Raw genomic sequence first — 55,910 nt, forward strand, 5'->3', positions numbered from 1 at the left:
CGGTGACGGCGGTGCCGAGGTTGACCGGGCCGAAGAGCGTGATGGCGGTGAAGGTCACCGGCTGACCGGCCACCGGCATCCCCGAGGTGGTCGTCAGGGTGGCGCTGAGGGTGGGGATGTAGAACTCGGGCAGCGGGGTCAGCCGGAGCCGAATCGTGCCTGGCTGCGCGGTCAGCGTTGTGGGGGTGGGGTTCACGGCGACGGGGGTGCTGGTGGTGGAGCCGATGAAGCAGCTGTCACCGCTGTAGGCGGCGGTGAGGGTGCCGGTGGTCAGGGCGGTGGTGGTGAAGCAGGCCTGCCCCGATGCGTTGACGGGGACCATCTGGGTTTGGCCGTTGGGGAGGGTGAAGGTGACCGTGCCGGTCGGCACTGTGGTGGTGGCCGTGGTCGGGGTGATGGTGGCGCATACCATCACGTTCTGCCCGCAGGTGGAGGGGTTCGGCGTCACCGACAGCGTCGTCGTTGTGGGGTTGGGGCTCACGGTGACGGGGGTGGGGTTGCCGTTCACGGTCGCGGTGAACGTACCGGCGGTGTAGGTGTGGGTGGTCTGCCCACTCCCGGTGGCGTCCAGGGGGACGGTGACCGTGGGGCTGCTGTCCCCGAAGTTCACCACCGCTGTCCCGTTCGGAGTCCCCCCGGAAATGCTGAACGTCACCGGTTGCCCGCACACCGGCGCCGCAGGCGAGGTCGTCACCGTCAACGGCGAAATCTCCGTCACGTTGGCCGAATTGGCGTTGGTGACGTAGACGTTGCTGTTCTGCGCCGCCGCCACCGAGAACGGGAACGCGCCGACGGGGACGGTGGCCAGGACCGTGTTCGTGGCGCTGCTGATCACCGTCACATTGTTGGAACTGCTGTTGCCGACGTAGACGTTGCCGGTCGGCGCCACCGCCACCCCGAACGGGCCCCCGCCGGTGGGGACGGTGGCCAGGACCGTGTTCGTGGGGCTGTCGATCACCGTCACGTTGTTCGAAACGGTGTTGGTGACGTAGACGTTGCCGTTGGGCGCCACCGCGATCACCCCCGGGACCGTGCCGGCGGGGACGGTGGCCAGGACGGTGTTCGTGGCGCTGTCGATCACCGTCACGTTGTTCGAGGTCTGGTTGGCGATGTAGACGTTGCCGTTCTGCGCCACCGCCGCCGCGCCCGGGAACCCACCGGTGGGGAGGGTGGTCAGGACGGTGTTGGTGGCGCTGCTGATCACCGTCACGGTGTTCGCGTTCCGGTTGGCGACGTAGACGTTGCCGTTCGCCGCCACCGCCACCGCGTCGGGGACCGCGCCGACGGGGACGGTGGCCAGGACCGTGTTCGTGGCGCTGCTGATCACCGTCACGTTGTTCGAAGTGCTGTTGGCGACGTAGACGTTGCCGTTCGGCGCCACCGCCAGTGCGAACGGGCCCCCGCCGACGGGGACGGTGGCCAGGACGGTGTTGGTGGCGCTGCTGATCACCGTCACGTTGTTCGAGCTCTGGTTGGTGACGTAGACGTTGCCGTTCGCCGCCACCGCAATCATGGCCGGGTTTGAGCCGGCGGGGACGGTGGCCAGGACGGTGTTCGTGGTGCTGCTGATCACCGTGACGTTGTTGGAGTTGGCGTTGCCGACGTAGACGTTGCCGTTCGGCGCCACGGCCACCGCCAGCGGGGTCGTGCCCGCCGGGATCGTCACCGTGGAGAACGCCGCACTGAACGGCGCGGCCACAAGCCCCCGTACGGCGGCCACCTCAGATCCACCGGCCGGTACAACCGGCCGAACCCCGCCGGCTACCGCCGGAGCTCCCAACCAACCTGTAGTCAGCTCCATGACAAACCTCTCTCAGCTGAGAGGGCCGCCCGAGAACTCCCATCCGGGGCCCGCGTCGCACGGCGCCGGCATACGCGCGTCGGACCACCGCTTGCACACCGGGACAGAGAGAGGACACACCGACACGTACCACGCACCGGCGCACCGCAGGGGTTGCCCATCTCTCCCCGGAGAGATGGGCAACCCACCGGATAACGGTCACCACCATTAACCCGAAATGGCCAATGAAACACCACTGTATTGACCCGACTGTCACCCGGACGGACCAACACGCAGCCCCACCCGGGCACGTCGTTGGAGAGGACGAACTGGCGCGCAATGTGGCCCGGAACGTGGAGCTGAGCAGGGGGACGAGGCGAGAGATGGAGCCGCCGGCCGTGAGGGAGGACGAACCTGACAGGCGGCCGACTCGACGGCCACGTCACCGTCGAAGCCTTCTCGCCGCAGCACGCCGCCACCTAGCCGGGTCGCTCGACCGGTCTGCCGCTGACGCACACCGCTCCGGCGCTGACGAAGGCGACGAGGTGGGGCGCGTTGACCGCCCGCCCACCACCGCTGTTGGGCGGACTCGACGAGCTTGAAGACCATGGCCAGGGCGGCGGTGTCACGGGTCCGCAGCCGGGCGGTGGTGAAGGTCGACTCGATCGGATTCGTGGTCCGCAAGGTGATCCAGTGCTCGGCCGGGAAGTCGAAGACCGCCGCCCAGCGGGAAGGTGCGCCTCCTTCCGGCAGGAGTGATCCACAGGCGTCGACGTTCGCTCCGCTGGTACCAAGCGCCGCGTCCCGGGGGCCGACAAGACCCTGACCACGGCTCCCGCCGAGGCAGGAGCCATGGAGCGGGCCGCCGGCGCCCGGCTCCGCCCGCTCCGCGTAACCGGCCGAGCGTCCCGCCGATCGATTAGCCCACCAGGCGGGTCTGCACGATCCGGTGGCGGGCGGCGCTGGCCTGCCGGTCGCCGCCGCGGTTGAGGCGACGGTTCTGCCGACTGCCCGAGGAGCGTTCTACGGGGCTGACCCCGCACAGCGCGGCGAAGGACGCCTCACTGTGCAGACGTCTGGTTGATCGCCTGGGTGCCGGCCTTGACCGGCGACCCTTTGGTGAGTGCTGACTGCCATGCCGCACCGCCGACCCGCCTCTGGGCTGACGGCCACGGCGCCGTCGTCGACCTGCTCAGTGGAACATCTTGGCGCCGAGCGGGTGCCGCCGGTCGAAGCCGGGGAGGATGAGGAAGGTTGCGCTGGCGGTGGTGGTGGTGAATCGCAGCAGTGCGTCGGAATCATCCATATGGGCAAGGGTGTTGGTGAACGTGCGGATGTCGTTCTGGAAGCTGATGAAGAGCAGGCCGGGGGTGGGCGCGTCGGTGCTGTAGGAGCGGCGGAGCATGAGACCAACGCCGACCACGTTGGGGTTGGCCCGGCGGACGTGGGCGTCGGCCGGGACGAGGTAGCGCCCGTCCGGTGTTTTGGCTCCGAGGTTCGGGTCCCATGCTGCGGTCCCGCCGGAGAGGGGCACGCCGGTGGCTCTGCGCCGGCCGAAGACCGCCTCCTGGTCGGCGACGGAGAGCGCGGTGAACCGCGGCAGGTCGAGTTCCATGCGACGCACTACGACGATCGTGCCGCCGACGACGGGAGCCGGCCCGGTCAGCCACAGGTGGCGTTGGTGTTCGGCCGTCGTGTGCGGGCCCACGATGCCGTCGATGAAACCGAGCAGGTTTCGTGGCACGGAGATGCCTTTGTCCACGGGGATGTTCGGGCCGCGACGTCCGGACTGACGCCAGCGTTCACGTATCCGGTGACCGGCCTGCTCCAGAAGCGCGGCGGCGACGGTCGGTAACAGCAAGGGGTCGCTGGCGCAGATCTGTATCAACAGGTCCCCGCCGCGGGCCTGCGGGGCGATCTTCTCGCGGGAGAACCGGGGGAGGTCCGCCGCGCCGGGCAGGGCGGGGTCGGCCATGCGCACCAGCCGTGGGCCCACCCCGATCGTCACGGTGAGATCGCCCGGCGGCAGGCCCAGCAGTCGTGGATCGGTTCCAGTGGTGAGCGTGTGAACGGCCTGGCCGAGTTCGGCAAGCAGCGGACCGACGGCCACGGCGTCGCCGAGGTCGGCCACCACCGCCAGGAGGTTTGGCTGGGCCGGTTGCGGGAGCGTGATGCCTGCCTGATGGCGACCGGTCGGCGACACCCGTGTGGGTGACGCGGGGGAAGAACGCCGGCTTGGCTGAGGTCCAGGCGATTCGCACCCAGCGGTGAGCCCGGTGGTGGCCATGGCCCCGGTGGCACCGATGAACGCGCGGCGTGAAGGATGGGAGTCGGCTCGGCTCACGGCGTGCAGAATGCCATATCCGTTCTGGCGGAGGGCGAGTTCTTCGAATGCCATATCCGTTCTGGGGAAGGCGAGTTGGTCGGCCTTCGTGCAGCATGGCTTCCTGCCAGGATGACGCCATGCCTCGTCTCCGTCTTCGCGTGATGGTCGCGTTACTGAGCACACTGACATGCGTACTGGCGGGCTGCGGGCCCGGCGACGACGGGTCGAACCACGGCCGGCGACCACCCGGCGCGCACGTGACGATCAGAGTGCCGGCTGACGCCCCGACGGTCTCGGATGCGATATCTCTCGCTCGCCCCGGCGATCTGGTGTTGGTCGCGCCGGGCAGGTACCACGAGTCGGTGAAGGTCTCCACGCCTCGGATCACTCTTCGTGGTGAGTCCCGGGACAAGGTCGTCATCGACGGGCGGTTGCAGCAACCGAACGGCATCGTCGTCACCGCGCCCGGGGTGGCCGTGGAGAACCTGACCGTGAAGAACAACACGCAGAACGGGGTCCTGGTGACCGGTTCGGCGAAAGCGGTCGCCGGGCTACCGGGGCGTTCCGGGGGCTACGACACCGGCGATGAGCCTGTCACCTTCCTGAAGTCGTTCCTGGTCTCCCATGTGACCGCGACCCGCAATGGTCTGTACGGCATCTACGCGTTCTCCGCGCAGAACGGTGTCATCGAGCACTCGTACGCGTCAGGCGGGGCCGACTCGGGGATCTACGTCGGACAGTGCAAGCCCTGTCGCATCGTGGTGCGGGACAACATCGCCGAACTCAACGCGATCGGTTACGAAGGCACCAACGCCAGCGAAGACATGTACGTGGTCGGCAACCGCCTGGTCGGCAACCGGGTCGGCCTGACCACCGACTCCGACCACCAGGAGAAGCTGCTCCCGCAGCGGGGCGCCCTCATCGCCGGCAATCTGATCGCTGCCAACCAGCAGAGGGCCACCCCGGAGCAGGCCGACGGCGGGTGGGGCACCGGCATCGGGATCGACGGCGGCAGTGAAAACGAATTCCTCCGCAACCGCATCGCCGACAACAGCAACGCCGGGCTGGTGATCACCGCAACCGCCGACATGCCTCCGGTCGGCAACCAGATCGTGGACAACACGTTCACCCACAACGGCATCGACGTCGGCTGGACGTTCCCCACCGCCACACGGGGACGGGGCAACTGCCTGCGAGGCAACGAGCTGCGCACCACAGTGCCCGCCCGGCTCGCGACAACCGAGTCCTGTCCGCTGCGGGCCAAGTCGCCCTCGCCGGCAGGTAAGTGGGCGATGCCGACGGCGCCGGGCGGCATCCCTTTCACCGAGGTCGCAGCGCCGGGTCCACAGCCGCAGTTCCCCCACGCCGCCACTACGGGCGCCACCGCTGTCCCGGCCGTTCCGGCTCTGCCAAGGACGGCAGGCATCCCACTGCCGTCAGCGTCCCTGCTCGCCGCGAACGCGCGGGTGCAAACGTCCTGAACAGCGGCTACCGGGCCGGGGTGGCTCCGGGTACCGGTTTGACCGGAACGTACTTCTGGGTGTCGAAATCGATGACCACCGGCTGCGACTCGGAAGCCACGCTGACGCGGACCCGGTGCATGGTGCCGTCCGATCCGACCCAGTAGCGCACGTTGCCCGCCGTACCGGAGCGGTCAGGGGAGGACGGCCCGGTCATGACATCCACCTGATGCCCGTCCACCTGGTCGCGTCCCCACCAGGCGGCGCCGTTCTGCGGCAGCAGTTGGGCGTTGTCCGGCCGGTCGCTGCCGAGCCTGAGCGCGATGGTCAGCGAACTGTCCAGCGCGCTACCGGACGACAGCAGCGGACGGCTGTACCAGGCCGAGCGGGGCGGCGACGCGGGTGCGTGCGCCGGGGCGTTCGCCATCGGGTGGACGAACACCGAGGTGGCCGTCCACTCGATCAGACCGTCGCTGGATGTGTCGCGCCCGGTGCCGTGCACCACGCCGTAGCCGCGCTTGCCCTGGTAGTCGACGGACCCGGTGACGATCAGCCCGCCGGCGGTGCCCGGCACAGTGATCGTCACCGCGCGGCCGTGCGCCTGGTAGTTACGGAACCGCGTGATCGCCAGCCGGTTCGCCTCATCCGACGTCAGTGTGCGCGGACCGGTGGGACCGGAGCCGCCGTCGGCGACCAGGAATGCGGCCACCGCGACGGCCGCCACGCCGATGACGGCTACCGCCCGGCGTGGCCGCAGCCATCGGCGCCGGTCAGCCGCACGGCCCGGTAGAGCTTGCTGGAATCTCCCGCTCCGCACACGGCTCGACGCTGACACTCTTCTGATTCACCCTCTCGATCACCACACTGCTCGGCCGCCGTGCGGTCGCGGCGGCACTCGGCAGCCCAGTGACAGACGACGCCAAGGCCGGCCCTCGTGGACCGGCCAAGAGGTGATCTGCCCGACCGCGACATCCGGACCGCGGGCAGGCAGATCACTGTGTTCGGTTCGTTCAGTGTTTCTGGGCGCGACGCTTCCGGCTCCTGAACACGATGGCCAGGCCCGCACCCACCAGCAGACCGACCAGGACGATCATCTGTGGCAGTCCGGACAGACCGGTGTGCGCCATCGAACCCCTGCCCCCACCGGCCGGGGCCGGGCGGTAGGCAGGCGGCGCGGGTGACGGCGGCGTAGAGGCCGGCGGCGAACTCGGCGTCGAGGTCGAAGTCGGGGCCGGAGTCGATGTCGAAGTCGGCGTCTCAGTGGGCGTCGGAGTCGGCGTCGGCGTCGAAGTAGGTGTCGGAGTCGGCGTGGCCTTCGGGATGTACACACCGGCGTCGATCGTGTGATCGACCCCGCCCGGCTTGTCCGGCGCCGTGACAGGCGCGAGACCGTTGCACAACTGCCCGGTGGTCGGCGGCGTCACATTGGAGTCGTGCGCACGGTCGGCACCGGCTCGCGGGAGCGTGAACCGCAGCTCGTCCGCCGAGGGCCGGCCGGGCACCTTGCCGGTGTCCGCGGTGCACACGTCGAACTGCACCGTGTATTTCGCACCTGGTGTGAGTTGGTACTCGGCGCCGACACCACCGAAGTAGTACTCACCGGCGGCATTGGTCCTGGTCGTGGCGACCTGTTTGCCGTCCGCGTCCAGCAGGTTGATCGTCGCCCCCGGCAGCAGCACGTGCCCCGGGTCCTGGATCCCGTTGTGGTCGCCGTCGAACCACACGACGTTGCCGATCTGGATCGGCGCGTTCGCCGCCGCGTACGCGATGTCACCGAGCCCGCCGGCCTTGCCGAACCCGCCTTGTTCCCGGCTGACGAACTGGAACCCGTTGGCGGTCGGGTTGTTGCCCGGGCCCTGACCGGTCGTGATGTCGTGGTACCCGGTCCCTGAGGTCGCGACGTTGACGACCGGGTCGAACTCCGTGCTGACGACCCACTGCTGCTGCGGGATATAGGCCACCGACCCCAGCGCGGTCTCCTGGTGCGCGTTGGCGTAAAAGTCGCCCGGGAAGTATTCGACGACATCGGCGGGCTGGCCGCCATTGTTGGCGGGGGTGGCGTGGTTGGGGCAGCTCCGGGTGCCTTCCCACTCGTATTCACCGGTGGGAGTGGCACAGACCATGGTGATGTCACCACCGGACATGGCGTTTTCCGCCGTGTCGTTCCCCGGGCGGGGGTCCAGCCCTCCCCAACTGAGCACGTCCATGAACCGGTCGCGGAAACCCAGGATCATCGAGCCGTCCCGGGCGAAAGCAAGGGAAGCCAGCTCAGGCTGCGGATCAATGAAGACGCCGCCCGCCTTCCGGTCGTCCCACGTGTCCAGGCTGGTGTTCCACGGGTTCCAGTGGGTGGCCTTGTCGCCGGAACCGAAGACGCTGCCGCGTTTGTCCGTGAGCGGGTGGCTCAGCACCGTGGTGAACCGCTTGCCGTCGTAGGTGGAGACGAAGGCTTTCAGGTCCGCGCGCTGCTGCGTGCTCTCCGCGCTACACACACCGCCGACGTACAGCGTGTTGTTGTGAACCTGGAGACCGAACGGCCGCCAGTCGTCGGGGCTCGCGCACCCCGGGTCCGGGATCGGGACCGTCGACTTGGGCGCCGCGGCGGTGGCCCCTGTCGCGTCGAAGCTCACCAGGCTGCGGGTCCGCAGGTTCACCGCGTACAGCGTGGAGCCGTCCTCCGACAGGGCCAGGCCACCGATGCTCTCCTTGCCCGGCGCGTCGGTGAACCCGGGATCCTTGATCATGTTGGCGGTGTCGTGCCGCGTCACCGCGGCGTCCGGCACCCGCGCGAACAGCTCCGGCGCACCCGAGCCGTTGACCGGCACCGTGTAGATCGCGCCCCCACCCTGCGGCCCGTACGGGGCGTACCGGCGGGCGAACGCGCTCTGGAACAACCGGCTCCGGTGAGTGTCGTACGCCAACGCGAACGTCGTGCCCACCTGGTCCTGCGTGGCCAGCGTGGCCGGGCACGCCACATCGGCGGGACACGTGCCCCGGGTCTTCGTCCCGAATGCCACCAAGGCCCGGTTGTCGGTCCCGTTGGCGCCGTTGTGGACCGGTACGAAGTACCGCGAGTCCGGGAGCGTGTAGTCGGCCGGATCCCACACCCCCGTCACCACCGAGGCGTTCTTTCCGTCCGACACATCCACGAACGACGTGAAGCTGTCGAAGTGGTTGTCCGCCGTCGAGGCAGGCGCCGCCCGCAGGTAGCCGCTGTACGGGGCCGGGATGCTGACGTCGACGCGGTAGTGGCCGCCGCTCAACACGGCCGACCGCGACACCACGACCTTTCCGGTGGCATCCGTGACGCCGGTGACCTCGTGCCCAGCGGGGTCGGAGATCTCCACCTTCATGCCCCGCTGTGGGACGTCCATCGTCGTGTTGATCAGGCCGGTGCCGAAGAAGTCGCGCAGCACCTGAACCGTCAGCGTGCCGTCGGCGGTCGAAGCGGCGGCCGGTCCGGCCGTCACTCCCACGGCGCCGCCGGCCAGCAAGAGAACGGATAACCCTATGCGCGCCAGCGGCTCCACAAGCCTCCGGGCCGACCGCCGAGAGTCTCTGCCGACTCGGTTCATGGCATCACACTCCACACTTTTCTTGTCAGGAAAACGAAGCGCCCGCTTCTCGCTGCACGTCCACTTGTGGTCCCGGACGCGGACTCCGGCGCGAACGCCACAGAAAAGAAAGAGGGTCCACGCTGCTGCGTGGACCGCTTTGTGGTGATCGCTTGAGGATATTGCAGGCGAGCTGTAAGCGCCGCAGGCCAGAAAAAGCGAACGCGCGTTCAGGGCCTCGGTCAGGGCGAACCTGGATTGCGTGTTCTCGCAACTCAATCACGGCGCCCTCGCCCCCACCGCCGACCCCGACACCTCACCGACCGCCATCGCGAGCAGCGCGCGACATTCTATCCGCTGGAGTCTCGCCGTCACCAGCAGAATGCCTGGCATCCACCGGGATTCGCGAAAGTCCCCAAGTGCCCAGAGAATGGCGACCGGAAGAATGTGCGAAAGCAGCATGGTGACTAGATCCGGTCCCGTTGGGCATTGCCTGTTCTCAGCGAAGCCAGTCACTGGGAGCTGATGACAAGGGTGGACTGCATTCATTGAGACGGCCGTTCATTGAGACGGCCGTTCATCGAGCGGTCCGATCGCTCGTGGCCGCTTACCGAGTTGGGTGCGGCCCTCCTGAAGTGACCTGGCATTCCGCACCCCCGGTCTGGGTCCTGCCTCGCCGTAAGTCAGGAGGTCGACATAGGCGCCCATCACCTGCCGTGCCCTGAACCGACTACAAAGCCTGCCGGCCGGCCGCAGTCACGCCGTCAACTCCGCCAGCGGCCGAGCGCCCCAGCCAGCCTCCGGCCGATGCTGCGACGACGCACTCCTGCTCGCCGCCGAACTCCAAACGGCCGACGTACCAACAGGTCGTACTTTCTCTGGTCACCGAATTCGAAAATTTCGGCGTCTTCGAGCCCGGCGAACACCACCTGCGTGCGACGAGCTTGTCCAGCCGACCCTTTGGACCGTCACCCCGGGCGCATCCGCGCACCGTTCGCTGCGCTCCCACACCTCTCCCGCCCCAGTCCTGTCCCAATCCGGTGCCGGCCTCGCACCCGCCCACATTCCGTTCTCCGCACAACCTTGACCAATGGGGCACAACCAGGAACGGGCGCCGAATACAGGGCCCAGACCCGTGTGCTGGACCTGATCAAGCCATGTCGCAACGCCCTTCACTTCAGGGCGATTCCCTTTGGAAGCCGTATTCCTATCGATCACGAGGTCGGTTCTGATCGAACCGGGTGCCTGGGCGAGTGATCTTCGCGGGTGCGTGCATGAAGGCAGGGCCTCCGGTGCAGCACGAGGGTGCGATGCCAACTCGTGAGGTGCGGTGGGCGCCTGCTCCTGACGTGCGCGTGCGGGCATGCGCAAGGGGCCCGCTCCTGGCGGGCCCCTTGCGGGTGGTGTTGTGCTATCTCATCAGCAGCCCGGGAACGTCGCCGACGGGGTTTCGAAGGTCCCTTGCCCCTGGACCTTGATCAGGCCAACGGCGCTCTTGCAGGGCCAGCTCATCTTCCAAGTGTTGGTGGCCCGGTCACCGTCGCTGATGGTCTCCAGCCCGCTGTACGACGACGAACCGTTCATGCGATACCCGAGTTGCGCCTTGATGTTCGCGCCACCCTTTTTGGTGTAGATGACAGCGATGGACTGGGGCCGGCTGTTCATGACGATGCAGAGTTGCCCCTTGCTCAAGCTGGTGCACTTGACATGGTCCGACCCTGACATCACCTTCTGCGACGCGTGGGGGGGCGTCGCCTCGGCTCCAGCCGCATGAGCCGGAACAGCGACAAGCGAGAAACCAAGGGCCGCACACGCGGCGGCTGCCAGTGAGACACGACGAATCATGAAGATCTCCCCGTTCGGAATTTCTCTGACCGTACAAAGGATCGATCACTGGAACGACCCATTTTCGGACAAGCTTCAGCCCTGTTCGAGCCGAAGGCATGAGGGGATGTCGCTTGGTCCGCACGGCCCGGTCTCTGGCCCTGCCGCGCGCCAAGGACCGCGCCATCCACGGCTGCTGCAGGGACCAGTGGTCGGATCAGCTGACCGCCGACCTGCGTGAACTCGACGCCACCTGGTAGGAGTCCGCCGAGGTGTGCGCCAGCGCCGCGTCGGCAGCCCGTGCCGCCGGCCGCAGTGTGCTGGAACTCCTGCACCCGATGCGGTCACCAGCCACGAAGTCGGTCCGGGCATCGCGCTGATGTGTGAGGTGAACGTCGATCGCATGGCTTGGGGGAGGTGGTGTCACCGGCTCCGGCGGCAGGTGCTTGCCCGCAGTGACGTGGAGAAAGTTTCTTCAGTTGACGCGGGGCCGCGGGCCGCAGCCCCCGAGCGGATCGGGTGGCTACCTCGGGCTGATCGTGACCCTGTAGGTGGCTCCCGCCCTGCCATGGGTGCTCATGCTGACGGTCTGGCCGTGGTCGTCCCAACTGGCCTTGCTGCCTTGGATATCGACGCGGTAGCCGCCTGGGGACGTGTCCCTGGGCACGGTGATCTGGGTGGGCACCTCTGCGGGGTCGCGGGTGCGGAAGGTGAGCGTGTAGGTGCGTGTAGCCGGGTCGTACGCGAACTTGAGCGGGTCGCCCGCGACGGCCTGCGCGTACGGCTGGACGAGCAGCTGGGCGTCGGGCTTCGCGACGCCCGTCTGGTCGAGGAAGCAGTAGCCGCCGCCCCGGCACCACTGCCACCACGTTCAGCCACTGGAGAAGCGGTCGAGGGAGGCCGTCATGTCGGTGACGAACTGGCTTGCGTGCGGAACGTAGGGGTTGCCGCCCCACTCCCCCACGATCACCGGCATGCGGTTACGGGTCGGGTAGTCGCTGATCGCGGCCGTCGCCGACACGGGCCGCCTTTCGGTACGTCACGGACGAGGGCGTTTCAACGGCGGCGAAGCAGCCGGCTCACGTCGTCCGAGCGCTCGGTTGTGCGAAGCATCTTCCCGGCCGATGGCCCTGAGCACGTTGCGAGCACGCCGTTCGACGAGAATCTGGATATAGATCCTTGATCTTCGCCTGGTGAAATGTGGCGTGGGCCGCCGCGACCGCAGCATCGACAACGGCCGCATCCACCCACGGGTAGGCGGATTTCAACGCGGTGGCCACCTGCCGAACGGCCATGGCCTCTTCCTGCCGGGCGGACGCCCGAGCTGCGGGGGACACCACCCGGCGTACATTCCGTCGTCGTTCCGCCGGGCGCCGCGCCCGCCGGGCGGCCGCCGGGCCGGAGCACCATCCGGCGGGTGGCCTCGGCTGTCGGGCGAGCTGTTCACGGCCGGCATACCGGCTGCCCGAAGCCGAACCGGGCAGAGCGCGAACCCCCAGGTCACCAGGTGTGCACACAGCGCGCGGCCCTGGCTGGCGACGCGCCGCGCAGCAGGTTTCAGACGGAGGGCAGACGCGGGATCAGTCGCGATCGTGGTGGGCGGCGGTGATCTGGGAGTGGTGCCGAGCGGGCGGCGGACGTCGGAGCGGTCGTTGCTCCACGGTCGCAGTGCGTTCGCTTCGCGGTCGTCCACGGCCGTGCGGCGTCGGCGCCGGCCGAGGTGTCTGCCCGTCGGGGCGGGCGGCTTTTCGCTGTTCGCCGGTGGTCGGCCGATCCGGCTCCGGTGATCAGTGCTGGGGGTGCGGACGATGCGGACGGTGGAACAGGGGGCGCCGCTGGGCAGGGCGGGCCGGAGCGAGACGGCCGACTTCGACGCGCATCATGATGGCCCGGACCACCTCGGTCAGCCCCAGGACGATGGCCATGACGCCCACCACCAGGGTGAGTGCCGCGATCGAGGCGAACGGCGAGACGATCAGCACGATGCCCGCCAGAGCGCTGATGATCCCGAAGGCCACGTGCCAGCCTCGGGCCGGCATGTCCTGGGCGGAGGCCGCCGCGGCCGTCTCCATGGTGCCGCGCAGCAGCCAGCTGAAGCCGATCCACAGGGCGAGCAGCAGAATCGACTCCATGGCGCCCCGGAAGCAGATCAACCCCAGCAGGATGGAGACCGCGCCTGTGAGGAAATGCAGCACCCGAAGATGCCGGGGCACATGCGTGCCGAAGGCGCCGGCCAGCTGGAAAACGCCGGCTGCCAGCAGATAGACGCCGAAGAGCACGCCGAGGACCCGCAGCGTTGCGTCCGGCCAGACCAGGGCGACGACGCCCAGGGCGGTGGTGGCCAGGCCCATGGTGAGCAGGATCTGCCAGCCCCTGTTCGCCAGGAAGGCCATGCCTTCGGCCAGGGGCGTGTCCTGTGGCTCGGTGCTGCGCGGGGGAACGGGGCCTGAGGACTCGGAAGGGGATGTCATGACGTCTGCCTCTTTCTTGGAGCAGCGCGGTCACGTCAGTACACGTCCATCGTCACCCGATCGGCTCCGTGCCGCTCGGCGGCGGAGACGGAGCTTGCGGCCGTGATCCGCTGCGGGCAGTGGCGAGGTTCGTCCGTTGGTCCCGAGCCCGGTGCCGAGGGATGCGCGCGCGAACCTCCGCTCCGGCCCGCCGCACCCCGCCCAGCCCCCTGGCCCACTCCAGCAGTCGCGGTATCCAGCCGCGGTGGCCAAGAACACCTCGGTACCGATCACTGCGCCCAGGTGGGCGGTCAGGACACCGGCGTTGCCGAGGAGGCCGACGAAGGCGAAGGCCAGCGGGACGCCGCCGAGATTCGCGAGCACCAGCCGGCCGCGCGGCGCCACCGCTCCGAAGAAGCGGCGGGCACCGCGTCGGCCCTGGTGAGAGTCGCGGTTATCGGGAGACGGTCTTGCCCCAGCCCTGGGCAATGTCATCCTTGGCATGGCCCAGCTGCGACTCGGTCGGGAATCTCGGCGTGCCGGAGACCTTCGGCAGCTTGGCGGCCGCGGTCTTGTCGAGCGTGCCGTCCTTCTCCATGGCGGCCATCAGAGCCGGGCGGGCGTAGCCCTTGAGCCAGAGGTTCTGGCCCTCGGCGCTGTAGAGGTACTCCTGCCACAGTCGGGCGGCCGCCGGGTGCGGGGCTTCCTTGTTGATGGCCTGCGAGTAGTACTGCGAGAACTTGCCGTCCTCTGGGACCGTGACCTGCCAGTCGAGTCCCTTGTTCTTGAACTCGTCGGTGTACCTGGCGTTGAGGTAGTCCCAGTCGAGGACGATCGGCGTCTGGCCCTTCGTGATGGTGGCCGAGGTGGACTGGACGGGCGTGTAGTTGCCGTTCTTTTTGAGCTTGGCGAAGAAGTCGAGGCCGGGCTGGATGTAGTCGAAGGAGCCGCCGTTGGCGAGGGCGGCCGCGTACACACTGGCAAAGGCCGAACCCGACTTGGTGGGGTTGCCGTTGAGCGCGACCTGCCCCTTGTACTCCGGCTTGAGCAGATCCTTGAAGGTGGTCGGACAGGTCTTCACGCGATTGGCATCGCAGCCGATGGAGATATAGCCGCCGTAGCCGTTGTACCAGCGGCTCAGCGTGTCCTTCTGGCCGTCGGGGATGTCAATGAAATCGGCGACCATGTACTGCGCGAGCAGATCCTGCTGGGCGGCGCTGTACGCGAAGGAGCTGCCGAGGTCGAGGACGTCGGGCGCCGTGTCCTGGCCCTTGCGGGAGGTGACGGCGTTGATCTCGTCCTGGCTGGCGCCGTCCGGGTTCTCCACCTTGACCTTGATGCCGTACTTCTTCTCGAAGCCGTCGATCAGCGCACCGTAATTGGCCCAGTCGCGGGGGAGCGCGATGGCGTGCAGCGTGCCTTCCTCTTTGGCTGCCTTGACGAGCGCGTCCATGCCGCCGAAGTCCTTGGCCGTGATCGCGGTGGCCGCGCTCTCTCCGTCGGCGTTGGTCGACGCGTCGCCCGCGCCACAGGCGCTGAGGACAAGTGTGGCGGCGACGAGGCCGCCGGCAAGGACGGCTGATCTCGGCAGGATCTCGGTCACGGTCTCTCCAGAGGGGTACACGAACTTGTGCGAATAACTCGTCTGAACAAGTTGGCCATAGTAGGCACGGTGTCGATGTCTGGTCCGTAACATCTTGGAAACTCTTGACTACCATTCGTGCACATCCGTGGCACGCATGGATGTTTACGGCGCCTCATCTACGCAGGTCGCGCTGCGCACACGGCTCACCACTCTGCGCGAGAGAGGGAGCGTGGCGGCACGACACGAGGAGATCGCCGAGGAGCTGCGGCGGGCGATCGATCGCGAGGACTGCGCGGTCGGCAGTCCGCTCCCCGCGGAGGCCGACCTCGCGGCGCGCTACGGCTTCTCGCGCGGCATGGTCCGCCAGGCCGTCGCGGGCCCTGATCATCGAGGGTCTCATCGGATCGGACTTGGCCCGGGCCTGCGCGCGATCGCTGAGCACGGCCCGAGCAGCGGCCTGGGCATCGAGCGGGTCCGACTTGCCGCGCCGACGGCGGGCCGTACGGTCGGGCCGGTTCACGTCGAACGTCTCGACATGCTGGGCCAGCAGACAGCGGGGGCAGGGCCGCCCCGCAGCTGCTGGCCCCTCGACCCTGGCCCGGCGCACCGTGCCCAACTGCCTGGCCCACTGGAGCAGTTGGCGACAGCGGGCCGCAGTGGATGGGAAGGATCCGGTGCCGATGACCGCCCCCAGCGGGGAGAGCACGGCCGCGGCATGGGTATCCCGGTGGGTGTCCACGCCGAGGACGACCTCACCCGCAGTCGGCGGAAGTTGGCCGGTAGCTGGGGTGCTGGGCGTTCTGGTCATGGCCGTTCCCCCCCCCGGCCGGATGGCGGCGTCGAGTGAGTCAGACCCCAGTCCGGGACAGCACTCACCGAGTTTCCGAATTCTCACGGGCGAGGGGACACAAAACACCCCTTTCCCGGAGTGATTGCCAGTACCGGTGGATCACTTCAGCATCGACGGTAGGGCCAGCAGCAGCTCATGCGCGGTGATCAGCCACTTGAACCGCGGATACCCGGTCCGCTCGATCGAGGAAGCTGCCCAAAGGGACACGATGGGGGCCCAACTATCGCCGTCGAGGTCCTGCGTGCCTGGGGCAGCTCATGTTTTGGCACCTTGCGGCGATTGCGTACAGGCGAATGCGTACAGGCGAATGCGTTCAGCCGCTCCCCTCCCCCATGGAAGCGCTGCCCTGGCGGGCATGGGCTTCTCCCCCACCCCCGGCCTGCCGGGTTCAGCGGCAAGCCAGATGTGACGCTGAAGCCGGGTGCGAACGACAAGGTCGGTCTGCTGTTCCTGTGCGCGCAGAGCAGCATCGCCGACCAGTTCGAGTTCATCCAGGCCCAGTGGGCGAACAACGAGGTCTTCCTCCCCTCCGGCAGCGGCCTCGACCCCGTGATCGGCACGCTGCCGTACGAGAAGAAGGGCGACGAGGCGGTCGAACAGCACTGGCCCAAGCAGTACGGCTCCCGCAACGAGCTGGACTTCTCGCACAACCCGCCGCAGGTGATGGACCACTTCTTCAAGAAGCGGGTCGGCCAGTGGGTGACCATGTGCGGCGGCGAGTACTTCTTCGTCCCGAGTCTCAGTGCCCTCAAGAAGTTCGGCACCCTCGTGGAGCCGTCGGCGGGGAACGGGGCCTGACCGTGGGTCACCATCGTCACGCCGTCAACGACCTGGCCCGGCACCTGAGCGGCTACGTCTGCGAGCCGGGAAGCCCCGAGTACACGCAGGCCGTCAGCATCGACAACGGCCGTACCCGGACGCCCCCGGCCTATGTCGTCCGCGCCCGCTCGACCGACGACATCGCCCGGACCATCGCTTTCGCCCAGCACACCGAACTGCCCATGACCGTACGCGGCGGCGGTCACAGCGCTGTCGGCTACTGCCTCAACCGGGGCGGCGTCGTCCTCGACCTCGGCTTGATGAAGGCCATGACGCTGGACCGGGACAAGAGACTGCTGCGCGTCGAGATGGGCGCCACCTGGAGCGATGTGTACACATACGTCGCGCGCCACGGTGCCCCCCTGATCCCCGTCGGTGGCGGCTGCCTCACAGTGGGACTGCCGGGTTTCCTCCTGGGTGGCGGCTACAGCTTCGTCTCGCGTTCCTACGGACTCGGCAGTGACAACGTCACCGAGATCAAGCTCGTCGATGCCGCCGGCCGTCTGCGCACCCTGACCGCCGATGCCCCCGAGCAGGCCGACCGGGACCTGTTCTGGGCCTGCCGGGGCGGGGGCGGGGGAAACTTCGGCGTTGCGGCCGAGATGACCCTCCAACTGCACCGGCCGCCGACCGCGACCGTGCTCGGCGGCCACCTCTCCTACCCGCTGGAACGCGCCACGGAGGTGATCTCCGCCTATGACGAGTGGGCCGAGAAGGTCCCCCCGGCGATGGCCGCCTACGGTTACGTCGGCAACGGCCCCGACCCGGCCGACCCCACCCGGAAGATCCCCACATTCCGGATCACCCCGGTCTTCAACGGCGACTACGCCGAGGGGATCGACCAGCTCCGGCCGATGCTCCGGCTGCAGCCCTTCGAGGCGCAGTTCTACTCGGTGCCCCTCCCCATCGGCGACATCCAGTTCGGCACCCCGCCACGCGTCGGCGGCGCAGTGGGACGCGGCGCGGCGTTCGCGATGGAGCTGTTCGACTACATCGAGAAGGAGAAGCAGAACTTCCCGTCACGCGCCAACAAGAACCCGAAGAACGAGAAGAACCAGAAGAACTGAAGGAACACCGGGGAGTTCAAACGGCGAGCGGCTCCCGGCGTGAGGGCGTCACATCGGCTGAAACGCACGGTGGCGCCCTCCCCACCGGGAGGGCGCCACCGGACTGCCGCCGTTCAACTGATCATTTCGCCCGCGCAATTGTCGAATTGACGAAGATAGGCGCGCCGTCGTCGGTGACGATGCCTGGAACCCCGGTGGGAACGGTGAAGTCGACCTTGTTCGGCTCGAACACCAGGCACATGCTCGACCCGCCGTAGCTGAAGTACCCGATCTCCTCGCCCCGGGTGACCCGCTGGCCCACCTCAGCTGCGATGGTGACCGAGGAGATCTCGGTGATCCCGACGGGAATGACGCAGACCTTGCCGATGTCGGGGGACTCGCTCTTGATGACCACGATGCCCCTGGTGTTGACATTGGCCTGGTAGCCCTGGGAGAGCGTACCGGCGGTCGGGTCGACCTGCTCCGAGTACAGCTCGCTGAACATCAGCCCCTCAACCGTCTCCGTGTACTCGATCACCCCGTCGACGGGAGCGTGCCATCGGTGATAGTTCGCCCCCGAGAGGAACGACTGGAAGACGGTACCGCCCACGAATTTGTCGATGCCGCTGTATTTGCTGAGCAACTTCCGAAGCGAGTACCGCTGGTGCTTGATGTCGAGGATGTTGTCGTCCTTTTGGACGTTCGGATACGCCATGACCACCGAGCCGTCGTTCGGAGAGACGACCGCCCGCAGATCGTGCAGTGCTCCGTTGGGGCGGAACTCAGGCTTGATGGGCCGGTGGAAGAAGGCGTTGTAGGACGTGAATCCGCCGTATGGGGCGTCCGGATCGACCGCGAACTCGTAGAGCTTGAAGTCCTCATACGCCGCCTGACTCAGCCAGCCGTCGGGGCCGTTGTACAGGACGTGGCGGCTCTCCGGGCTGTCCAGAAAGGCGCACCATGCCTTGAGGATCTTCCGCAGGGCGTCATTGAACCTCTGATCACAGAAGAGTTTCCAGCCATCGTCCTTGACAGCCATCATGTAGCAGAACAGGGCCGACATCGGGAAGTAGATGCGCTGCCGGGGGTCCAGACGGTAGTGGGGTGCGGTCTGCGTGATCTCGTCAAGACAGGTCAGCATTTCGTCGATGTTCCTGGCCCCACCTGGATGCAGTTTCAGGGCCTCTTCGATCGTCCGCGTCACGAGGTCCCGGAGATCCTTCTCCCGGTCGAGCAGATCCGCCAGTTCCTGCACGGGCTTGACGTGCTCCACCGCCCGCTGCGCCCTGGCCCTCTCCACCAACGCCGCCTGCCAAGCGTCGACCGCCTTGCGGTCCCGCGGCAGATAACCCGCGGCCCGGCCGAACGAACTCTGGTACCTCGCTTCGATCGCCGCCTCGGTCAGGGGCTTGCTCATCGCTCTCTCCGTCCCTCGATCGGCTGGCCGTACGGAACCATCGGCCGTACGGCAGCTCACTGATTGCGCAAGGCCGTTGTCTGGAAGCAGCCGGATGGTGTGGTGATCGCCGGCCTGGTGCTCCTCCCGACCGCCCGCGCTCCGCACAGGCAACGTTTCGCGGGGCAACGCGGTCCGGCAACCGCCGACGGAGTGACAGCGTCCGAAGGCGCCCGACCGCCTGCTCCGGCCCGACCACCTCGATCCGCACGCCTGGGTCCTGCACCGGCTCCGTGAGGTCGCGGCGCAGCGGCGTCCACGGCTCGTCGGTGTTTGGCAGACGGGATCACCGCGAGGCGGGTGTGCGGTGCATCGCTGGGGGGCTCACGACCGTCAGGACGGCGCGGAGCGCCTTACGGGTGCTGCGGGTGCCATTCGAAGAGCAGGATGGTGGCGTCGTCCCGCAGGTCGTTGTGCTGGTAGTCGAGGATGGCGTGGATGAGCAGCCGCAGCACCTCGGCCGGGAGCTGGCCGGCGGCGGAGGCGCGGATGATGAAGTCCGTGAACCGGTCGAGGCCGAAATCAACGCCATTCGCGTCGCGCGCGTCGACCACACCGTCGGTGTAGAGCAGTACGCGGTCGCCCGGTTCGAGTCTGGTCTCGTGGACCTGCCGGGCGACCGGGGAGAGTTCGAGGGGCAGGCCGATCGGCGGCTGCGGGGAGCTGTCCAGCGCCCCCTCGAGCACCCGCTCGCCACGGATCAGCAGCGGTGGCGGGTGACCGCAGTTGATCCAGTGCAACTCCCCGGTGGCGGCGTCGAGCCGGCACACCACACCGGTGCAGAAGTGGTCGGGCAGCCACTGGGCGAGCGTGCGGTCGACGGAGCCGACGATGTCGGGCAGGTCGGCGCCGCTGCGGCGGGCGTTCCGCGCGCCGGCCATGGCGACCGAGGTGGTCAGACCGGAGGCCAGATCGTGGCCCATGCCATCGAGGATCATGGTGTGCAGCACATGCTTGATCACCGCGTGGTCGAAGGCGTCGCCGCCGACGTCGTACGCCGGCTCCAGCACCGCGGTCGAGACGCACTGCGTGCTGCCGATGGTGCGGGGCGGCAGGAAGGCCCGCAGCATCTCGGCGGGCAGCTGCATGGTCGCGGTACGGGTGCGAGCGGCGATCCAGTCGCTGTAAGCGCGCTTGGAGGTGACGACCATCGCGAGCACATCGGCCAGCATCCGGCTGCGGCGCATCCGCGGCCCGTCCAGTGTGGCGGTCCGCACCGCCAGCACCCCCAGCCGCTCCGCACCGTCGACCAGCGGCACCCAGACCACCACGCCGTCGCCGTCATCCGTCATCCGCTCGGAGACCGTACGGTACGCCCAGCCGGCCTGCGAGGCGTCCACCGGCAGCGGTTCCAGGGACTCGTCGAGCGGGACGAGCAGCCATTGCTGGAGATCGACGAGGTAGATCAGCGCTGTGTTCAGGCCGAGGGCCACGGCGCACCGGTTCGCCAGTGCGGACAAATCCACCGGGAGGACGATCTGTGCCTCGCTGATCAGCTCCTCCAGCAGACTCTCGTCGACGGCGGCGACGGGATCGGCGGGCGCCTGCGATGGGTCCGGCACAGGGATCACCCCTTCCGCACCCAGTCTCACATCGATCACGGTGCCTCTCACCTCAGCGGAGCCCCGCTGAGCCAGGCCACGACCGGGTCGATGACCAGGGTGTCCGGTTCGGCGCCGCGCCGGACCGCCTCGCGGGCCTGGGGGCCGCCGTGCGGGTCGTCTTCATGTCGTTCATGCGCTGCCACCCGCCTTGTGCCGGCTTGCGCCGCAAGGCTCAGCTTGTGCCCGCGGGGCCGGGCTTCAACCCTCGGTATCACTCTTCCGGGTGTAGGCGTGACAGAAGTCCAGGCGCCATCCCTGAAGTAAATCTGTTGCGGCGGCAGTAGACATCGGCTCGTCTCGGAGTTACTGTTTCTTCGTTCTCACGGAGTCGAAGAGGGCACGGCAGAGGTGAACTGCCGTGCAAGCAGGTCAAGCAGTAGGCGGAACGGCAGTGGAGCGACGGGGCCGAAAATCGTTGGGTCCCGTCACTGACTGCCGGGCCGAGCGGCCCCAGGGGCCGCGAGCAGTACCCGCGGTATCCAGCAGTACAACCGAGTAACCGAATGAGGTAAGGAGCAGACGCCATCAGGATCGCCCGGGCGAGGAAGAAGTCCGCTCGGGTACCGCAGGCCCCGGATTGGAAGGTGGTCCCCGGTCACGCAACCGCGATCCCCGCACCTCCGCCCTCCCAGGCGGACCAGCGGAAACAGAAAGCCGGCGCAGTCAGCCGGTAGATGGTGTTGAAAGCTCGGGGCCCGGGTGCCGGTACGGCACCCGGGCCCCTCGATGCGTCCCTGAAAGAAGAGGTCTATGCCCCCTCGCAGTACCCGCCCCGTCGACAAACTCGACGACGACGACTACCCCGCCTACACCATGGGCCGGGCCGCCGAGACGCTCGGCACCACCCCCGCCTTCCTTCGCGCCCTGGGCGAGCACCGCCTGATCACCCCCCTGCGCTCCGAAGGCGGACACCGCCGCTACTCCCGGTACCAGCTCCGCATCGCCGCCCGCGCCCGCGAACTCGTCGACCAGGGCACCCCCATCGAGGCCGCCTGCCGCATCGTCATCCTCGAAGACCAACTCGAAGAAGCCCAGCGCATCAACGAGGAGCTGCGCGCCCGCGGCACCACCTCGTAGCGGCGTTCGAGACCGACCTGCCCGAGCCGATCGCCGCTCCGGCACGACGTGATCACCCGCGACGGTCGGCGGCGCCCCCACCGGGCGGCCGGGCCTGCACCGCGGCCCAGGCCGCCCGCGGCACCGAGGTCCATGCCCCAGGACAGGCCAGCGGCATGGCTCCGGCGCAGCGCTTCGGGCAGATGCCAAGCTGTCCCCGTCGTGCCCCTCAGGTGATCGGGAGTTCCGCGTGCCTGTCGCGTTCCGCATCGAGTGCTGCCGGTGCGTCAGCAACTTCCCGCTCGTGCAGGACATCTACGAGCTCAACGACGGCTCTGCGTGGCGCGAGGACGTGTAATGGCGGCGCCCTCGGCCACGGCTGACACCCCTGACGAACCTCTCGCCTCGCCGGTCAATTCACACAACGAGTGGGACCCGCTGGAGGAGATCATCGTTGGGCGTCTCGGCGGCGCGACGATCCCGTCCAACCACCCGGTCGTGGCGTGCAACATCCCGCCATGGGCGGCGCGGCTGCATCGGCCTGCGGGCGGCTTCAAGTATCCGCGCACGCTGGTCGAGCCGGCACAGCATGAGCTCGATCAGTTCATCGCTCTCCTGGAGTCCCTCGGCATCACGATCAGACGTCCAGACGCGGTCGACCACAAACGGCGCTTCGGCACCCCCGACTGGTCGTCGCGCGGATTTTCCAACACCTGTCCGCGAGACAGCATGCTGGTGATCGGCGACGAGATCATCGAGACCCCGATGGCGTGGCCGTGCCGGACCTGGCTATCGCATCCACGAGATCGAAAGCCGCTGCCGCACCCCCATGCACATCGACACCACCTTCGTCCTGCTCTCGCCCGGCAAGGTGCTGGTCAATCCTGAATACGTCGACGTCGACCGTCTGCCCGAGGTCCTGAGCTCGTGGGACGTCCTGATCGCTCCCGAGCCCAGCCCCGTCAACGAGCAACTGCTCAAGATCACCTCGATGTGCGGCAAGTGGCTGAGCATGAACATCCTGATGATCGACGACAGGCGGGTAATCGCGGAGCAGCACCACACCAACATGCTTCGCGCGCTCGAACGATGGGGGTTCGAGCCGATCCCGTGCGACCTGCTGCACTACGCGCCGTTCGGCGGCTCATTCCACTGCGCGACACTCGACACCCGGCGTCGCGGCACGCTCGAATCGTACTTCGATTGACCGACCCGCCCGATCGCCGGTACCGACGCCCCTCCCCAGGGCTCGACTGGTACTCCCGTCAGCCCACCTACCAAGATGAGGTGGTCGGCTTCGCAGCAGGAGCAGGGCCGTCGGCCACGGCGTTGCCGACGGATGCCTTCCTGAGCAGGCGAAAATTCGGGTGAGATCGGCGCGACAATGCGGAACACTCGGGCCGGCCGATGAGTTCTGCCAAGCGTGCCGGTCTTACCGGTATCACCACCGACGTTCGTGCCGACAGCCCTTGGCTGCGAGGCGACTGTGCCCAGGAACCCCAGCGAGGTGCTGCATGTCAACTGTGACCCAAGAACGACCCGCTGTGCAGGCGGGCCGCATACCGACCGTGGTGCGGCTGCTGGTGCTGGCCACGTTCGTGGTGATCCTGAACGAGACGATCTTGATCAACGCGATCCCGCGGTTGATGGACTCGTTGCGTATCACCGAGCAGTCGGCGCAGTGGGTCTCCACCGCGTTCATGCTGACCATGGCCGCCGTGATTCCGATCACCGGCTGGTTCCTGCAACGGGTCACCACCCGCCAGGCTTACGCCATCGCGATGGGCGTGTTCCTCGCGGGTACCGCTCTGTCCGCTGTCGCGCCCTCCTTCGAGGTGCTGCTGCTGGGTCGGATCGTGCAGGCCGCAGGCACAGCCGTGATGATGCCCCTGCTGATGACCACGCTGATGATCGTGGTGCCCGAGCATGATCGCGGCCGGGTGATGGGCAACGTCACCCTGGCGATCTCGGTGGCGCCCGCGCTCGGACCTGCCGTGTCCGGGCTGATCCTGCAGCTCGGCTCCTGGCGGCTGCTGTTCGTGGTCGTCCTGCCGATCGCGGCTGTGGTGACCCTGTTCGGGCTGCGCAAGATGGACAACATAGGCGAGCCGCAGGTGAGCTCCATCGACTGGCTCAGCGTGTCCGTGGCGACGCTCGGCTTCGGCGGCCTGGTGTACGGCCTGAGCCTCTTCGGCGAATCCGACGGCAGGGTCGGGCTCGGCATCGGCATCGTCCTCGCGGGGATCGCGGCCATCGCGGTTTTCGTGATCCGCCAGCTCAAGCTGCAACGCACCGGTGTGCCTCTGATGGACCTGCGCACCCTCGGGCACCGCACCTTCGGCCTTTCCTTGGCCCTCATCTCCATCGGGTTCCTGGCGATGCTCGGGTCGATGATCCTGCTGCCGCTGTACCTGCAGAACATGCGCGGGCTCAGCCCGCTGGAGACCGGCCTGCTGGTCATGCCGGGCGGTCTGGCCATGGGGCTGCTTGGACCGACCGTTGGCAAGGTCTTTGACCGGTTCGGCAGTCGGCCGCTGGTGCTGCCCGGCTCGATCGGCATGGTGCTCGCCCTCGGCGGTTTCACCCAGGTCTCGATGACGATGCCGTACTGGCAGGTGCTGGGACTGCACGCGCTGCTGATGGTGAGCCTGGCGGCGACCTTCACCCCCGTCTTCACGCTGGGCATGGGCGCACTTCCCCCGCACCTGTACTCGCACGGCAGTTCAATGCTCGGGACGTTGCAGCAGGTCGCCGCAGCGTTCGGGACGGCGCTTGTGGTGACCGTGATGACCGCGCGCACCGGTCACCTGGTCGCCGACGGCGTCGCCGCCGTGCCCGCACAGCTGAGCGGGATGAAGCTGGCCTTCGGCGTTGCCGCCGCTCTCACCTTGGTGACGATCGTCGTTGCCGCGAAACTGCCGCGCCGGATCGCTGCCGCTGACGCCCAAGACCACGGCAGCGCCGCGGACCAGCCCACCGGATCATGAGGGCTGGGCGGAGGTGAAAATGCTGGCCGAGGCGCAAGCCGTCGAGGTCGACGACGTGCTTGGGCTCGCAGTCGGACCTCCGAGCTCCCTCAGCCGGCGTGAAGGATCCGAAAGCGATCGGGTTGCGCCGGATCTCGATCAACGACTTGGACCGGCGCCCAAGCCCATTGCCAAACGCTGATGCCTGGCGTGCGGGAGAACTGGATCTTCCCGCGGGTGCCTTCGACTGCAACGCGCGGCCAGGATTCGGCTATGCGCGCCCGGTCCGCACCGTGAGAACGCAGCACATCGGCGAGGACGGCGACCGTGTCGTAGCCCTCGAAGGCGACGAAGGACGGCGCTTGGGCCAGCCGCTCGCGGAGGGCCGCCTCGACTCGTTCACCGAGCGGGCTGAGGCGCTCGGGCAGGTAGCGCAAGAACGGGATCGCGGCGCCGTCGTCGCCCAGCAACGTCGCCCATTCGGAGAACTCCGGTTGCCCGGCCGGAGCACCGATCATGATCTCGGCGAGGCGCTGGTCGCGGCGGACGGACTTGACGATCGGCACTGCCGGCTCCGGGTGGCCGACCAGAAGAAGGAGGGCCGTCGCGCGATTGTCGACGAGTTCGTCGCACACCGCCGTGGGAGCGAGCGCGCTCATGTCGAGTTCGATGACGGTGCCGCCGCGTGGAGCGAGGTAGTCCCGCAGAATGCGGGTCCCGGATGCCCAGTAGACGCTCGGCTGGGCTGCTACGGCGATTCGGCTGTGGCCGGCGCTGAGGAGGAGGTCTGCGTAGACCTGCCAGCCGCGGGACTGCGGTGGGCAGAGGCGCGCGACCCATTCCGTTGGCTGTTCGGTGAGCGCGTCGAGAACCGCTGACGAGCAGAGGAACGGCAGGCCGAGGGCGTCGGCCCTGGCGGCAGCGGCGCGAGCGACGACGCTGTGATACTCCCCCGCCAAGGCAGCCACGCCCAGGCGAGCCAACTCATCTACGGCCGCCGCGGCCCTCTGTGGATCAGCCGCGGTGTCTCGGACCACCAGCTCGAGTGGTCTCCCGACGATCCCACCGGCGAGCAAGTGTTGGCCTGCCTCGACCCAGCCAGGCCGGGTCAGCGGAACGAGAGCGCCGATCTGGACGGATGATCCGTCAGTCCGCTCCGCTCCAGGTGGCGATGGTGGCGTACTCATGCGTTGGCGTCTCCCGTGTGACGATTCGGTCGCGGTTTGCCCGGATCGCAGATTGGCCAGGCCCGGTCGTACGCGTTCATCTCATCCCGCCGTGGCGGGCGCACCTGGGTGGCCATGCCGGACATTGCATCCACCACCATTGCCAACAGGCAAGCGATTATCTCTTCGCTGAGCTGCCAGGCTTCAAGGAACCTCTGCGGCGCGAAGCCGAGCTGGTGGGGCGGCATCCGCCTCGGCCAGGCGCACTCCTGCGTCATGCTTCTCATGGGCGTGCGCGCGGACGGCCGCAAGGAACTCATTACGCTCGCCGAGCGCCACGCGAGTCGACCAGTCCGCCCATTTGCCCACTGGCGCGCGATCACCGCGCCTCACCGCGCCTCACCGCGCCTCACCTCGTCGGCTTCGCCCGCAACGGCGCCCGCCTCAAGAATGGTCACCTCGTCGAACGCCCCAAGGTCACCGCAGCCTGAACAACGCCACTGATCCGCAATGACAGTTACTCACCAGGAAGGCACCTCGGCATGACCACCAAATACGACGTCAAGCGCGAGCTCAAGAAGTGCTACTCGCCCAAGAACACCGACTGGGAGCTCGTCGACATCCCCGAGCTCCATTTCCTCGCCATCGACGGGCACGGCGACCCGAACACCAGCGCCGCGTACCGCCGCGCGGTCGAGGCGCTCTACGCGGTCGCCTATACCGTGAAGTTCGCGAGCAAAGGCGACCTCGGCAAGGACTTCGTCGTGGGCCCGCTTGAGGGACTGTGGTGGGCGGACGACATGGACGACTTCCTGGCCAGGCTCAAGGACAACTGGCGATGGAGACTGCTCATCAACGTCCCCGACTGGATCACCAGCGACATGATCGAAGACGCCAAGCGCACCGCTGGAGCCAAGAAGAACCTTTCGGCCATTCCGCATGTTCGGTCAGAGACGCTGCACGAGGGCAACAGCGCCCAGGTCCTCCACATCGGCCCTTACGACGACGAGACACCGATCCTGACCAGGCTGCACCACGAGTACCTCCCCACCAACAACCTGCGGGAGGCGGGACTCCACCACGAGATCTACCTCAGCGATCCACGCAGGACTGACCCCGCCAAGCTCAGGACGATTCTGAGGCAACCCGTAGAAGCACAATCCGATTGAGGGACGTCGGCATGTCAGCGAAGGGCCCTGGCGACATGAGCTGGCCTACTTGTCGACGGATGGCTCGGGCTTCACCTGGAGCTCGTCGAGCCGCAGAAAGGCCAGCGCGCGGCGCATCAGGTCGACGAGTTCCTCGGGCTCGTCCTGCCAGGCCCAATGCTCCATGGTGACGGTGAACGCATCCAGCACCGCGGTGGTCAGCAGACGCACTTCGAGACTGTCGACAGGGGCGTCCGCGCGGGACGCCAGCGCGGGCGCGAGCCGTTGCTGCATCTCCCGCCCCGCGGCGAGCCAGCGCATCTTCAGTACGGGGACGGTCCCCAGGACCCGGATCAGTCGACGGGCCCGGGCGGCGTCCTCCAGGCGTCGCTCGGCCGTCGCCGTCCCGAAGGACGCCTCGATGGCGGCGCTGAGCGGTTCTTCGACCGGATGTTCCGCGAGGACGTCCACGAGTTGGCCGACGCTGGAGGCGAAGAGGGGGGTGAGGGCGTCCTCCTTCGCCGGGCAGTAGCGGTAGAAGGTGCGCAGGGAGATGCCCGCGGCCGAGGCGATGTCCTCGACCGTCGTCGTGTCATAACCGCGGTCGGCGAACAGGGTCGCCGCGGCCTCCGCGATCTCCAGCCGAGTCTCCAGGCGCCGATGTTCCGTCAGGGACGGTCGGCCCCGCGCTGCCGCCATTGTGTGCTCCTTGTCGTGCTTCACCTCGGCCTTCATTCTCGCAGAGAATTAGTGGCATGCCATGCCAAAAAAGCGTATGTTGATCAACGACTGATCAGGAGCCGGTCGGCCAGTGGTCGATTCATCCGCTGCGCCCGTGCTGTCGCGCTATCCCTGCATGCCCGCACGCCGGTTGGGGCCGTGCGGCGAAAGGCGATTGCCGATCGGCGGCGTACGGCCCATGACCGACGCGCGGTGATCAGTGACCGGTGTACGTACAGCGTCAGCCAAGGAGCCGATCATGTCCCGCACTTACCTCATCACCGGAGCTGCCTCCGGCATCGGCAAGGCCACCGCCACCCGGCTCAAGGAGCAGGGGAACACGGTAATCGGTGCCGATCTCAAGGACGCCGATATCGTCGTGGACCTCGCCACGCCCGAGGGCCGGGCCCATCTGGTCCAGTGCGCAAGCGAGTTGAGCGGTGGGCGGCTCGACGCCGTGATCGCGGGCGCCGGCCTCGCCGGTTTCGAACCGCGCGCCGTCAGCGTCAACTACTTCGGTGCGGTGGCCACCTTGGAAGGGCTGCGCCCCCTGCTGGCCGCCGGTACGGACCCGCGCGCCGTCGTCATCGCCTCGGTCGCCTCCGTCCACCCTCACGACACGGCCATCGCCGACGCGGCGCTCGCCGGTGACGAGGAAGCGGCGCTGACCGCCGCGCAGGCAGCGGTCGACCGGGGAGAGGGCTATGCGATCTACGGCTCGACCAAGGCCGCCCTCGCCCGATGGATACGCCGCACCGCCGTGACCGCAGACTGGGCGGGCGCCGGTATCCCCCTCAACGCCGTAGCCCCCGGAACCGTCATCACCCCCATGACCGAACCCATGCTGGCCAGCCCCGACGTACGCAAGATCGTCGACGAGACCGTCCCCATGCCGCTCCACGGCCACGCCCAGCCGGCACAGATCGCTCCCCTCCTGACCTGGCTCACCTCTCCCGAGAACGAACTGGTCACCGGCCAGGTCGTCTTCATCGACGGCGGCGCCGACGCCGTACTGCGCGGCGACGGCACGTGGTGACCCGTCGAGGGAAACGGCCGATCAGCGACAACCCGCCGTCATCGCAATCCGCAGTCATCGGAGGCCCATCCGTGCACACGCTCACCCGCACGACCGTCGTCACCGCCGACCCCGATGCCGTCTGGCAGATCATCGGCAAGTTCGGCGGCCTCGCCGATTGGCACCCCCTGCTGCCGCCGTCGGTGATCGAGGACGGCGCCGATCCCGAGACGCCCGGGGCGGTACAGGCGTTCTCCGTCAACGGCCAAGTGGTCATCCGGGAACGGCTCCTGGAGAAGGACGACTCGCGCCGGATGCTCCGTTACACCATCCATGAATCCGCCGTCCCCGTCTCCGACTACGTCTCCACGCTGTCCGTGCACCCGCACGAGGCGGGCGCCGAAATCCGCTGGGCCGCGACATACCAGGCCGCCGACGAACTCGTCCCCAAGATCGAGCAGCACTTCGGCGACACCATCTACGCCGCCGGCCTGGACGCCCTCAAAGAACGCTTCTCCCGGCCCGCCTAGGTTCTGCCTGGCGGGTTGACGTCGGCCTGTGCGACGACCGGCGCGAGCGCCGTCGTGGCTGCCTGGTTCAGCCGGTCCTGAAGCGTGCGGTCAGGCTGCGGGTGCCGGTTGTGGTCAGGGCTGCCGCCAGGAGGGCGATGATGCCCGTCTGCACGGTGGAGGCGGCGATGAGTGAGCCGGGGGCGTGGGCTTGGACCACGAACGCGAGGGTGAGAGTCCGCTCCACGAGGACGGCGAGGCCGAGCGTGGCCAGTGCGAGGGGCAGTACGGGGTCCGCCACGCGCTTCGGTGACCGGCAGCGGGCGACCAGCCACATGGCGGCCGCGGCGATGAACGCCGAACCGCCGGACCCTCCCGTGGCCGCAACCGCGGGCCACACCACCATCGACGCACCCATGAGGACGCAGGTGCCCATGAGGGCCAGCCCGGGCGAAGCCAGCGGGAGCCGGGCGGGCGGAGCGTCGCAGTGGAAGCCACAGCACAGCGTCAGGACGGTCAGCCAGGAGAACACCGCAGTCGCGAGCGGGAGGGCGACCGCCACGGTGTCCCATCCGCCGCCCACGAGTTGCACGACCGACACCAGGCCAGGGAGGGCCGCGAGGACGGCGAAGACGAAGGCGGTGCGCCTGCGGTCGCGCAGCAGCGCCAGGTAGACCACCGTCCAGGCCAGCGGGAGCAGCCACAACGCCGCCTCGTACAGCCCCGGTGCGGCGCCGTGGCCGGTGAAGCCACCCAGGAACGACCTCCGGTCCGGCGCGGGGGCGCCCCCGAACCAGGCGAGGAAGAGGGCCCGTTCGGTCAGTGCGGAGGCTGCATGCAGCAACACGCTCAGCAGCGCGAAGAGGCGAACCGTCGCGCCGAGCGTGGCGTAGGGGGCCGGGGCGCCGGCGGCACCCATCCGGGTGCGGATGGCAAGGGCGGCGATGCTGGCCACCTCGCCCCAGGCGGGTCGCATCTCGTCCTGAGCCTGCTCGTCGATCCCGTGCAGGTAGGCCTCCACCATCTCCTCCTCCCGCTCAGCGCGGTAGTAAGAGGGCAGCAGGCGCAGGGCGGTGCGGTAGCGCTGTTCGAGCACAGTCGTCATGCGGTGCCTCCGGCGATGCCCGGGCGACGCACTGAGCGGCTCGCGGGAGCCGGCCTGGCAGTGGTGGGGCGGTGTGCGGCTATCCGCTGCGTCGCAGCGCGTGCCCCGGCCGCCATCCGCTCCGCTTCGGCGGACAGGGCTGCCGCACCGGCGTCGGTGAGGCGGTAGTACCTGCGCAGTCGGCCCTGTTGCACCTCCTCGCGGTCCAGCTCGATGAGCCCGTCGGCCGCCAGTCGGTCCAGCACGCCGTACAGCGTGCCGATCCGGAGCTGTACATGCCCTTCGGACAGCTCATCGACCACCTGCACGATCCCGTAACCATGTCGCGGTTCGTCGACCAGCGCGGTGAGGACGAAGAACGCCGCTTGCGTCATACCTCTGGCAGTCATGCGCTCACTATATCCTGCCTTCCGATATATAGGGGTGGGAGGGGTATCGGCGCCGACCCGTCATGAGTCCTCGGGCCGACTGGATGGCTGATGGCTGTCGAGAAAGGAGTGACGGCGGGCCGCGCCCCTGCCGCCTAAGCCGTATGGCGGCCGTCCCCGCGACGGTCGGCGTCGGTCGGCAGGAGGATGCGGATGAGGGGTGGATGCCGAGACGCACGTGGAAGGCGGAGACCATGCCGAAATACCTCTTCAGGGTCAGGCTGACCGTGGATGGACTGAAGGGCCTGCTCAAAGACGGCGCCAGTGCGCGCCGCGAGGTCGTGGAGCGCATGGTCCAGAGCCTGGGAGGCCAGCTCGAATCGATGTATTGGGCATTCGGCGAGGAGGATGTGTACGCCACGGTGGAGCTGCCGAGCAACAGCTCCGCTGCCGCCATGGGTCTCGTCACCTCGGCAGCCGGTGGCGTGCACACGAGCACCGTCGTGCTGCTGACCGCCGACGAGATCGACGAGGCGGTCCGCCAGAAGGTGGAGTACCGGCCGCCGGGCGCGTGACGCCCGCGGGCCACCCCCGATCCGACCTCTTCCTCAATCCCGGTACTGCGGTTTGGCAGGCGTGTCGGGCTTGGGCACCTCGGGCATTCCCGGCTTGTCTTCGTCGCGGATCTCGACCTTCACCGACTTGAATGCTTGGTCCTTGGCCGACGATGCCATAGTGGACGTCGATTCGGGGTTCTGGCTGGCTTGGAGCTGTTGCGCGGCCACGGCCTGGAAGTTCTTGAACAGAGGGCCGAGAAAGCCTTCTGCGATTTTCTGCGCGTGCGGCGATGTCTCGCGCACGATCTTCGGGTCGTCGCGCTCATCCTCCAGGTCGCGCACCCGCTTCGAGGCGCCCGAGGCGCCGGGGATACCGTCGTTGAGCTTCTGCGCGGCCTGTTCGGCAGCCTCGGCTTCGCTGCCGCCGCTGTTGAACACGTTCTCAAAGGACACGGAATTCCTCCTCGTTCCGCCGGCGGATGTCACATCAGCTCTTGTAGAGCGGCACCTCGCGGTCATGGCCGATCCCGTCGTCGAGATCGAGTGTCTCGAGTTCGAAGACTTGGTGCTCGCCGGCAAGAGTGGAGACGGTTTCGGCCTCTCCCTTGAGGGTGAGGAACTTCTTGCCGTCTTCGACCAGGCCGATGACGCCGATGTCGTGCACGATCACCTGGGCTTCCTTCGGAAGGGGAGTCGCTCCGCTCTGATCCCCGGTCTGCGCCCGGCTTTCCTCGCCCACAGGCCAGTTCGGCTTACCGGGCAGCTCCACCGGCTCGGGGTAGTACAGGGCGACATAACCGCCGAAGGTGATGGGGAGTTCGTAGTCGAACGTCCTCACCTGGCGCCGTTGTGTGGCCAGCACGTCCACCCGGCTGTGCACGGGGCCACGCAGCGTCGACTTCTGCGTCCACGACGTGGTCAGGGAACCACTGACGGAGGCGGTGATTCCGAGCATCAGACTCGCCGACAGCTCCCCGGTGCCCGTGGCGGTGCCCGAGGCGGTGGCGGTGTCCGTCGCCTCCGACTGGCTCTCCGAGTCCGCCCCCTGACGGTCCTTGCTGTTGAGGCGGGTGCTTTTCTCGGCCTGCTTCATGGCCATGCTCTTCTGCAACTGCTGTTGCAGTGAGGCGCTGGTCTTCGCACTGAAGGTGAGCTGCACCTGCCCCTGGAGCGACCAGCTGATCTGGTTCGAGACCGAGAACTCGACGGTGTTCTCCCACTGCGTCGGTTCGGGGTCGGTCCGGTTGATGTACGTCTGCTTGGAGATCACATCCGGCGGGGGCTGCTCGATGTCGCTGCGCTCTTCGATGAGCGGTACCCCGGGATTCATATAGGCTCGCCATCCCCGCTCGTGAGCCGTCTTCTCACCGGTGGGGTAGTCGCCGTACCGCACCTTGTTCACGGAGAATCCCGTAGGCGCGATCCACCGTTCCGCACCGTTCTCTGCCCGCTGCTTGGCCCTTGCCTTCACCCGCTCCCATGCGGGTGCTCCCAGCCACTTCCTTTCCTTCCAGTTCAGGACGTAAGGAACCTTGGCCTCAATGTCCAGCTCCTTTTGGTTCTTCTTCGTCAATGGGTGGCGAATAAACTGTGCGGGGTTATAAGCCACACCTACCGGGCTCTTGCTCGGCATACCCTCGGCCCTCCCTGTAGCGCCGAAGTGAACGACGTTTCAGGGGGATTGCGTGTCTTCTCCACGCCATCGCGCCGCGCCCTCGTCGTTGTTTCCGCCGCGATCGGCTACGGCAGCAGGCTTGCCATCCGCCTGGCGTACGAAACCCCGTCAGGGAAGCGGTATTCGGCCGTATCCGAAAGGCCCCAACCAGCCCGTCACCGACCCGGTGTGATGTCAGGCTTCACCGGATCGAATGAGCCGTCTTCCCCGTAAACCCTCAATTCGCCGTCCGCTCAATGCTGTTCGCGCGAAGAGGCGAAACACGGAAGGGACGAATGCGCGCGACAATCGCGGCCTGCACGCACTGCCCCCCGAACCGCCGTGGCCGAACAACCCAGCAGACCGAACGGGCAGGCAACGCAGGAACGCCTGCGCGGCGCTCCCCGCGGAAGCACGCGCGGAAGGTGGCCGGAAAAGGAGGAGTGCTGAGCCGGTGAACCGGAACGACCGAGGGTGGCCGCGCCGGAACCGGACACGGTGTACACGTACCAGCGGGCGGCCGAGGTGTTCGGGGGCAGCGAGCGTTCGGTCGGCAGCGGGTGACCTGTCGCGGCGGCGGGCCGGGCGCTCGGCAGTGCCTCCGAACCGCTACGTCACGGTGTGAGCCCATCGCTCGAGCGGTTGAGGAGGAGATCTCCGGCGCGGGCGACGACCTGGTCGCGGGTGCGGTCAGGATGGTCGGCGGCGAGCAAGTGCCTGCTGATCGCCAAGCAGAAGGCAAGCAGGCAGCGTGCCTCGACCTCGTCCGGGTCGGCGCAGACACTGCTGATCGCGTCGCGCGAGAGCTGCATGCGCCGGTTGTCCACGCGGCGCAGGCGTTCGGCGACGTTCTGGTCACGGCGGGCCCAGTCGCGGATCGCCAGGTCGAGGGGGAGGCGGTCGCTGGCGAAGGTGAGCTGCCCGGCCAGCCGGAACTGGTCCAGCACGTCGCCGCCCTCCCGCTCGATCCGGTCGAAGACGTCGTCGATGCTCTGGCGCTCCCAGGTGTCCAGCATCTCCGTCAGCAGCGCGTCACGATCGGCGAAGTAGCCGTAGAACCCCCCTTTGGTCACGCCGAGCGCCTTGGCCAGGGCCTCGACACGCACCGCGTGCACACCGCCCTCGGCCAGCGCCCGCAGCCCTTCTTCGACCCACTTTTCACGCGGTGTACGCAACGCACCCATCGGGTGACCAACCTCACTCCCGTCCGGCTGTACGGAGGCGTATAACCGGTCTACGTTCGACTTATACGGCATCGTATAACGCTAGGGGGGCAGCGTTGTGTCTTTCGGTTTCGGTACTTCCGCTACCCGCCTCCCGAGCACGTCGAGGTCTGCCCCGCAAGAGCCGTGGTCCCGTCAGGGGCACACCACCGCGATGAGCCGCGTCGTGCGGCTCCGCGACAAGAAGGGAGATTTCAGATGATCAAGTGGGCCGGCTGGCTCATCGCGTTATTCGGAGCCGCGCACACGCTCCTGGCCCTGACGTTGGAGGGCGCCGCACGTCACGCCGGGGCGTGGTTCAGTGGGGAGTTGTGGGGGGAGGACTTGGCCAACATGAGCCCGGCCAACAGCGCGTACTGGCTGAGCGTGGACAGCTTCGGCGTGCCACTCGTCCTGGTCGGCCTGACGGTGTTGTGGCTGGACCGTCGCGGCATCACGCCTCCGCCGTTCATCGCGTGGACGCTGGGGATCTGGACCGTGGTCGGCGCCGTGGTCTTCGTGACGACGCCCTGGCCGATTCCCATGGTCGCGACCATCCTGCTGCTGGCCGGAGCCCGCCGCGCCACCCACCCACGCGCGGAATGACGAGTGGATCACTCGCAACAACATCACCGTCCGCGGCCGGCGGATGTACCCGAGGCGGGCGCCCGGCTCGTCCGACTGGTCCGCTCCGGCGACGCCCAGTAGCCCGCCGCACGCAGAAGCCCCGCCGGAAGCATGGGCGCATTCCGGCGGGGCTTCTCGTCTCACGCCTGCGGACCGGGCGCCGGCCGCTCAGAACTTCACGGTCGAGACGGTGTAGACGACGGGGTGCCCCGGCTCGTCATAGCTGACCATGATCCGCTGGGACGGGTGCGGTGCCTTGTTGCTGGTCGTCGTGCCCGCCCAGGGCCAGTCGACGGTGAAGTCCCAGCCGACCTTCGCCGCCTGGTCGGGCGGGATGGTGTGCCGGTCCTTCTTGAGGGCGGCGGTGCTGGTGCCGACCGCCGCGAGGTAGTGCTCAAGGCCCCACTCGTTGGTCCTGAACTGGACGAACAGCGAACTGGTCTGCCAGGAGTTGGTCTCGTAGTAGTAGACCGGCGTGGAGCCGATCGGCACCGGGACGTTGTAGATCCGCTGCTGGACCTTGGAGGGGAAGGCGTTGGTCAGGCCGGTGGCCGCGGCCTCGGCCTCCTTGCCCTCGCCGCTGTCGCGGCTCTGCTCGGCGGAGATGACGATGTAGCCGGCCGGGATCGCGATCAGCAGGAAGACGATCAGCGCCATCAGCAGGGGGCGGCGGCGCTCGGCGCGGGGCGGAGGGGTGGTGGGGTGGTCGTCATGCATGGCGTGGGATTCGGTTTCGGTCATCGGCGGCCGGCCCGTTCATAGCGCTCGTAGCGCTCGACCCGGCGGCGGTTGGCGCGACGGAAGCGGCGGGCCACCAGGCGGGCGAGGTCGGCGGCGCCGACCATTCCGGCCTCGGGGCCCAACTGGGCCTTGGCGATGGTGGCTTCGGGGCGGTAGCCGCGGCCGGTGAGGTGCCGCCGGAAGGCGTCCCTGGCCGGGGCGATCAGCAGGTCGTCGGCGGCGCTGACACCGCCGCCGATGACGAAGCAGGACGGGTCGAGCGCGGCGGCGAGGTTGGCGATGCCGACGCCCAGCCACTGGCCGATGTCCTGGAGGAGTTCGACGCACATCGCGTCGCCCTCCCGGGCCAGCTCGGTGATCAGCGGTCCGGTGATGTCGCCGATCCGGCCGCCGACCCGCTCGATGATGTTGTACGCGACCGGGGAATCGGCGGCGGCCAGCTCCCTGGCCTCCCGTACGAGGGCGTTGCCGGAGCTGTACTGCTCCCAGCAGCCGCGGTTGCCGCACGGGCAGCGGTGACCGCCGGGCACGACCTGCATATGGCCGAATTCGCCCGCCACTCCGTATTTGCCGCGCTTGACCGCGCCGTCCTCCAGGATGGCGCCGCCGATGCCCGTACCGAGCGTGATCATGACGAGGTGGTCCTCGCCGCGTCCGGCGCCGAAGCGCCACTCCGCCCAGGCGGCGGTGTTGGCGTCGTTGTCGACCATGACGGGGACGGCCAGCCGGCCGGCGAGGCGGTCGCGCAGGGGTTCGTTGCGCCAGTTCAGATGCGGTGCGAAGAGCACCTTGGAGCGGTCCGCGTCGACCCAGCCGGCCGCGCCGATACCCACCGCGTGGACGTCGTGCCGGTCGGAGAGGTCGAGGACCAGCTCGGTGATGGTGTCCTCGACGACCTTGGGGCTCTTGGACTTGTCCGGCGTCTCGGTGCGGACCTTCTCCAGGATGATGCCGTCGGCGTCGACCACGCCCGCCATGACCTTGGTACCGCCGATGTCGATGCCGACGGTGGGCACCCGGGGTGCGGTCAGATGCGAGCGCCGCTCGCGGGTGCCGACCGTGCGCAGCACGGTGGCTCTGGCGGATCCGCGGTGCACCCGGTCCCGGTACATGCTCATCGACCCACCTCTTCGCCGTTATGGTCGCGGCGGCTGCGTGCGCGCAAGAGTCGTCTCGTCCCTGCGGGTCTCGGGAGGCCGGGGCCTCGATGTGCGGGTTCGCTGCGATTGTGCCTCACCGGCCGTTTCCGGCGCACCGCGACCGGCAGTGCTGCGCCCCGCGCGGCCCGGAGGCGGCGCGGGGCGTAGCGGATACGTCCGGTGATCAGTCGGGCCGGTGGCCGCCCGGGAATTCCGGGGTGGCGGTGCGGGCCAGCTCGTGGCTGAGCTGTTCCAGTTCGCTGCCGCCCGCCATCTGGCGGGTCAGCTCTTCCAGGGCGATCTCCGACTTGGCGTGGCTGCCGGCCATCGTGCCGCGCTTGAGGAGCACGAAACGGTCGCCGACGAGGTAGGCGTGGTGCGGGTTGTGGGTGATCAACACCACGCCGAGCCCGGCGTCCCGGGCGGCCGCGACGTACTTGAGGACGACGCCGGACTGCTTGACGCCGAGCGCCGCCGTCGGCTCGTCGAGGACGAGGACCTTGGCGCCGAAGTAGACGGCCCGGGCGATGGCGACGCACTGCCGCTCGCCGCCGGAGAGGGTCCCGATGGGCTGGTCGACATCGCGCAGGTCGATGCCCATCCGCAGCAGCTCGCTGCGGGTGGTCTCGCGCATCGTACGGACGTCGAGCCGCTTGAAGGGGCCGGATCCGGTGGTCGGCTCGGAGCCGAGGAAGAAGTTCCGCCACACCGGCATCAGGGGCACCACGGCCAGGTCCTGGTAGACGGTGGCGATACCGCGGTCCAGGGCCTCCCTCGGGGAGGAGAGGGTGGTCTCCTCGTCCTCGATGGTGAAGGTACCGGCGTCGTGCTGGTGCAGCCCCGCGATGATCTTGATCAGGGTGGACTTGCCGGCACCGTTGTCGCCGAGCACACAGGAGATCTCTCCGGCGTGCACCTCCAGGGACACCCCCTCCAGTGCCCGGACGTTTCCGTAGTACTTGCTGACGTCTTTCAGCTCGACCAGCGCTGTCATGCCTTTTCCTCCGCCCGCTTGCGGACCCATGCGTTCAGGAGTGTGGCGAGCAGCAGCATCGCGCCGAGGAAGAACTTGTACCAGTCCGGGTTCCACTGCGCATAGACGATGCCCTTGCTGGCCATGCCGAAGATGAAGGCGCCGACCGCGGCGCCGATCGCCGAGCCGAAGCCGCCGGTCATCAGACAGCCGCCGACCGCCGCCGCGATGATGTACAGGAATTCGTTGCCCACGCCGTCGCCGGACTGGATCTGGTCGTACGAGAACAGCAGATGCTGTCCGGAGACCCAGGCGGCGAAGGCGACACCCATGTAGAGGCCGATCTTGGTCTTGGTGACCGGGACACCGACCGCCCGCGCGGCGTCGGAGTTGCCGCCCACCGCGAAGATCCAGTTGCCGACGCGGGTGCGCAGCAGGATCCAGGTGGCGACGGCGACCAGCGCGATCCACCACAGGATGGTGCTCTGGATGTCGACGCTGCCGAGCGTCAGATGCGAGGCGAAGAGCGTACGGGCCGACTCGAAGCCCTCCATGTCGGCGATGGTCTTCGTCGAGACGGTGCCGCTGATCAGCTTGGTGAAGCCGAGGTTGAGGCCGGTCAGCATGAAGAAGGTGCCGAGCGTGATGATGAAGCTGGGCAGTTTCGTACGGGTCAGCAGGACCCCGTTGAACGCCCCGAAGGCGAGGGTGACCAGCAGGGACACCCCGACGCCGACCCAGGTGTTGGCGGTCATCTGGTAGCTGAACATCGACGAGATCAGCGCCGAGCTGACGACCATGACACCGGCGGACAGATCGAATTCCCCGCCGATCATCAGCAGCGCCACCGGTACGGCCATGATGCCGATGGTCGAGGACGCATAGAGCACGGTGGAGAGGCTGGAGGCCCGCAGGAACGGTTCGGCGACGATCGAGAAGAAGACGAAGACCGCGGCGGCGCCGACGACCGAGCCCAGTTCGGGGCGGCCCATCAGCCGGCGTGCCAGGGAGCGGTGCAGCAGCCGTTCGTCGCCCTGGCTCTTGGCGGGCGGCTTGGTGGGCTGCACGGCGGGTACGTGGGTGTGGCTCATCGGGTACCCCGCTTCGTGTAGTCCTGAAGGGCCGCGGCGTCCTTCTTGGTGATCACCTGGGGACCGGTGAGCACCGGCTTGCCGCCGCCGAGCACATCGGAGTTGTACTTGTACAGCCAGAGCAGGTCGATCGCTTCATAGCCCTGGAGGTAGGGCTGCTGGTCGACGGCGAAGCCGAGGGCGCCGTCCTTGAGACCGGTCGCCACCTGGGCGTTGAGGTCGAAGGTGTCGATCTCGGCCTTGCTGCCGGCCTGCTCCTTGGCCTTGCCGGCGGTGGCGGCGAACGGCGCGCCGAGGGTGACGACGGCGTCGATGGACGGGTCCGACTGGAGTTTGGACTCGATGGAGGACTGCACGTCGGGCATGTTGGTGCCCTCGACGTAGAGCTTCTGAAGATCGCCCTTGAAGGTCTTCTTGGTGCCGTCGCAGCGCTGCTCATGGCCGACGTTGCCCTGCTCGTGCAGGACGCAGAGGGCCTTCTTGCGGCCGCGCTTGTTCAGCTCCTCGCCGACCGCCTCGCCGGCCACCGTTTCGTCCTGCCCGATGTGGCTGAGCGCGCCGAACGCCTTGGACTCCTCGGCACCGGAGTTCACCGTGATGACCGGGATACCGGCCTTCTCGGCCTTGAGGACGACGTCCTTCATGGCGTTGGGCTTGGCGAGCGAGACGATCAGTCCGTCGACCTTCTGGTCGATGTAGGACTGCACCAGCTGGCTCTGCCGCGAGGCCTCCTTGTCGTGCGCGTAGACGAACTTGATGTTGTCCTTGGCGGCGGCCTGCTGGGCGCCGTTCTGCACGATGTCCCAGAAGGTGTCGCCGTCTCCCGAGTGGGTGACCATCGCGAATGTCCACCTGGGGGTGTTCACCGCGGCCTTGCCGCCGGCGGCCTTGGCGGCGCGCTCGTCCTCGGCGCGCTTGCCTCCGGTGCTGCTGCACCCCGCCAGGGAGGCGCCGAGCACCGCCGCCAGCACGGCGCTGACGACGCGTCCCCTTCTCCGAACCCTTGCCACGAGGACTCGCCCTTCCCGCTGATCTTGCCGTGTCGGCTGCGTTGCCTGTATGTGCGTCGGTTGTCTTCGGTCTGTGGGTGTCCCGGTCGGTACGGTTGCGGTGGCGTCCACCGGCCCGCTCCGGCCGGGCCCAACCGGCCAAGTATCCGTTACCGGTGATCTGTCCCGGTTCATGGGGTCCCGTCTTCCCTGTGGTTTCACCTGGTGCCTCGCCCGGTGTACTCGGTCAGCTTGGGTACGTCCTTCTGAGTCACCAGGGCGGGCCCGGTGAGCACCGGCTTGCCGCCGCCGAGGACGTCGGCGTTGTCCTTGTGGAGCCCGAGCAGATCGACCGCCTCGTAGCCCTGGAGGTAGGGCTGCTGATCGACGGCGAAGGTGACGTCCTTCGCCTTGAGGAGCTTGATCACCGCGGCGTTCAGATCGAAGGTCGCGATCTGCGCCGGGCTGCCCGCCTCCTGCTTCGCCTTGACGGAGATCGCCGCGATCGGGGCACCGAGCGTGACGATCGAGTCGATGGACTTGTCGGACTGGAGCTTGGCCTCGATGGAGGACTGCGCGGACGGCGCGTTCGTCCCGTCGACATTAAGGTTCTCGACCGTTCCGCGGAAGGCCTTGCGGACGCCCGCGCAGCGGTCCTCCAGCGAGACGTTGCCCTGCTCGTGGATGACGCAGAGGGTCTTCTTCACCTGCCGGTTGTTGAGCTCCTCGCCGACCGCGCGGCCGGCCACCGACTCGTCCTGCCCGAGGTGGGTCAGCGCCCCGTACGCCGTGGAGAACTCGCCCCCGGAGTTGATGGTGATGACGGGGATGCCCTGCGCCACGGCCTTGCGTACGGCCGCCTTGACGGCCTGCGGCTTGGCGAGGGTGACGATCAGACCGTCCACCTTCTGGTCGATGTAGGACTGGATGAGCTGGGCCTGCTGGGCGCCCTCTTTGTCGTGGGCGTAGAGGAGCTTCATGTGGTTCTTGGCGGCGGCCTGCTGGGCGCCGTTCTGGACGATGTCCCAGAAGGTGTCGCCGTCCCCGGCGTGGCTGACCATCCCGATGGTCATGCGCGGGCTGCCGGAGCCCTCACCCTTGGCGTCCTGGCCGCCGGTGCTGCACCCGGCGACCAGGGCAACGGTGGTCAGTAAAGCGGCGGCGCTGCGGAGGGTGAGCCGCCGGACGCCGGTCGTACGCACGCTGAACATCGTGGAACCGCCTTTTCTCCACGGCCGCCGGAGTGCGGCTGGCAGGAGTTTTAACGGCGTGCGCAGAGCCACGTCAATGGTTTGTCAGAACATTCTGACGATCGGACGTCGCGATAGCACAGCACAGTGGGACATTGCGGGCGATATTCCCCGCGTCATCCCCCTCAGGGCCGTACCAGCAGCTGGAATTCAAAGGCGTAACGGGACGCCCGGTAGACGTGCGAGCCGAACTCGACCGCCCGCCCGGTGTCGTCGAACGTCGTGCGCTGCATCGTGAGCAGCGGGGCGCCCTCGGGCTCGTCGAGCCGCTGGCCCTCCTCCGCGGTCGCGGCGCGGGCGCCGACGGCCTGCCGGGCGCTGTGCAGGGTGATCCCGGCCGACCGCATCAGCCGGTACAGACCGGTCTGCTCCAGCTCGGTGGTCTCCAGCGTGAGCAGCCCGGCGGGGAGGTGGTTACGCAGATGCGCCACGGGCTCACCGTGCGTCAGCCGCAGCCGTTCGACCAGCGCGACCTCCGCGCCCTCGGCGATGCCCAGCGCGGCGGCCACCTCGGCATCGGCCTCGGTGGTGGTGTTGAGCAGCACCCGGGTGGCCGGTTTCTGTCCGGCCGCCTCCAGGTCGTCGTAGAGGCTGCTCAGCTCCAGCGGGCGTTTGACCTGGCTGTGCACGACCTGGGTCCCGATGCCACGGCGGCGCACCAGCAGCCCCTTGTCGACCAGCGACTGGATCGCCTGCCGCACGGTCGGCCGGGACAGGCCGAGCCGGCCGGCCAGCTCGATCTCATTGCCGAGCAGACTGCCGGGAGCCAGCTTGCCGTTCTCGATCGCGGCCTCCAGCTGCTGTGACAGCTGGAAATACAACGGGACCGGACTGCTCCGGTCCACGCTGAACTGAACGGGGCTCTCGGCGCCCAGGGCTTCTTCTGTATCGCGTTTCCCCACGTTGGCGAGCGTATCCGCCCGCGCAGATGACGGGAAGTCCGGAGGTCACATTGTCCGGACAAGGTCGGCCGTGGGAGTACCCGGCGCCCTCGGCGCCCGGCCGTCACGGATGTACGGGAAACGGATCCGCGCCAAGGCTCCGTCTGGTAGCCAGGATCCGGTCACCAGCGCGATCACGATCCGAGGAGCACCGATGTCCGTACGCCGTGTCGTCCCCGACATCCAGTCCGAGGCCCTGGAGGAGAACCGTGCCTTCTACGGCCTCCTGGGACTGGAGGAAGTGATGAACCTGGGCTGGGTCATGACGCTGGCCTCCCCCACCAACCCCACCGCACAGCTGATCTTCATGACCGAGGACAGGACCGCGCCGGTCTCGCCCGACCTGAGCATCGAGGTCGACGATGTCGACGCGGTGTACGCCTCGGTGCTGGCCGCGGGCGGCGAGATCGTACGGTCCCTCAAGGACGAGGAGTGGGGCGTGCGCCGCTTCTTCGTCAAGGACCCCAACGGCCGGATCGTCAATGTCCTCGGGCATGCGACGACAGGGGGCGGCGCCACCGGCTGAGCGCCGGTCGCGGCAGGCGTCGGGGCACCGGGGGACGGTCGCCGTCGGGCGCGGGGCCGCATCCGCCTCTCGCTCGCTGCTTACGGCTTCAGCCACGCCGCTTCATACCTGCGGTACGTCCCGTCGTGCGTGGCCAGATGTACCCACTGGTTCACATAGGCCGTGAACTCCCCGTCGCCGCGGGGCAGGGCGTAGGCCTTCTCGGAGAAGGTGAAGGGCCGCTCCGGGTGAACCGAGCAGAGTTCGGGGTGGATCCTGGCCTGGTAACGGGTCTCACTGGCGTCCGTCATCATGACATCCGCACGGCCCGCGATGATCTCGTCGAAGATCGTGGTGTTGTCCGGGTGGACCTTGAGGGTGGCCCGCTTGATGTGGGCGCGGGCGAACTCCTCGTTGGTGCCGCCGGGGTTGACGATGACGGTGGTGCCGGGCCGGTCGATCTCCCGGAGCGTCCGGTACCTGTCCTTGTCGGTGCACCGCACGATCGGGGTCTTGCCGTCGGTGCGCGTCGGCGCGCTGAAGGCGACGGAACGGGCGCGCGGCAGGGTGATCGAGATACCGCCCATGGCGAGGTCGCAGCGGCCGGCCGCGAGGTCGCCGATGAGCTCGGCCCAGGTGGTGGCCACATAACGCGGCCTGGCGTCCAGGCTCTTGGCCAGGTCCTGGGCCATCGAGATGTCGATGCCGCGGTAGCTGCCGGTCTTGGGATCGCGGTAGCTGAACGGGCGGTAGTCGCCGGTGGTGCAGATACGCAGCACCCCGCGCCGCGGCACGGTGTCGAGGGCCGACGCCTTCTTGCCGGCCGCGGGAGTGGCGTTCCGTACGGGCGCGGGGGCGCCGGAGGCTGCCGGGGCGACGGCGGTCACGGCGAGCAGACAGGCGAGGGCGGAGAGGGTGGCGGCGCGCTTCATGGGGGCTCCTGTGGCTGATCACATCACCGGGCGCTCAGGGTGGCAGAGCCCGTGGCCCCCGGTGAACCCCTTGACCCGCTGACGGGCCGGCGGCAGAAACCACCCCAGGGGCCGGAGTTCGCCGCCGTCCCCTCAGCGCTCGAAGCTGCCCACGACGCCGGGCTCCTCGTCAGGGGCCGCCTCGGCGAGGCGGGTGAGGAGGTCGGCGGCGCGCTTGGTGACCGTGTCACGGTCCCCGTCGGAGAGCGCCGAGCCCATGCCGACGGCGACCGCGCCCGCGGCGATCCACTCCGGCGCGCTGTCGACCGTCACCCCGCCCGTCGGCAGCAACGGCACCTGCGGCAGGGCGGCCCGTACGTCGCTGAGCCAGGACGGGTCGTGCGCCGAGGCGGGGAACAGCTTGAGCGCATCCGCGCCGAGTTCGAGGGCACGGACCATCTCGGTGGGGGTCGACACCCCGGGGAAGACGGGGACGCCATAGCGGTGGCCCGTGCGGATGACCTCGGCGTCGAGGCTCGGGGAGACCAGGTAGCGGGCGCCCGCGTCGACCGCCATGCGGGCCGACACCGCGTCAAGGACCGTGCCCGCGCCGATGACCGCGTCATCGCCGAGCTCACGGGTCAGCGTCGTCACCGCCTCCAGTGCGAAGGGGGTGGTGAGGGATATCTCCAGGCTGGTGATGCCGGCCGACAGCAGGGTGTCGGCCGTGGCGCTCGCCTCGTCATAGGTCTTGCAGCGGACGATGGCGAAAACACGCTGCGCCAGTGCGGCCCGGGTGATCTCCCAGCGATACACGGCAGTTCGCCGTCCTTCCTTGTGTCCGACGCCTCGTGCCGCCTCGCCATGGCCACGGCGGATGCGGCACTTTCCAGGGCGCGCCGCAGCAGCCGACCGCACATGGTCCCTTTTCCGCCGATGCCCGCCCACTCCTCGTTTCTACCGAAACGCTACCGGGAACCACTGACAATCCTCCCCCGGGGGGTGCGCCCCACGCGCCCCTTTCTGCCGAGAATGGGCGAAGAAGCAGGTCGCAGGGGGGCGCACAGCAAAGCGGCCGGGGTGCGAATGCACCCCGGCCGCCGTGGTGTGCCGGTGTGGTGGGACGTCAGCAGAGGCTGAGTGCCGGTGTGTGCGCCCTCAGCAGCTGCGGTCGACGAGATCGAACGAGCTGTAGTGGTCGGCGGTGTAGTAGTCCTCGTTCTTCTTCTCACCGGTCACGATCCGCCGTGCGCCGCGGTCGGGCGAGCCCGGCGTGATGACGGTGTACTCGTGGTAGTAACCGGTGCTCTGGGACGGCAGCTCGCCCTCCCGGTTGTCGAAGACGGTCCCGTCCTTCGGATACGGGAAGGGCCCGCCCTTCGCGATCAGGTCGAGGGTGTCGTGGGCCTGCGAAGGCAGCTTGGAGTAGCAGATGTTGCCGACGTCCAGCCCGTGGACGGCCGAGGTGTGCGCCGTCGCGGCGTACGAGGCGGCCGGCTGGGCGGTGGCGGGGGTGGTGGCGACCGCGGTCCCGCCGATGAGAAGGGCCGAAGCAAGGGCGCCCGCGGCGCCGATCCTGGTGATCCGTGGGGGGATTCTCATGCTTCCAGAATGACGCGCGTAGACATGATCCTGTCAATCTCAAGCCCGGGAAGTTTTCCGGGAGTTCACAAGAACTCCCGCGAGCCACCCCAATTGGCAACCCCGATTTCCCCGGCGCTCAACGGACCCGGTTGAATCGGGCTTCTTTCCTGTCCCCTCTCACACGAGGAGTAAGTAGCCATGCGCGTCAAGGACTTCGACCACTTGGTGCTCACCGTGCAGGACATCGAGCGTTCGCTGGAGTTCTACTGCGGTCCGCTCGGGCTGGAGCCGGTCCGGGTGGAGGAGTGGCGGGCCGGTGCGGCCCCGTTCCCTTCGGTGCGGATCAGCCCGTCCACCATCATCGATCTGATCGCCCGCCCACACGACGAGTCCGGCGGGACCGGTGGAACCAACGTGGACCACATCTGTCTCGTCGTGGACCCCCTGGACTGGCAGGAGGTCATCGACTCCGGCGTCTTCACCGTGCTGGAGGGTCCGGTGGGGCGTTACGGCGCGCGGGGTGACGCACAGTCGATCTACGTACAGGACCCGGACGGCAACACCGTCGAGCTGCGCTGGTATCCGCAGGACGCCGCGCGGTAGTCGTGAGCCATGAGCCCTGAGCCGGTCTGCCGCCTTACGGCACGACCGGTGGGCTTTTGCCTCTGAGGCAAAACTTTTGCCCAGGAGGCGAGGGGTGGCTATACCGGGGATATGACCGAGCTCCCCGACGAGCCCTCCGGCGCGGAGCCGCAGGAGCTGCCCACCGTCGCGCCGCGCCTCCGTGACCTGCGGCGACGCAGTGGTCTCACACTGGAGACCGCGGCCCGGCTGGTGGGGCTCTCGCCCGCGCATCTGTCGCGGCTGGAGACCAACCAGCGCCAGCCCTCGCTGCCGATGCTGCTGGCGCTGGCCCGTACGTACGGCACCACGGTATCCGACCTGCTCGGCGAGACCGCGCCCGAGCGGGACCCGGTCGTCCGGGCCGGCCGCGCCGAGCCGTCGGAGGCCGGCGGCTGGACGTACTGGACCGTGGGCGGCGCCGGGCGGGCGATGCAGGCGCTGCGGGTGCACGTACCGCAGCGGGCGCAGGGCGAGCTGGTGCGGGTGCACCCCGGCGAGGAGTGGCTGTACGTCCTCAAGGGACGGCTGCGGCTGACGCTCGGCGCGGCGGTCCATGTGCTGGCCCCGGGCGACGCGGCGCACTTCGACTCGCTGACCCCGCACCGTATCGCCGCCGCCTCGCGGGGCGGGACGGAGCTGTTGTTCGTTCACACGCTGCTCCAGAGCGGCGCCGCCGAACTGTGCCTGGGCGACGACGCTCCGCGCCGTGGCCTGTGAGCTGGAAGGACCGTACGCCGTGCCCGATCACCCCACCCCTCTGCCGTCCGCCCGCCCCGGCCCGGACACCCCGGCCGTCCCCACGCCCGACCGGCGCTACGTCGAGAACAAGCCACCCCGCGGGGTGTATGTGCGGGTCTTCATCTACGTCGTGGCGACGCATGTGCTGCTGGCGTTCATGAGCCTGCTGGTGGTCCTCGCCAAGTCGCGCTAGGACCCGCTCCGAAGAAGCCGTCCGCGGCTGTCCATCCCTCCGGTCCGAAAGTCCATTGCCCCGGCGCGCGCCCGGGGTGAAGCCTGCTGCCGCGAAGCGCTCGCAGCGGCTTCACCCCGTACCTCGCCGTACCGAGGAGGACCGAAGGATGCACCGTACGCGCACCGCGGCGGCCACCGCACTGGCGCTGGCCCTCGCCATGATCCCCCTGCTGGGCATGGCGGCGGGGCCACCGGGCGCCGCCGGGCGCCAGGAGCCCGCGCGGGACAGACCGGCCCCGGCCATCTCCCCCACCCCGCAGTCGGTCCACAGCCGTTCCGACCGGGTCACCCTCACCCCTGCCGTCACCGTCGTCGCCGGCCCGAAGACCGATGCCGCGGCGCTGGCGCTCGTCGAGAAGTCGCTCAGGGATGCCGGCGCGGACCGGGTCGTCCGGGCCGGGCGGGCGCCCGCCGGGCGGCAGTTGACGGTGTATGTGGACGGTGCGGGCGCGGCGCGGGCGCTGAAGTCTCTGGGCGCGCGGGACAGTGCCTCGCTCCCCGCCGAGGGGTATGCGCTGGCCGTCGGTGACGGCCGGATCGCGCTGGCCGGCAAGGACGCCACCGGCACGTACTACGCCGCCCAGTCGCTACGGCAGTTGCTGCCGCACCGCGACCGACCCGGCGCGCGGATAGCCGGCACCGTCGTACGGGACTGGCCGGCCACCCCGCTGCGCGGTGTCATCGAGGGCTTCTACGGCACCCCTTGGTCCCACCGGGCCCGCCTCGACCAGCTGGACTTCTACGGCGCGCACAAGATGAACCTCTATGTGTACTCGCCCAAGGACGACGCCTATCTGCGGGAGAAGTGGCGCGATCCGTACCCCGCGGACCGGCTCGCGCAGATCAAGGAGCTGGTGGACCGGGCCCGGGAGCGGCATGTGGAGTTCACCTATGCGCTCTCCCCCGGCCTCTCCGTCTGTTACAGCTCCGATGCCGATCTCAAGGCGCTGACCGCCAAGTTCCGGACGCTGTGGGACATCGGCGTACGGACCTTCGCCGTGCCGCTGGACGACATCAGCTATACGGACTGGAACTGCGCGGCGGACAAGGACAGGTTCGGCACCGGCGGCGGGGCGGCGGGCGCGGCACAGGCGCATCTGCTCAACCGCGTCAACCAGGAGTTCATCGCCCGGCATCCGGGCGCCCAGCCGCTCCAGATGGTGCCGACCGAGTACTACGACGTGCAGCCGTCCCCGTACAAGAAGGCACTGGCCACCCAGTTGGACAAGGACGTGCTGGTGGAGTGGACGGGGGTGGGGGTGATCGCGCCGGTGATGACCGTCGCGCAGGCCCGGCAGGCCCGCGAGGTCTTCGGGCATCCGATCCTGACCTGGGACAACTACCCGGTCAACGACTATGTGACCGGCCGGCTGCTGCTCGGGCCGTTCAACGGGCGGGAGAAGGGGCTGCCGGCGCAGTTGGCGGGGATCACCGCGAATCCGATGATCCAGCCGGCGGCGTCGAAGATCGCGCTGCACACGGTGGCCGACTACGCCTGGAACGACGCGGCCTATGACGCCCGGGCCTCCTGGGGCGCGGCGATCGAGGAGCTGGCCGGCGGCGACGCCCGTACGGCCAGGGCGCTCAGGGCCTTCGCGGACGCCGGCTACTCCTCGTCGCTCAACCCGCAGCAGGCACCCGAACTGTCCGCCGCCATAGGGGAGTTCCACAAGGGCGGGGACGCGCGGCGGCTCGATGCGGTGCTGCGGAACCTCCAGGACGCTCCGGCGGTGCTGCGTGACCGGCTCGCCGACCGGGGCTTCATCGAGGACAGCGGGCCGTGGCTGGGGGCGACCCACGCCTGGGGCGTGGCGGCACGTACCGCCCTCCAGCTGACCGAAGCGGTCAGGGCGGGCGATGAGGCCAGCGCGTGGCAACTGCGGCAGCAGATACCGGAGTTGGTGCGGACCGCCACGTCCTTCGTGTATGTGGACATGAAGGGGAAGCGGATCCCGGTGCAGGTGGCCGACGGGGTGCTGGACACCTTCGTCGAGGATGCGCTCGCCGCGCATGACGAGGCGCTGGGGGTCGTCGGACGTCCCAGGGCGTCGACCGATCTGTCGGTCTATCAGGACAATGCGGTCTCCCGGATGGCCGACGGTGACGAGGCGACGTACTTCTGGAGCGGTGCGGGGCCGAAGGCCGGTTCGTTCATCGGTCTGGATCTGCATACGGAACGCCCGCTGGGCACGGTCACCCTCAAGATGGCCAAGAGCGGCAGCCCGGACGACTATCTGCACCATGGCGTCCTGGAGTACTCCTCGGACCGCAAGAACTGGCGGCAGCTGGCGGCCTTCGCCACGCGGTCCGAGGTGAGCGTCGAGCCGCCGGCCGGCACCACCGCCCGGTACGTCCGCGCGCGGGCCACGCAGGCGCAGGACAACTGGCTGGTGGTACGGGAGTTCACGGTCGCCGGGGCCGGTGAGGTCGCGGTGTCCGGCGGCCCGCCCGCGGCGGAGGGCAGTGCGCTGCGGTCGGCGGCGGACGGTGACCCGGCGACCTTCTACCGCGCGGCGCGGGCGGCGCAGCCCGGCGAGCAGCTGGAGTTCACCCCGGACACGCCCCGTACGGCACGGTCCGTGGTCGTGCTGCGGCCGCAGGGCGCACCGGCCGGGGCCGCCCGGGTCGAGGTCCGTAAGGGCGGCGCCTGGCGCCCGCTCGGCACCCTGTCCGGTGCGTTCACGCGCTTCGCGGCCGGCGACGGGGAGATTGCGGGCGTGCGGCTGGTGTGGCGCGAGGGGGCGGCGGCGCCTGTGGTCAATGAGGTGATTCTGCGCTGAGACGGGGGGCCGGGACGCCGCGGCGCGGTGTGGTGCGGTGCGGTGCCCGCCGGTTCGGTGTCCCGGCCCCCCGTGAAGCACGCGCTCCGTCACGTCACGGGGCGCGTGGGTCACATGGGCAGCGAGCGCAGCCGTACCGGCCCGTCAGGCCACCGCGCATCCTCGTGCAGGGGCGTCCACATGGTCCGCAGCGGCATGATCACGGGCCCGTTGGGCTGTTCGACCTCGACGTCCGCCTGCACGGGGCGCCACCCGAGCCGTTCGTAGAGGGCGACCAGCGGCGGCCGGCAGAACAGCAGCCCGTACGGCGGCCCGAGCGTACGGGCGTGATCCAGCGCGGCGTTGACGACCAGCCGCGCCAGTCCGTGCCCCCGCAGGTCCGGTGCGACGGCCACCCCGCCGACGCCGACGGCCTGCGTCTCGGTCCCGCCGGCCGACAGCGGCAGCCGCAGCAGCCCGGCGTGCGCCACCAGCCTGCCGTCCCGTCTGATGCCGAAGTGCTCCTCCTTGGGCAGCCAGGTCAGGCCGGTTGCCGCGACGCCGAAGGGGTCCGGGCCGTCGCCGAGGATTTCGCTCTGCTCGGCCTTCGTGTACCGCGTGAGCCGTATCACCGTGGCCGGCGCGGAAGATCGTTCACCAGTCATGCCCGCATCATGGCCGTTGCGATCTCAGCGGCCCAACTCCTCGTGGCGGGCTGCGAGTCGGCGGGCGCCCTCCTCGGTGAGCGAGCCGTGCAGCCGGAGCCGGGCGATACCGCCGTCCGGGAAGATGTCCAGCCGCACATGGGTGGTGGCGGGGGCGTCGTCCAGCAGCAGGCGGTGGACGGTGTCGGGCTGCAACCGCGTACGGGGCAGCAGCTCCACCCAGTCGCCCCGCTCCCCGTCGCGTCCGGACAGGGCCGCCCAGCCCGCCGAGTTGCCCTTGAGGTAGCCGGTGTCGATCTCCACCGCGCGGATCCGGGACTGCTCGGTGAGGCGGTAGCGGACCCAGTCGTTGCCGGTGCCGCGGCGGCGCCGGGTCTCCCAGCCGTCGTCCATCTTGCGGGAGCGGCCCGGCTGGATCGTGTGGGTGGGCGAGGAGTAGAAGCGGTCCGAGGCGTCCTCGACCTGGCCGCCGTGCTCCAGCGCGGCGAGGTCGAAGGTGCCCAGTGCGGCAAGCCAGTCGGGGTCCGGGACGACCTCGCCGTGGACGCGGAGGCGGGCGATGCCGCCGTCGGGGTGCTGGTTGAGGCGCAGATGGGTGAAGCACCGGCCGGTCTCGACGGCGAAGCCGTTGGCCGCGTGCCCGCCGATGGCGGTGCGCGGGACGAGGGTCGTCCATGCGATGTCGTCGGCGAGCAGGTCTTCGGGGGACGGGGAGCCGGCGACCCGGGCGCCCTGCACGCTCACGGACTGCGGGTAGTTGCCGCGGAAGTGGGCGGTGTCGACGACGATGCCGTGGATCACGCCGGGCGCGCCGAGGCGGATCAGCGCCCAGTCGTGGTCGGCGTCGCCGGGGAACGGGTGCGCGGCGTCGGTGCCGCGCCGCCGGCGGGTCTCCCAGCCGTCCATGATCTTGCCCTTGTGGCCGAAGGCCTCGGGGTCGAAGTGGGCGGGCGCGGGCGTGAGCAGGTTCTCGCGCTCGGCGAAGAACTCGTCGTTCGCGGCGATCACACCGGCGCCCAGCCGGCGGTCGGCGAGGTCGGGGAGGTGGCTGAAGGGGAAGCCGGCCGGTCCTGGCGTGCGGTAGTCGGCGTACGGGTCGCCGCCTCCGTACGGGCCGGCGTCGCCGGTGTAGCGGGGTATGCCGTCGGTGGTCATGCGCGGTCGGACCTTTCGAGCAGGGCGCCGGTGGGCTCGGCGAGGGTGGCGCCGTCGTTGATCTGCCGGCCGCGCAGCCAGGTGGACCGTACGACGCCGTGCAGGGTCTTCCCGGCGTATGCGGTGATCTTGTTGCGGTGCTGGAGGGCCTGCGGGTCGACGGTGAAGGTCTCCTCGGGGGCGAAGACCGCGAAGTCGGCGTCCCTGCCGGGCTCGATGGCGCCCTTCTGTTCCAGGCCGACCAGTGCCGCCGGGGCGGTGGCCATCCAGCGCACCACCTCGTCGAGGGAGTGGCCGCGCCGGCGGGCCTCGGTCCAGATGGCGGGCAGCCCCAGCTGGAGGGAGGAGATTCCGCCCCAGGCCGCGCCGAAGTCGGCGGTCTTGAGGTCGGCGGTGGAGGGTGAGTGGTCGGAGACGATGCAGTCGATGGTGCCGTCGGCCAGGCCCTCCCACAGCGCGTCCTGGTTGGCGGCCTCGCGGATCGGCGGGCAGCACTTGAACTCCGTTGCGCCGTCCGGGATTTCCTCGGCGGCCAGGGTCAGGAAGTGCGGACAGGTCTCCACGGTGATCCGGACGCCCTCGCGCTTGGCCGCGGCGATCAGCGGCAGCGCGTCGCTGGAGGACAGGTGCAGGACGTGCACCCGGGCATCGAGCTGCTGGGCGAGAACGATCAGCCGGGCGATGGCGTCGTTCTCGGAGATACGGGGGCGGGAGGCGAGGAAGTCGGCGTACTTGGGGCCGTGCGGCTCCGGTGCCGCGTCGAGATGGCCGGGGTCCTCGGCGTGCACGATCAGCAGCCCGCCGAACCCGGCGATCTCCCCGAGGGCGGCGGCCAGCTGCTCCTGGTCGACCTGGGGGAACTCGCCCACGCCGGAGGGCGACAGGAAGCACTTGAAGCCGAAGACCCCGGCGTCGTGCAGCGGGCGGAGGTCCTTGACGTTGCCGGGGATGGCGCCGCCCCAGAAGCCGACATCGACATGGGCCTTGCCGCGGGCCACCGCGCGCTTGGTGTCGAGGTGGGCCGCGGTGGTGGTGGGCGGCAGGCTGTTGAGCGGCATATCGACGAGGGTGGTGATACCGCCGGCCGCGGCGGCGCGGGTGGCGGTCCAGAAGCCCTCCCACTCGGTGCGGCCGGGGTCGTTGACGTGGACGTGGGTGTCGACGAGGCCGGGCAGCAGGACGTCGTCGCCGAGGTCCGCGGTCCGCGCCCCGGCCGGGGCCTCGGCGTCGTACGGCAGCACCGCGTCGATCGTGCCGTCCTTGACGGTGACGGACGCGGCGCGGGTCCCCTCGGGGGTGACGACGCGCGTGGAGCGAAGCACCAGCTCTGTTGCGGACACCCGGTCCCCTCCTCGTTTCGTGTCTTCATGGTTGCGTGGCCGCGCGGTGGGCGCACGGCCGTCGAGGGCCGCGGCGTCCACCGCGCGCAGTCACCCCGGAGCGGGCTCCGGAACGGTGTCCGGACCGGAATCCGGCGCTCTGCATTCCACAGGATCCGAATTCAACAGTCTGTTGAATGAGTCTTCACTCCGGATCCCGCGCCGTCAAGACCCCTCCGCCGGCACCGGCGCCCCCACCGCCCCGTCCCTCGCCCCGGCCACCGGCTCTTCCGCCGCGCCGGCCCTGACCTGCGAGGGGATCCGGTCCTGCGGGAAGGGCCCGGCGGCCGCTGCCGCCCTCCCCCGCCCCGACACCAGGACGTAGAGCGCACCGGAGAGCAGCATCCCGAAGATCCAGGAGAACGGCGCCACCGCACCGAAGGCCGGGACCAGGGCGAGCGAGGCGGAGACCGCGGCGGCCGGCAGGAAGGCGAGCACGGCCTTCGGGTTGTAGCCCCTACGGTAGAAGTAGGCGCCCTCGGCATCGGCGGAGAACAGCGCATCGACGTCGATCCGGCCGCGCCGCACCAGGTAGTAGTCGACGAGCAGAATCGCCACCAGGGGGCCGAGGAAGGCACCCAGCGCCCCCAGGAAGTACTGGATCACCAGGGCCGAGGAGTACAGCTTCCAGGGCATGACGACGACGGCCAGCACCGCGGTGATCATGCCGCCGCGCTTGAAGTCCAGATACTTCGGGGCGAGGTTGGCGAAGTCGTAGGCGGGCGAGACGAAGTTGGCGACGACATTGATGCCGATGGTGGCGACGATGAAGGCCAGCGCGCCGATGACCGTCACCACCGGGTTGTCGATCTTCTGGATCACCTTCACCGGGTCGTGGATCGCCTCACCGAAGACCGAGATGGTGCCCGCGGTGACGAGTACGGCGACCACCGCGAAGGCGGTGAAGTTCACCGGCAGGCCGATCAGGTTGCCGCGCCGGTAGGAGCGGTGGTCAGGCGTGAAGCGGGCGAAGTCGGCGTAGTTGAGCACCAGGGTCAGAAAGGTGGCCACGGTCAGGCTGACCGCGATCAGACTCTGCTCGATCTGCGCGGAGCCGCTGAGACCGGTGATGCTGCGGGTCAGCGAGATCTCGCCGCCGGCCTTGACGACCAGATACAGCGCGAGCGCCAGCACCACGAGCCACACCACCGGGCCGGTCGCGAAGTCCTGGACCTTGCGGATGAACTCCATCCCCCGGGTCAGCAGCACGGCTTGCAGCCCCCACATCAGCAGGAACGCGGTCCAGCCCAGGGTGGACAGCCCCAGCACCGAGTTGTGGTGGTACACCTCCAGCCCCGGCGCGATCTGGAGGGTCAGCAGCACCACGGCGGTCGAGGCCAGCCAGGTCTGGATGCCGTACCAGGCCACCGCCATCACCGCGCGCAGCAGGGCCGGGATATTGGCGCCGTAGACGCCCCAGCTCGCCCGGGCGAGCACCGGATAGGGGACGCCGGTGCGATGCCCCGCATGCCCCATCCGGTTCATCAGCCAGTAGACGATCGTGATGCCGGCCAGCAGCGCGGTGAACACCTCCCAGGCCGGCAGTCCCAGCACGAACAGGCTGGCCGCGAAAGCGTAGTTGCTGATGGCGTGAGTGTCGGACATCCACAGCGCGAAGATGCTGTACGTGCCCCATTTGCGCTCGGCGGCCGGCGCAAGGTCCTCGTTGAAGAGCCGCGGATCCGGTTGCGGGGGTGTTGTCACGGTGTCCTCCCAGGCAGATGGGGTGGAGCTTAGAGAGCAGTTATCAGATGTCTGATGTCTGTGCGGAAAATTCTGTGTGACATGGGGAGCCCTGAGCGCGCTCCGGGGACAGATGGGTACTCAGCGGCCACGACCTGATGACCTTGGGGCGGGGCGGTGCGAAGCTGCGGTGCGTACTGGTGGTGAGTCCGAGCCCGACGACCGCCTCCGCGAACTTGACCGCAGCGGCCACCCCGTCGACGACCGGCACACCGAGCGCCGCGGCCACCTTCTCCTCCAGCCCGGCCATCCCGCCGCACCCCAGGCAGATCACCTCGGCGCCGGCCCGGACCACCTCCCGCGCGGTCTCGACGATCACCTCGACGGTCCGCTCGGGATCCTGCTCCAGTTCCAGCACGCCCAGCCCGGTACCGCGCACCGCGGCACAGCGCTCCAGCAGCCCGGCGGTCAGCAGCCGGTCCCGGATCTGCGGTACGGCGCGGTCAAGGGTGGTGACGATGCCGTAGGCGTGGCCGAGCATCATCGCCATCTGAGCGGCGCTCTCCGTGATGTCCAGTACGGGTACCGGCAGCAGCTCCTGGGCACCCTCCCGGCCCGGTTCCCCGAATCCGGCCATGACCAGCGCATCGAAGGGCGTATCGAAGGTGGCGAGCCGGTCCAGGACGGCCGCGGCGCTCAGAAAACCCTCGAAGTGCCCCTCGATGGACTCCGGCCCCCAGAGGGGTTCGGTGGCGATGATCTCGGTGCCCGGGGCGGCGACGGCGGTGGCGGTGGCGCGGATCGACGCGGTCATGGAAACCGTCGTGTTCGGGTTCATGACGAGAATGCGCATGACGCTCCAGCAATTTGGAGGATTCCACAGAATGGACAGTATGTTTCGCGCAGCAGAACGTAGCTACGGCCACTGGCACCGTCAAGAGATCGCGGCTAACCGCCTGTCCGGCGGCTCACCAGGTGAGACAAAGAGCGCCTGACCGGCGGGAACGAGTGTGCGAGAGACCGTGTGTCACCGTAGGGGGACCGGTAGGCTGCTGCGGTCGGGCCCGGCGCCCGTAAGCCCCCCAGCCGAGACCGATCTGACCCGCCCCGAAAGGAACGCGACGTGCCGCCGTCCAGCGCCAGCACCTCCGCCGCCGAAGCCAAGCCCGCGGGCGCCAGCGGCGGCGTCCAGTCCCTCGAGCGCGCCTTCGACCTGCTGGAGCGGATGGCCGACGCCGGCGGCGAGGTCGGCCTGAGCGAGCTCTCCACCAGCAGCGGACTGCCGCTGCCCACCATCCACCGCCTGATGCGCACCCTGGTCGCCTGCGGCTATGTACGCCAGCAGCCCAACCGCCGCTACGCGCTCGGCCCCCGGCTGATCCGCCTCGGCGAAAGCGCCTCGCGGCTGCTGGGCACCTGGGCCCGGCCGTTCCTGGCCCGCCTGGTGGAGGAGACCGGCGAGACCGCCAACATGGCGCTCCTGGACGGCGACGAGATCGTGTACGTGGCGCAGGTTCCTTCCCGGCATGCGGTCCGCATGTTCACCGAGGTCGGCCGCCGCGTCCTGCCGCACTCCACCGGTGTCGGCAAGGCCCTGCTGGCCCACCACGCGCCGGAGGAGGTCCGCGCGCTGCTCGGCCGTACGGGGATGCCCGCCGCCACCGAGAAGACGATCACCGACCCGGACCGCTTCCTGGAAGCG

Annotated in this window: 52 protein-coding genes and 6 pseudogenes (2 of these 58 running past the window's edge); 19 read left to right on the forward strand and 39 right to left on the reverse strand. The window is 68.9% G+C overall.

The window, feature by feature from the left end; genetic code table 11:
• From ACZ55A_RS09035 to ACZ55A_RS09050, 4 genes and pseudogenes are all read right to left on the reverse strand, one after another.
• Window positions 1-1,720 carry the 5' portion of a virginiamycin B lyase family protein gene (locus tag ACZ55A_RS09035; protein ID WP_468836357.1) on the reverse strand. It extends 149 nt beyond the left edge of the window, so only the first 1,720 of its 1,869 coding nucleotides appear in the window; it begins with the start codon at window positions 1,718-1,720; its stop codon lies beyond the left edge, outside the window.
• 539 nt (window positions 1,721-2,259) lie between these two features.
• A pseudogene (locus ACZ55A_RS09040) lies at window positions 2,260-2,500 on the reverse strand (IS256 family transposase); the annotation flags it as partial.
• Window positions 2,501-2,708: 208 nt separating this feature from the next.
• A pseudogene (locus ACZ55A_RS09045) lies at window positions 2,709-2,855 on the reverse strand (transposase); the annotation flags it as partial.
• Between the two features lie 117 nt (window positions 2,856-2,972).
• Window positions 2,973-4,124 (reverse strand): Dyp-type peroxidase, encoded by a 1,152-nt coding sequence (locus ACZ55A_RS09050; protein ID WP_468836360.1) that lies wholly within the window; start codon window positions 4,122-4,124, stop codon window positions 2,973-2,975.
• A 251-nt stretch (window positions 4,125-4,375) separates the two neighbouring features.
• Between ACZ55A_RS09050 and ACZ55A_RS09055 the strand changes: the two genes are divergently transcribed.
• Window positions 4,376-5,587 (forward strand): right-handed parallel beta-helix repeat-containing protein, encoded by a 1,212-nt coding sequence (locus ACZ55A_RS09055; RefSeq protein WP_468836363.1) that lies wholly within the window; start codon window positions 4,376-4,378, stop codon window positions 5,585-5,587.
• A gap of 7 nt (window positions 5,588-5,594) precedes the next feature.
• On the opposite strand, the gene ACZ55A_RS09060 is transcribed toward ACZ55A_RS09055, so the two are convergent.
• The 3 genes from ACZ55A_RS09060 to ACZ55A_RS09070 form a co-directional block, all read right to left on the reverse strand.
• Window positions 5,595-6,290 (reverse strand): hypothetical protein, encoded by a 696-nt coding sequence (locus ACZ55A_RS09060; RefSeq protein WP_468836365.1) that lies wholly within the window; start codon window positions 6,288-6,290, stop codon window positions 5,595-5,597.
• 286 nt (window positions 6,291-6,576) lie between these two features.
• The gene (locus tag ACZ55A_RS09065; RefSeq protein ID WP_468836648.1) at window positions 6,577-9,042 is read right to left on the reverse strand and encodes an SdrD B-like domain-containing protein; all 2,466 of its coding nucleotides are present in this window, start codon (window positions 9,040-9,042) and stop codon (window positions 6,577-6,579) included.
• Window positions 9,043-10,539: 1,497 nt separating this feature from the next.
• Window positions 10,540-10,965 carry a hypothetical protein gene (locus ACZ55A_RS09070; RefSeq protein ID WP_468836368.1) on the reverse strand — a complete coding sequence of 142 codons (426 nt, stop codon included), beginning with the start codon at window positions 10,963-10,965 and terminating at the stop codon, window positions 10,540-10,542.
• 113 nt (window positions 10,966-11,078) lie between these two features.
• On the opposite strand from ACZ55A_RS09070, the gene ACZ55A_RS09075 reads away from it, so the two are divergent.
• Window positions 11,079-11,204, forward strand: a complete 126-nt coding sequence (locus ACZ55A_RS09075) for a hypothetical protein (protein ID WP_468836370.1) — start codon at window positions 11,079-11,081, stop codon at window positions 11,202-11,204.
• Between the two features lie 263 nt (window positions 11,205-11,467).
• Here ACZ55A_RS09075 and ACZ55A_RS09080 read toward each other — a convergent pair whose 3' ends face one another.
• The 5 genes from ACZ55A_RS09080 to ACZ55A_RS09100 form a co-directional block, all read right to left on the reverse strand.
• Entirely contained in the window at window positions 11,468-11,740 is a 273-nt protein-coding gene (locus ACZ55A_RS09080; RefSeq protein ID WP_468836650.1) for a hypothetical protein, read from the reverse strand.
• Between the two features lie 75 nt (window positions 11,741-11,815).
• A complete protein-coding gene (locus ACZ55A_RS09085; protein ID WP_468836373.1) occupies window positions 11,816-11,965 on the reverse strand; it encodes a hypothetical protein in 150 nt (49 codons plus the stop codon).
• Window positions 11,966-12,023: 58 nt separating this feature from the next.
• Window positions 12,024-12,239, reverse strand: a complete 216-nt coding sequence (locus tag ACZ55A_RS09090) for a three-helix bundle dimerization domain-containing protein (protein WP_468836376.1) — start codon at window positions 12,237-12,239, stop codon at window positions 12,024-12,026.
• A gap of 492 nt (window positions 12,240-12,731) precedes the next feature.
• On the reverse strand, window positions 12,732-13,415 hold the full coding sequence (locus ACZ55A_RS09095; protein ID WP_468836378.1) for an HdeD family acid-resistance protein: 684 nt from the start codon (window positions 13,413-13,415) through the stop codon (window positions 12,732-12,734).
• 433 nt (window positions 13,416-13,848) lie between these two features.
• Window positions 13,849-14,997, reverse strand: a complete 1,149-nt coding sequence (locus tag ACZ55A_RS09100) for an ABC transporter substrate-binding protein (protein WP_468836380.1) — start codon at window positions 14,995-14,997, stop codon at window positions 13,849-13,851.
• A 211-nt stretch (window positions 14,998-15,208) separates the two neighbouring features.
• Here ACZ55A_RS09100 and ACZ55A_RS09105 point away from each other — a divergent pair.
• A pseudogene (locus tag ACZ55A_RS09105) lies at window positions 15,209-15,386 on the forward strand (GntR family transcriptional regulator); the annotation flags it as partial.
• 68 nt (window positions 15,387-15,454) lie between these two features.
• On the opposite strand, the pseudogene ACZ55A_RS09110 reads toward ACZ55A_RS09105, so the two are convergent.
• Window positions 15,455-15,787, reverse strand: a pseudogene (locus tag ACZ55A_RS09110) (IS110 family transposase); the annotation flags it as partial.
• 447 nt (window positions 15,788-16,234) lie between these two features.
• Between ACZ55A_RS09110 and ACZ55A_RS09115 the strand changes: the two are divergent.
• The gene (locus tag ACZ55A_RS09115; RefSeq protein ID WP_468836383.1) at window positions 16,235-16,627 is read left to right on the forward strand and encodes a hypothetical protein; all 393 of its coding nucleotides are present in this window, start codon (window positions 16,235-16,237) and stop codon (window positions 16,625-16,627) included.
• 2 nt (window positions 16,628-16,629) lie between these two features.
• Window positions 16,630-17,715, forward strand: a complete 1,086-nt coding sequence (locus ACZ55A_RS09120; RefSeq protein ID WP_468836386.1) for an FAD-binding oxidoreductase — start codon at window positions 16,630-16,632, stop codon at window positions 17,713-17,715.
• Window positions 17,716-17,836: 121 nt separating this feature from the next.
• Here ACZ55A_RS09120 and ACZ55A_RS09125 read toward each other — a convergent pair whose 3' ends face one another.
• From ACZ55A_RS09125 to ACZ55A_RS09140, 4 genes and pseudogenes are all read right to left on the reverse strand, one after another.
• The gene (locus tag ACZ55A_RS09125; RefSeq protein WP_468836390.1) at window positions 17,837-19,111 is read right to left on the reverse strand and encodes a phophatidylserine decarboxylase associated domain-containing protein; all 1,275 of its coding nucleotides are present in this window, start codon (window positions 19,109-19,111) and stop codon (window positions 17,837-17,839) included.
• Window positions 19,112-19,328: 217 nt separating this feature from the next.
• Window positions 19,329-19,418 (reverse strand): annotated as a pseudogene (locus ACZ55A_RS09130) (GNAT family N-acetyltransferase); the annotation flags it as partial.
• 85 nt (window positions 19,419-19,503) lie between these two features.
• Window positions 19,504-20,712 carry a PP2C family protein-serine/threonine phosphatase gene (locus ACZ55A_RS09135; protein ID WP_468836392.1) on the reverse strand — a complete coding sequence of 403 codons (1,209 nt, stop codon included), beginning with the start codon at window positions 20,710-20,712 and terminating at the stop codon, window positions 19,504-19,506.
• A gap of 47 nt (window positions 20,713-20,759) precedes the next feature.
• Window positions 20,760-20,897: a hypothetical protein gene (locus ACZ55A_RS09140; RefSeq protein WP_468836395.1), complete on the reverse strand. Its 138-nt coding sequence runs from the start codon at window positions 20,895-20,897 to the stop codon at window positions 20,760-20,762.
• A 607-nt stretch (window positions 20,898-21,504) separates the two neighbouring features.
• Here ACZ55A_RS09140 and ACZ55A_RS09145 point away from each other — a divergent pair.
• The 3 genes and pseudogenes from ACZ55A_RS09145 (at window position 21,505) to ACZ55A_RS09155 (ending at window position 24,797) form a co-directional block, all read left to right on the forward strand.
• On the forward strand, window positions 21,505-21,831 hold the full coding sequence (locus ACZ55A_RS09145) for a MerR family transcriptional regulator (RefSeq protein ID WP_468836397.1): 327 nt from the start codon (window positions 21,505-21,507) through the stop codon (window positions 21,829-21,831).
• Window positions 21,832-22,167: 336 nt separating this feature from the next.
• A pseudogene (locus ACZ55A_RS09150) lies at window positions 22,168-23,017 on the forward strand (amidinotransferase).
• Window positions 23,018-23,378: 361 nt separating this feature from the next.
• Window positions 23,379-24,797: an MDR family MFS transporter gene (locus tag ACZ55A_RS09155; protein ID WP_468836400.1), complete on the forward strand. Its 1,419-nt coding sequence runs from the start codon at window positions 23,379-23,381 to the stop codon at window positions 24,795-24,797.
• Window positions 24,798-24,886: 89 nt separating this feature from the next.
• Here ACZ55A_RS09155 and ACZ55A_RS09160 read toward each other — a convergent pair whose 3' ends face one another.
• Entirely contained in the window at window positions 24,887-25,963 is a 1,077-nt protein-coding gene (locus ACZ55A_RS09160; protein WP_468836403.1) for an ABC transporter substrate-binding protein, read from the reverse strand.
• A 521-nt stretch (window positions 25,964-26,484) separates the two neighbouring features.
• Between ACZ55A_RS09160 and ACZ55A_RS09165 the strand changes: the two genes are divergently transcribed.
• Window positions 26,485-27,111 (forward strand): GyrI-like domain-containing protein, encoded by a 627-nt coding sequence (locus tag ACZ55A_RS09165; RefSeq protein ID WP_468836405.1) that lies wholly within the window; start codon window positions 26,485-26,487, stop codon window positions 27,109-27,111.
• A gap of 45 nt (window positions 27,112-27,156) precedes the next feature.
• On the opposite strand, the gene ACZ55A_RS09170 is transcribed toward ACZ55A_RS09165, so the two are convergent.
• A complete protein-coding gene (locus ACZ55A_RS09170; RefSeq protein WP_468836408.1) occupies window positions 27,157-27,789 on the reverse strand; it encodes a TetR/AcrR family transcriptional regulator in 633 nt (210 codons plus the stop codon).
• A 280-nt stretch (window positions 27,790-28,069) separates the two neighbouring features.
• On the opposite strand from ACZ55A_RS09170, the gene ACZ55A_RS09175 reads away from it, so the two are divergent.
• Both ACZ55A_RS09175 and ACZ55A_RS09180 read left to right on the forward strand, forming a co-directional pair.
• Entirely contained in the window at window positions 28,070-28,846 is a 777-nt protein-coding gene (locus tag ACZ55A_RS09175; RefSeq protein WP_468836410.1) for an SDR family oxidoreductase, read from the forward strand.
• A 71-nt stretch (window positions 28,847-28,917) separates the two neighbouring features.
• The gene (locus ACZ55A_RS09180) at window positions 28,918-29,355 is read left to right on the forward strand and encodes an SRPBCC family protein (protein ID WP_468836412.1); all 438 of its coding nucleotides are present in this window, start codon (window positions 28,918-28,920) and stop codon (window positions 29,353-29,355) included.
• A 67-nt stretch (window positions 29,356-29,422) separates the two neighbouring features.
• Here ACZ55A_RS09180 and ACZ55A_RS09185 read toward each other — a convergent pair whose 3' ends face one another.
• Together ACZ55A_RS09185 and ACZ55A_RS09190 are read right to left on the reverse strand one after the other, a co-directional pair.
• Window positions 29,423-30,439, reverse strand: coding sequence for a hypothetical protein (locus tag ACZ55A_RS09185; RefSeq protein WP_468836415.1), 1,017 nt, complete (start codon window positions 30,437-30,439; stop codon window positions 29,423-29,425).
• On the reverse strand, window positions 30,436-30,813 hold the full coding sequence (locus ACZ55A_RS09190) for a PadR family transcriptional regulator (protein WP_468836652.1): 378 nt from the start codon (window positions 30,811-30,813) through the stop codon (window positions 30,436-30,438). Before ACZ55A_RS09190 ends, ACZ55A_RS09185 begins: the two co-directional genes overlap by 4 nt.
• A gap of 248 nt (window positions 30,814-31,061) precedes the next feature.
• Here ACZ55A_RS09190 and ACZ55A_RS09195 point away from each other — a divergent pair, with 248 nt between their 5' ends.
• On the forward strand, window positions 31,062-31,382 hold the full coding sequence (locus ACZ55A_RS09195) for a GYD domain-containing protein (RefSeq protein ID WP_468836419.1): 321 nt from the start codon (window positions 31,062-31,064) through the stop codon (window positions 31,380-31,382).
• Window positions 31,383-31,415: 33 nt separating this feature from the next.
• Here the strand turns inward: ACZ55A_RS09195 and ACZ55A_RS09200 are convergent, their stop codons facing one another.
• From ACZ55A_RS09200 to ACZ55A_RS09210, 3 genes are all read right to left on the reverse strand, one after another.
• Entirely contained in the window at window positions 31,416-31,817 is a 402-nt protein-coding gene (locus tag ACZ55A_RS09200; protein ID WP_468836422.1) for a hypothetical protein, read from the reverse strand.
• A 34-nt stretch (window positions 31,818-31,851) separates the two neighbouring features.
• Window positions 31,852-32,937, reverse strand: coding sequence for a gluconolaconase (locus ACZ55A_RS09205; RefSeq protein ID WP_468836424.1), 1,086 nt, complete (start codon window positions 32,935-32,937; stop codon window positions 31,852-31,854).
• A 695-nt stretch (window positions 32,938-33,632) separates the two neighbouring features.
• Entirely contained in the window at window positions 33,633-34,202 is a 570-nt protein-coding gene (locus ACZ55A_RS09210; protein WP_468836427.1) for a TetR/AcrR family transcriptional regulator, read from the reverse strand.
• 237 nt (window positions 34,203-34,439) lie between these two features.
• Between ACZ55A_RS09210 and ACZ55A_RS09215 the strand changes: the two genes are divergently transcribed.
• Window positions 34,440-34,826, forward strand: a complete 387-nt coding sequence (locus tag ACZ55A_RS09215) for a DUF6463 family protein (RefSeq protein ID WP_468836430.1) — start codon at window positions 34,440-34,442, stop codon at window positions 34,824-34,826.
• Window positions 34,827-35,015: 189 nt separating this feature from the next.
• On the opposite strand, the gene ACZ55A_RS09220 is transcribed toward ACZ55A_RS09215, so the two are convergent.
• The 7 genes from ACZ55A_RS09220 to ACZ55A_RS09250 all read right to left on the reverse strand — a co-directional run bounded on the left by ACZ55A_RS09220 (window position 35,016) and on the right by ACZ55A_RS09250 (window position 41,875).
• Complete coding sequence (locus ACZ55A_RS09220) at window positions 35,016-35,588, reverse strand: hypothetical protein (protein WP_468836432.1); 573 nt, start codon at window positions 35,586-35,588, stop codon at window positions 35,016-35,018.
• Entirely contained in the window at window positions 35,585-36,706 is a 1,122-nt protein-coding gene (locus ACZ55A_RS09225; RefSeq protein ID WP_468836435.1) for an ROK family glucokinase, read from the reverse strand. Before ACZ55A_RS09225 ends, ACZ55A_RS09220 begins: the two co-directional genes overlap by 4 nt.
• A gap of 205 nt (window positions 36,707-36,911) precedes the next feature.
• On the reverse strand, window positions 36,912-37,721 hold the full coding sequence (locus ACZ55A_RS09230; protein ID WP_468836437.1) for an ATP-binding cassette domain-containing protein: 810 nt from the start codon (window positions 37,719-37,721) through the stop codon (window positions 36,912-36,914).
• Window positions 37,718-38,791: an ABC transporter permease gene (locus tag ACZ55A_RS09235; RefSeq protein ID WP_468836439.1), complete on the reverse strand. Its 1,074-nt coding sequence runs from the start codon at window positions 38,789-38,791 to the stop codon at window positions 37,718-37,720. Before ACZ55A_RS09235 ends, ACZ55A_RS09230 begins: the two co-directional genes overlap by 4 nt.
• Window positions 38,788-39,801: a sugar ABC transporter substrate-binding protein gene (locus tag ACZ55A_RS09240; protein WP_468836442.1), complete on the reverse strand. Its 1,014-nt coding sequence runs from the start codon at window positions 39,799-39,801 to the stop codon at window positions 38,788-38,790. The genes ACZ55A_RS09235 and ACZ55A_RS09240 overlap by 4 nt, the downstream gene beginning before the upstream one ends.
• A 197-nt stretch (window positions 39,802-39,998) precedes the next feature.
• Window positions 39,999-40,991 (reverse strand): substrate-binding domain-containing protein, encoded by a 993-nt coding sequence (locus ACZ55A_RS09245; RefSeq protein ID WP_468836445.1) that lies wholly within the window; start codon window positions 40,989-40,991, stop codon window positions 39,999-40,001.
• A 164-nt stretch (window positions 40,992-41,155) separates the two neighbouring features.
• Window positions 41,156-41,875 carry a GntR family transcriptional regulator gene (locus tag ACZ55A_RS09250; protein ID WP_468836654.1) on the reverse strand — a complete coding sequence of 240 codons (720 nt, stop codon included), beginning with the start codon at window positions 41,873-41,875 and terminating at the stop codon, window positions 41,156-41,158.
• A 250-nt stretch (window positions 41,876-42,125) separates the two neighbouring features.
• Here ACZ55A_RS09250 and ACZ55A_RS09255 point away from each other — a divergent pair, with 250 nt between their 5' ends.
• The gene (locus ACZ55A_RS09255) at window positions 42,126-42,497 is read left to right on the forward strand and encodes a VOC family protein (RefSeq protein WP_468836447.1); all 372 of its coding nucleotides are present in this window, start codon (window positions 42,126-42,128) and stop codon (window positions 42,495-42,497) included.
• Between the two features lie 80 nt (window positions 42,498-42,577).
• Here ACZ55A_RS09255 and ACZ55A_RS09260 read toward each other — a convergent pair whose 3' ends face one another.
• The 3 genes from ACZ55A_RS09260 to ACZ55A_RS09270 form a co-directional block, all read right to left on the reverse strand.
• Window positions 42,578-43,408: a transporter substrate-binding domain-containing protein gene (locus ACZ55A_RS09260; protein WP_468836449.1), complete on the reverse strand. Its 831-nt coding sequence runs from the start codon at window positions 43,406-43,408 to the stop codon at window positions 42,578-42,580.
• A 132-nt stretch (window positions 43,409-43,540) separates the two neighbouring features.
• Window positions 43,541-44,203: a bifunctional 4-hydroxy-2-oxoglutarate aldolase/2-dehydro-3-deoxy-phosphogluconate aldolase gene (locus ACZ55A_RS09265; protein WP_468836452.1), complete on the reverse strand. Its 663-nt coding sequence runs from the start codon at window positions 44,201-44,203 to the stop codon at window positions 43,541-43,543.
• 342 nt (window positions 44,204-44,545) lie between these two features.
• Entirely contained in the window at window positions 44,546-44,989 is a 444-nt protein-coding gene (locus ACZ55A_RS09270) for a guanyl-specific ribonuclease (RefSeq protein ID WP_468836455.1), read from the reverse strand.
• A gap of 180 nt (window positions 44,990-45,169) precedes the next feature.
• Between ACZ55A_RS09270 and ACZ55A_RS09275 the strand changes: the two genes are divergently transcribed.
• The 4 genes from ACZ55A_RS09275 to ACZ55A_RS09290 all read left to right on the forward strand — a co-directional run bounded on the left by ACZ55A_RS09275 (window position 45,170) and on the right by ACZ55A_RS09290 (window position 49,347).
• Entirely contained in the window at window positions 45,170-45,574 is a 405-nt protein-coding gene (locus ACZ55A_RS09275) for a VOC family protein (protein WP_468836457.1), read from the forward strand.
• Window positions 45,575-45,685: 111 nt separating this feature from the next.
• A complete protein-coding gene (locus tag ACZ55A_RS09280; protein WP_468836488.1) occupies window positions 45,686-46,312 on the forward strand; it encodes a helix-turn-helix domain-containing protein in 627 nt (208 codons plus the stop codon).
• Between the two features lie 19 nt (window positions 46,313-46,331).
• Window positions 46,332-46,526, forward strand: coding sequence for a DUF6126 family protein (locus ACZ55A_RS09285; RefSeq protein ID WP_468836509.1), 195 nt, complete (start codon window positions 46,332-46,334; stop codon window positions 46,524-46,526).
• A 148-nt stretch (window positions 46,527-46,674) separates the two neighbouring features.
• Window positions 46,675-49,347: a beta-N-acetylglucosaminidase domain-containing protein gene (locus ACZ55A_RS09290; protein ID WP_468836512.1), complete on the forward strand. Its 2,673-nt coding sequence runs from the start codon at window positions 46,675-46,677 to the stop codon at window positions 49,345-49,347.
• A gap of 110 nt (window positions 49,348-49,457) precedes the next feature.
• Here ACZ55A_RS09290 and ACZ55A_RS09295 read toward each other — a convergent pair whose 3' ends face one another.
• From ACZ55A_RS09295 to ACZ55A_RS09315, 5 genes are all read right to left on the reverse strand, one after another.
• Window positions 49,458-49,991 (reverse strand): GNAT family N-acetyltransferase, encoded by a 534-nt coding sequence (locus ACZ55A_RS09295; protein ID WP_468836514.1) that lies wholly within the window; start codon window positions 49,989-49,991, stop codon window positions 49,458-49,460.
• 24 nt (window positions 49,992-50,015) lie between these two features.
• A complete protein-coding gene (gene alc, locus ACZ55A_RS09300) occupies window positions 50,016-51,146 on the reverse strand; it encodes an allantoicase (RefSeq protein WP_468836517.1) in 1,131 nt (376 codons plus the stop codon).
• A complete protein-coding gene (allB, locus tag ACZ55A_RS09305; protein WP_468836520.1) occupies window positions 51,143-52,486 on the reverse strand; it encodes an allantoinase AllB in 1,344 nt (447 codons plus the stop codon). The genes alc and allB overlap by 4 nt, the downstream gene beginning before the upstream one ends.
• 204 nt (window positions 52,487-52,690) lie before the next feature.
• Window positions 52,691-54,229, reverse strand: coding sequence for an NCS1 family nucleobase:cation symporter-1 (locus tag ACZ55A_RS09310; protein WP_468836523.1), 1,539 nt, complete (start codon window positions 54,227-54,229; stop codon window positions 52,691-52,693).
• Between the two features lie 43 nt (window positions 54,230-54,272).
• Window positions 54,273-55,061: an aspartate/glutamate racemase family protein gene (locus ACZ55A_RS09315; protein ID WP_468836525.1), complete on the reverse strand. Its 789-nt coding sequence runs from the start codon at window positions 55,059-55,061 to the stop codon at window positions 54,273-54,275.
• A gap of 270 nt (window positions 55,062-55,331) precedes the next feature.
• Here ACZ55A_RS09315 and ACZ55A_RS09320 point away from each other — a divergent pair, with 270 nt between their 5' ends.
• Window positions 55,332-55,910, forward strand: the 5' portion of a protein-coding gene (locus ACZ55A_RS09320) for an IclR family transcriptional regulator (protein ID WP_468836528.1). It continues 225 nt past the right edge of the window; 579 of the gene's 804 nt are visible here — the first part of the coding sequence; it begins with the start codon at window positions 55,332-55,334; the stop codon falls past the right edge of the window.

This window comes from Streptomyces sp. NPDC034111, assembly GCF_055575375.1.

What these genes read in the sequence shown, in the direction of transcription:
- ACZ55A_RS09070 (WP_468836368.1), bottom strand. Translation starts at nt 10,965, where the DNA reads ATGATTCGTCGTGTCTCACTGGCAGCCGCCGCGTGTGCGGCCCTTGGT.
- ACZ55A_RS09090 (WP_468836376.1), bottom strand. Translation starts at nt 12,239, where the DNA reads ATGGCCGTTCGGCAGGTGGCCACCGCGTTGAAATCCGCCTACCCGTGG.
- ACZ55A_RS09095 (WP_468836378.1), bottom strand. Translation starts at nt 13,415, where the DNA reads ATGACATCCCCTTCCGAGTCCTCAGGCCCCGTTCCCCCGCGCAGCACC.
- ACZ55A_RS09125 (WP_468836390.1), bottom strand. Translation starts at nt 19,111, where the DNA reads ATGAGCAAGCCCCTGACCGAGGCGGCGATCGAAGCGAGGTACCAGAGT.
- ACZ55A_RS09145 (WP_468836397.1), top strand. Translation starts at nt 21,505, where the DNA reads ATGCCCCCTCGCAGTACCCGCCCCGTCGACAAACTCGACGACGACGAC.
- ACZ55A_RS09160 (WP_468836403.1), bottom strand. Translation starts at nt 25,963, where the DNA reads ATGAGTACGCCACCATCGCCACCTGGAGCGGAGCGGACTGACGGATCA.
- ACZ55A_RS09165 (WP_468836405.1), top strand. Translation starts at nt 26,485, where the DNA reads ATGACCACCAAATACGACGTCAAGCGCGAGCTCAAGAAGTGCTACTCG.
- ACZ55A_RS09170 (WP_468836408.1), bottom strand. Translation starts at nt 27,789, where the DNA reads ATGGCGGCAGCGCGGGGCCGACCGTCCCTGACGGAACATCGGCGCCTG.
- ACZ55A_RS09175 (WP_468836410.1), top strand. Translation starts at nt 28,070, where the DNA reads ATGTCCCGCACTTACCTCATCACCGGAGCTGCCTCCGGCATCGGCAAG.
- ACZ55A_RS09185 (WP_468836415.1), bottom strand. Translation starts at nt 30,439, where the DNA reads ATGACGACTGTGCTCGAACAGCGCTACCGCACCGCCCTGCGCCTGCTG.
- ACZ55A_RS09190 (WP_468836652.1), bottom strand. Translation starts at nt 30,813, where the DNA reads ATGACGCAAGCGGCGTTCTTCGTCCTCACCGCGCTGGTCGACGAACCG.
- ACZ55A_RS09195 (WP_468836419.1), top strand. Translation starts at nt 31,062, where the DNA reads ATGCCGAAATACCTCTTCAGGGTCAGGCTGACCGTGGATGGACTGAAG.
- ACZ55A_RS09210 (WP_468836427.1), bottom strand. Translation starts at nt 34,202, where the DNA reads ATGGGTGCGTTGCGTACACCGCGTGAAAAGTGGGTCGAAGAAGGGCTG.
- ACZ55A_RS09215 (WP_468836430.1), top strand. Translation starts at nt 34,440, where the DNA reads ATGATCAAGTGGGCCGGCTGGCTCATCGCGTTATTCGGAGCCGCGCAC.
- ACZ55A_RS09220 (WP_468836432.1), bottom strand. Translation starts at nt 35,588, where the DNA reads ATGACCGAAACCGAATCCCACGCCATGCATGACGACCACCCCACCACC.
- ACZ55A_RS09225 (WP_468836435.1), bottom strand. Translation starts at nt 36,706, where the DNA reads ATGAGCATGTACCGGGACCGGGTGCACCGCGGATCCGCCAGAGCCACC.
- ACZ55A_RS09230 (WP_468836437.1), bottom strand. Translation starts at nt 37,721, where the DNA reads ATGACAGCGCTGGTCGAGCTGAAAGACGTCAGCAAGTACTACGGAAAC.
- ACZ55A_RS09235 (WP_468836439.1), bottom strand. Translation starts at nt 38,791, where the DNA reads ATGAGCCACACCCACGTACCCGCCGTGCAGCCCACCAAGCCGCCCGCC.
- ACZ55A_RS09245 (WP_468836445.1), bottom strand. Translation starts at nt 40,991, where the DNA reads ATGTTCAGCGTGCGTACGACCGGCGTCCGGCGGCTCACCCTCCGCAGC.
- ACZ55A_RS09255 (WP_468836447.1), top strand. Translation starts at nt 42,126, where the DNA reads ATGTCCGTACGCCGTGTCGTCCCCGACATCCAGTCCGAGGCCCTGGAG.
- ACZ55A_RS09260 (WP_468836449.1), bottom strand. Translation starts at nt 43,408, where the DNA reads ATGAAGCGCGCCGCCACCCTCTCCGCCCTCGCCTGTCTGCTCGCCGTG.
- ACZ55A_RS09270 (WP_468836455.1), bottom strand. Translation starts at nt 44,989, where the DNA reads ATGAGAATCCCCCCACGGATCACCAGGATCGGCGCCGCGGGCGCCCTT.
- ACZ55A_RS09275 (WP_468836457.1), top strand. Translation starts at nt 45,170, where the DNA reads ATGCGCGTCAAGGACTTCGACCACTTGGTGCTCACCGTGCAGGACATC.
- ACZ55A_RS09280 (WP_468836488.1), top strand. Translation starts at nt 45,686, where the DNA reads ATGACCGAGCTCCCCGACGAGCCCTCCGGCGCGGAGCCGCAGGAGCTG.
- ACZ55A_RS09290 (WP_468836512.1), top strand. Translation starts at nt 46,675, where the DNA reads ATGCACCGTACGCGCACCGCGGCGGCCACCGCACTGGCGCTGGCCCTC.
- ACZ55A_RS09295 (WP_468836514.1), bottom strand. Translation starts at nt 49,991, where the DNA reads ATGACTGGTGAACGATCTTCCGCGCCGGCCACGGTGATACGGCTCACG.
- alc (WP_468836517.1), bottom strand. Translation starts at nt 51,146, where the DNA reads ATGACCACCGACGGCATACCCCGCTACACCGGCGACGCCGGCCCGTAC.
- ACZ55A_RS09315 (WP_468836525.1), bottom strand. Translation starts at nt 55,061, where the DNA reads ATGCGCATTCTCGTCATGAACCCGAACACGACGGTTTCCATGACCGCG.